The sequence below is a fragment of the Microtetraspora malaysiensis genome (assembly GCF_050947145.1).
GTDB lineage: Bacteria > Actinomycetota > Actinomycetes > Streptosporangiales > Streptosporangiaceae > Microtetraspora_A > Microtetraspora_A malaysiensis.
In genome coordinates this window covers 5,249,816-5,305,467 of sequence record NZ_CP191998.1, presented here as the reverse complement: position 1 = coordinate 5,305,467, position 55,652 = coordinate 5,249,816, and the positions used below count along the sequence as shown (strand labels likewise).

The following is a 55,652-nucleotide window of genomic DNA, read 5'->3' as shown; positions in this document are numbered from 1 at the left end:
AGTGCACCGTCGAGACCGGCGACTGGGGGCTCAGGACCACCGTGATGAAGACGCCACTCAAGACCCATCTGTGGTGGACGCGCGGCATCGTCCCGCTGGGCCACGGCCTGCCAGGGATGATCAAGCCCGGCGGCGACCGCGTCGACGGCTGGCTCTATCTGCCCCCGTGCGGGAACGAACTCGTGAACGTCAACGTCCCCGGCGCGGCGTCGGAGCGGCGCGGCGCCGCGGACTTCGCCGCGAAGACCCTGCTCGCCGTCGGCAACGCGAGGATCGCCAAGTGCGGCGGCACGCCGTTCCCCGATCCCGGAACCTTCGACTGGTCCGGGATGGAGGCCGTACACCTCGCCCCGGGCGAATCACCCTGCGGGGTGGAGCTACCCGTGACCGTGCGGAAGAAGAACAGTGATCTGGCGCAGCTCGGCGTCTTCGGCGAGGGCCCTGTCGCCCGGTGCACTGCCCTCGGCGAGGGCGACGACGAGCACGACCTGGGTCTGTTCTCGGCTGTCGTCCTGCACGACGAGGCGATTCTGAACGCCTTCTCGCCGGACGGCGTTCGCGCCACCGTGCGGGTGTCGCCTGGCCGGCCCTTGGAGCTGACGCGCGAGGACCTCCGCTACGACCGCGACGCCGCGACACGTCTGGTGTGCGGCGACGGCGGCGCCGCCAGGTTCGTGCACGTATTCGCCTCAGGTTCCGACGCCGAGTACGCGGCGATCAAACGCGCCGTTCTGAACAAGGTCGCGGGCGATATGGGGTGCCACTGACGACGTCGGTGACAAACCGAGTGAAAGACCGACAACTCAACCTGGACGTCGGCGGCAGCCCGCGCGTGAGCAGCGTGCGGGACGGATTGGCCACCGGCAGCGGCCAGCCTGTACACCCGAGCAGGTCGATGGCCGCCCCGAAGGGACCTTCGCCTCTGGGGGGCGGCGCCGTCAGGACGTGAGATGGAGTGCGAGGAGGCGCGCCGGCGCCTCGGGCGTCGGCCACACCGACGCGGCCCCGAGGACCATCTGGCCCCGGAGAACAGCAACGGAACTGGCCGCGGCCCGCGCCCCGGCTGGAACCGAGGAGAGCGGTCATGAAAGCAGCTGTCGGGGATCGACTGGTTCTCGAAAGCACCAGAGCAGACAAACCAAATCACGTCGGGATCATCGTTGCTCTGCGTCACCCCGACGGCTCGCCCCCATATGTCGTCCGCTGGCTCGATGAGGAGCGTGAAGTCCTGGTGTTTCCCGGCCCGCACGCTCGCATCGAGCATCGGCGAACTGGCTCGGCCGGATCAGTGCGATGTGGAGGGGCGCAGCCGATCCGGACAGGGCCTGGATCGGGCTCCGGGCATCAGCGGCACTCGGACAGCGACGGGTGATCGGCAACTGGGTGGGCGGTGTGGCTCAGCCGGGAAGGTCGTCTTCTACCCATCCCAGTTTGTCGACGACCTCCATGACCCCGTTGACCCGCCCGGCCATTCGCACCAGGATCCGCGCATCACTGTGACGTTCCATCCGGCCGCCCAGGGTTACGACGCCGTTGGCCACCAGGACGTGGACGCCGGAGGTGTCCGTCCACAGGGCGCTGTCGACGATCTCTTCGCGCACTTCCCGGGCGATGTCGTCGTCGCCGCGGACGAAGACCTTGAGAAGGTCGTGCCGGCTGACGATCCCCTCAAGCCGTCCGTCGTCGTCGACGACGGGCAGTCGCTTCACGCCCTTCTGGCTCATCACCCGGGCGGCGCCCACGACGCTGGTGTACGGCCTGACCGTGACAGCGGGAGCGGTCATCAGTTCGGCCGCGGTGTGTCCGCGGGCCTTCTCCGCCGTGTCCCGCCCGCCGAGGTGTTCCTGGAGTCGCACGCGGAGCGGCGGTTGGTAGCCCTCCTGGTAGAACTGTTCCCTGAACTCCTCCTTGCGCAGCAGGTCGGCCTCCGAGATCACGCCGATGACGTGCCCTTCGCCGTCCACGACGGGGACCGCGCTCACCCCGTGTGTCATCAGCACCTCGGCGACATCTCTGAACGGGGTGCTGCCGTTGACGGACGCCACCTCGCGGGTCATGACATCCCGCACCTTCTTGTGCACGACCGCCTCCCTCCAGTTCAGCTGAGCCGCTGCCGTATGGCGTCGGCCGTCTCGCGGAGCGCCGCCCGGACGGGCGGGGTGACGGGGGCGTCGAGGCCGAAGTCGCCGACCTCGATCCCGAAGACGAGCGGGTGGAACCGCTGCAGGAAATCGCTCGTCGGGCCATCGTCACCTTCGCCGCCGCCGGTCGTATGCATGAGCCGTCATTGGAGGTGATGCCCCTGAACAGGGTGATATCGCCGACGCGGGGGCTTAAATGTGTCAGAAACGCGTTCGCTCAGTCCGTTCGCTGATCGAGCACGTGCTCCGCGATGGCCCGCGCGGCCAGCGCCGGATGGGCGTCGGGGCGGGTCACGGCGTGCGCCAGCACCCCGTCGATGAGCACGAGGAGCTGGTCGGCGCCGAAATCGGGCCCCGGGTGACCATGGCGGCGCAGCTCGGCGGCGAACATGCGATGCAGCTCATCCTTGTATGCGCGGACCTCGGCATGGGCGGGATGAGCAGGGTCGGTGAGGGCGAGCTCGGCCGCCGTGTAGCGGCAGCCGTGGAACGACGGCGTCGTGGTGACCTTCTCCAGCTCGTCGAAGACGGCCAGGATCCGCTCCCGGGGGTTGTCGCCGGCGTCGTCCATCACCCGGCGGTAGCGGGCGTCGATGCCGGCCTCCCGCAGCGTCTGGGCGATCAACCCGTCCTTGCCGCCGAAATGCTGGTAGAGCGAACGCCGGGCGACGTCGGCCCGCTTGAGTATCGCGTCCACTCCGACATGGACGCCCTGCTCGTAGGTCAGATCGCTCGCGGCTTCGAGGAGCCGTTCGCGGGGTCCCGGTCTGCTCATCACGCATCCGATCCTGGCAGGCAGTTGACAGTGGACCACCCATTCTATCTAATTGCTCTCCGCATATACCGATCGTTCTATCTACTGGAGTCGCCATGCCCCGGGCGGGAACCCTGCCCCTCGTGCTGACCGGTGTGTTCATCACGATCCTGGATTTCTTCATCGTCAACGTCGCCATCCCCGCCATCCAGGCCGACCTGGACGCCGGCGCCGCCTCGACCGAGTGGGTCGTCGCCGGGTACGGCCTGGCCTACGGGTCCGGGCTCGTCCTCGGCGGGCGGCTCGGCGACCTCCTCGGCCGGCGTCGCATGTTCACCCTCGGAATGGCCCTCTTCACGCTCGCCTCGATCGCCTGCGGCCTGGCCCCTGACGCCGGCACGCTGGTCGCCGCCCGCCTGGCGCAGGGCCTGGCCGCGGCGGCGCTCACGCCACAGGTGCTCGCCATCCTGCGAACCGTCTACAGCGGCCCCGCCCAGGCCCGGGCCCTCAACGCGTACGCGATGACCATGGGACTGGCCGCCGTCTTCGGCCAGCTCGTCGGCGGCGCGCTGATCCAGGCCGACCTGTTCGGGCTCGGCTGGCGGGCCTGCTTCCTGATCAACGTGCCGATCGGGGTGGCCGCGCTCGCCCTGACCGGCCGGCTGATCCCCGAGAACCGTTCCGGCACGTCCGCACGGCTCGACCTGGGCGGCACCGCCCTCGTCACGCTGGCCCTGGTCGCGATTCTGCTGCCGCTGATCGAGGGGCGCGAGCAGGGCTGGCCGCTCTGGACCTGGCTGTCGCTGGCCGCCGCCGTCGCGCTCTTCGCCGCCTACGGCCGGCGACGGCACGAGTCGCCCCTGATCGACCTGACCCTGTTCCGCGAGCGGGCCTTCACCGCCGGCCTGCTCACCCAACTGGCCTTCACCATGGGCATGGCCGCCTACTTCCTGATCTTCGCCCTGTACGTCCAGGGAGGCGTCGGGCTGGACGCACTGCAGGCCGGCCTGCTCTTCGCGCCGATCGGCGCGGGCTACCTGGCGGCCTCCCTGCTCGCGCCCAGGTTCGTCGCGCGGCTCGGCCGCCAGGCGATCGCCCTGGGCGGGCTGGTCAGGGCCGCCGGCCTGGCGGTGCTGCTCGTCATGGTGGCCGCGGAAGCGGCGGTCGGATGCCTGGTGCCCGCGCTGGTCGTCGACGGGTTCGGCATGGGGCTGGCGCTCGCGCCGATCATGAGCACCGTGCTGGCCAGGGTCGCGCCGCACCACGCCGGGTCGGCGGCCGGCGTGCTCACGACGACCCAGCAGGTCGGGTCGGCGCTCGGCGTCGGCATCGTCGGGATCGTGTTCTACGGCAGCCTGCCGGACGGCGCGGGCCAGGCGTTCCAGCACGGGCTGATCTATCTGATCGCCGTCGCGCTGGCCATCGCCGGGCTCGTCCAGCTGCTGCCGCGCGCCGTCGGCGACAGCACCCGTGTCGACGCGGCCGCGAAGGAGCGCGTCGCATGACAGACCCGAACGAGCTGGGGCGCCGCATCCCTTAGGTGGGGTGTCCGCGAACCTTGGCGGAGGTTTCGGCGCCCACGCCGACCCCGACGGAAATCCCGATGCTTTCGGAGAATTTGTCGCCATGCGCGGCGGTGATCTCTACTACTCTGGGCGGCCGGGTCGTTCGGTCCCCGTTTCGTCTGCTCCGGAGCACGCCTCGATGAACTGGCTCTATGTCGTGGGGATCGTCGTCTTCTTCCTGGGGTTGATGTTCTCCATCGCGCTGCACGAGATCGGCCACCTCGTGCCCGCGAAGATCTTCGGCGTGCGGGTGACCCAGTACATGGTCGGCTTCGGTCCGACCGCCTGGTCACGGCGCAAGGGCGAGACCGATGAGGAGGCCTGCCGTGCAAGCGCTGGAACGGCTGCGTGAGCTCTGTCTCGCCCTGCCGGAGACCACGGAACGGCTCAGCCACGGTGAGCCGACGTGGTTCGTCAGGGACAAGAAGATGTTCGTGATGTTCGCCGACCATCACCATGACGACCGGCTGGCGTTCTGGTGCGCGGCCGCTCCCGGCGCGCAGGAGGAGCTTCTGCGAGAAGACCCCGAGCGGTTCTTCCGGCCGCCGTATGTGGGGCATCGCGGGTGGGTCGGCGTCTATCTGGACGTTCCCGACCTCGACTGGGACGAAATGGGGGAGATCGTGACCGACGCCTACCGGCAGATCGCCCCCAAGACACTCGTCGCCCGCCTGCCATGAACGGGCAGGGGGCAGGCGAAGGGGAAGACCTCCACGGGCGTCGGCAGCGTGACGTGGGCGCTACACACCTGCGGGATGCGGCGGCGCGGACAAAGCGGGTGAATCCAGCCCACCTGCGCCATCCGAGGCGTGTGAAACCATACGGCCGTGCCAAACGATGCTGTCCATGGGGGTTCCAGCCAGTTCGCCGCTCGTCTCGTGGCCACCGCCGTCGCTCCGCTCGACCCCGCGACGGCGGACGGCCCACAGGTGCTGCACTGGCCTGGGCGCAGGCTGCTGGTGCAGCGTGGGGACACCGAGCTGGCCGTCCGTGACCTGGACGGGCAGGGGAGGGAGGTCCGCTTCCCCGCGCCCTGGCCCCGCCGGTACGGCTCGGTGACAGTCTCTCCCACGGGTGATCTCGCCGTGTTCGCCGGCGTGCACGCGTTACGAGCCGTGGAGTCGACCGGCGCCGTGCGGTGGGAGGTCCGGCACGGTTGTTGGTCCGCCGCCGTGTGCACCGAGGCCCATGCCTCGTTCTCCGAGTATGCCGACGACTACCACCACAGCCACGCGGACAGCGGCTCGGCGGCATTCTCCTCGGACGGCAAGCTCTTCTGGGCCCACATCCGCAACCACGCCGGGTGCGACACCAAGGAGGAGTGGTTGATCCTCGACCCCGCCGACGGCACGGTGCTGACCCGGGCCGAGACGATGACCGTGGGATCGGGCTCCGGCCACTTCCCCCATCCGAACCCGGCGTACATGGGGCTAACGGTCGGCGAGGGCGAAGAGGACTCGCCCGTGCTGTGGGGACACTGGGATGGATCGAGGCTCACTGTCCAGCGGTTCGTCGAGGAGGTCCTCCTCGCCGTGAGCCCGTCCGGTGAGTACTTCCTGACCACGGATCTGGGGCAGTGGTCCCTCTACCTGCACCGGGCGGAGGATGGCATCGAACTGCGGCATCTGGACGCCGAGGGAGCCGTGCCGCCTCCCTCAAGCGAGGACGACCGCGTTCGGTGGGACTACGAGGCGGCGTTCCCGTACGACGACACCGCCGTGGTCGGCACCGAGTACCACGCGGACGTCCCCCGTCACTGGCTTGTCGACCCACGCGCGATAGTGGTGCGCGGCCGGATTGCCTACCCCTTCCCCGTCGCAGGATCTCCCCGATCAGCGGGGCAGGCCGCGTGGTACACGGTCTCCAAAGACCAGACCACCCTTCATCTGTGGAACCTGCCGCACCGGGCATGAGTCATCGGGCTCCATGCCCGCTCCGGCCGCCCGAAGCCGCTTCACCGCCCTTATGGGTAAGTTCCGTTCAGGAAGATCGTCGGGAGGCATCCTGGACCGAGCTTGGCGGCTCGGCCACGATGAGGTCATGACGGAGAACGGATCAGCGCGGCGGCCGACGGCGGGTGGAGGAGCCGGCTCGCGCCCGAACTGGGCGGCAGTGAGCGCTCTGGCGGGTGCGGCGGCCGCCGTGGTCGCGCTGGTCGCCTACCTGGCGCCGCCGGACCCGCCTCCGCAGACCCAGACCGACCCCGTAGTCGCCACGCCGGCCCGGCAGCCCTCGTCACCGGAACCGGATCCGGTCACCACCTGGTCCCCACCGCCGGACCCGAGCCCGTCGCCCGAGTCCAGCGCGCCCGAGTCCAGCGCGCCCGAGTCCAGCACGCCCGAGCCGCCGGTGCCCAGCCCAACTCGAGTGGTCTCGGATTCCTCCCCGCTGTCAGCGGTCCCGCCCGGCGGTTGCGACGAGACGGCGACGGCGCTGGCCGCATACCGCCGGAACGCCGGGACCACCCGCAGCAGCCAGGCGGCCGCGGCTCGCCAGACGTACAGCGACCTGATGGGCGCCAGCCTCGACGCGCAAGGAGTGGTGGGGGCGACGATCAGCCGGCTGGCCGCCGAATTCCAGGAGCTGAACTTCCGGCTGACCGGCATGGTCCTCAGCGATCCCAACCAGGTGATCGCGGATATCAACACGGACATGGCCGAGCTCAAGAGGCTGTGCGAATCCAGCTGATCTGACGGCACGGCACAGCCGGACTGGCGCGCGGCGGCCGCGGAGTCCCGCCACACCTTCGGAATCGCATCACGCGGGAGAGCGCCGGACTTGGGTCGTCGAGTGGAGCCGGTGCTCGTTCAGCACCTCCTGGTCGGCGGCGACCTGGATGGTGAGGCGGTGGCGGTGCGCGAAAGGGGCCAGGTCGAGCCGGTCGCCAGTGTGGTGGAGGCGTACGTCTTCCAGGGCAGGCATGCGTGCCAGCGGGCTCAGGTCGGTGACGCGGGGGCAATCAGTGACGCTGAGGATCCGCACGTTCGGCAGTCCGCCAAGGGGCGTGAGGTCCGAGATCGGGAGCCCATGGAGATGCAGGAAACGCAGCTCCCGCTGGCGAGCGAGAACGTCGAAGCCGGTGAGATCTGTCAGGTTCTCCAGTTGGAGCGTGTGCAGGGGCACCGGCGATAGCTCAGCCAGATCGAACGCGCCTGGGACCTCGATGACGTACAGGCGGGCCAGATCGGGGAAGCGATCCGCGATGGCGGCAAGCCCGCCTGTGATGCCGTCCACGTTCATCAGGATTAAGTCGCGGACAAGGGGAGGCAGCATCGTGGGGTCGATCGGCTGGCCCACGCCCATGAGCGCCAGCCGTCTCAAGCCGCTTTGTCTGCTCAGCGGGCGGAGATCCACGGGGTCGTCTGGCCAGTCCGAGAAGCTCAGCGACAATTCGCTCAGCCTGGCGATCTCATCGAGATAGTCCAGGCCGCCCGCTGACAGTACATTTCTCAGTCCGAGGTTCTTCAGCTTGCGCAGCCGCTTCAACGGGGTGGCCTCGAGGAGCTTGGGTGCGTGGAACTGGACATAGAGCTCTTCCAGGTTGTCCAGCGACCCCACCTCCGTCAGGTGCGGAAACGCGGCGTGGTAGATCTCCAGACTTCGCAACTCGGACGTGCCACGGAGGAAGGCGAGGTCGGGGACCGGGCAGGCCCCGTCGATCGCCAGATGCCGTGCCCGCCGCAGGTACGGCAGTCCGCGCAACAGGCGCGGGCTGTTGAGGTAGACCCGCTCGGACAGTGGCGCATCGGCCAGGACGTGGCGGGCATACCGCACCGCGTCGAAGTACTTCCAGCCGGCGATGAGCTGCTTCTGGACGGGAGGACGTCCGTCCGCGGCATAGTGGGCAAGCTTGTCCAGGGCTCCGGTCCCGTTGATCAGCCAGGTCGTGCGGACCACCATGGCGGCCTGGTTGCCCGAAAGGTGCGACAGATCATCGGGTAGCCGCTTCAGCACCTCCTCGCCCACAGCCGCCAGCAGCCGGGCCTCCTCCTCGTTCCTGGGTGGGATGACGGACTCCAGGCACGCCTCCACCCGGTCTCCCAAATCGAGCGGGATCTCCTGGATGGTCTCCAAACACGAGGCCACCAGGAGCCGCAGCCGGCGGGCGTACCGCCCACCCTGGTCGGCCCGATCCAGCAGGCCGGCCAGCAGCTCCCTGCGCAGCCCGCCGGTCGCATGGCCGGCGGTCATCACCACGACCGCACGCCACTGGTCCAGGTGCGCCCGCTCGACCGCGAGCTCGACGTCCTCGTCCTCCACAAGCTGTCCCGCGGCCAGGTATTCCTGCACCGTTCGGTGCGCGAAGTCCACGCGTCCCGGTATCGGCTCGCGCAGGACGCCGCTCCTCCGGAGGAGGTGTTCCAGCACGGCCTCGGCCGGGTACGGCATCCGCGTCATCGCCCGCAGCTTCTGTTCGATCCGCTTCCGGGCGGTGGCCTTGGACAGTTCCGAACGCCCCAGCGACACCAGCCGCCAGGCCAGGTCCCGCAGGATCCAGACCTTCTGCTCGGGATCGAGCGCCACCTCGTCCTCGATGCCGCGCTCGGCGTCCCGCCGCTCCAGCAGCAACGCCAGCACCGCCTCGTACAGCCCCATCCGGCTGCGGGGCAGGTGCCTGCGCCGGTCGAGGTTGAGCGCGCACAGCATCGCGGCCAGCAGCGGAGTGGACGCCAGCATGCGCAGGTGCGGGTTGCTCTCCAGGCGGGCCAGCAACGAGCCCTCGTACTCCTCCAGTTCGTCGGCCTCGCACGGCAGGCTCGGACAGCCGCGCATGGCCATGTGCCACTGCCGTACCAGCTCACGGAGGTCCTCGGCCGCCATCGGCTCCAGCAGCGCCGAGGAGAATCCCTCATCTGCCAGCCAGGTGGCCTCCGCCGCCGTAGGCCGGGAGGTGACCACCACGCGCAGCGCCGGGTACAGCAGGAGCAGGCGGGTCAGCCACTGCCGTACGGCGGAGCGGTGCTTCACCAGGAGTTCGTCCACGCCGTCCACCAACAGCAGGCCGCGGCCGGATGCCAGCACCCGTTCGACCCAGTTGCGCGGCATCTGGCCCGCGACCTCCAGGGCCATGTCGTCCAGGAAGGACTCCGGCGGCGGGAACCTGCCCTCGGAATGGCTGCGCAGCTTGATGACGAAGGGCACGCAGCCGTTCCAGTCGGCCAGGTCGCCCGCGAATCCGCCGCGCGCGGCCGTCACCGCCAGCCAGCGCAGCAGGGTGCTCTTCCCGGAGCCGGCGTCCCCCCGCACCAGAGTCAGGCGCGAGCGGCCGAGTGCCGACTCGATGCGGTGCGTACCGTCCCTGGACTCGGCGTGCTCCCTGAGCGAGGCGAACTCCAGCGGACCCGACTGCCCCCTCGGCCTGCGCTCGCCTGTGGAGACGCTGAGGCTGATGTAGGCGACGCTGAGCGAGGTACGCGGCCGGAAGTTCTCCACCCGCACGCCGAAGAGCTCCACCTCGTCCAGCGTCCGGCTGGCGAACGCGAGGTAGCGGTGTTCGAAGGCGACGTCGTCCTGGCTGCCTTCCGGCGCGTCCAGGGAACGCACCGGCATCCGGGCCAGCAGCCGCTCCATGGACTCGGCCAGCCCGCTCAGCCGGGTCAGGCTTTCGGTCGCGGCCCGCGGCAGGAACTGCGGTAGCGCCCGCACCATGCCGACCAGGCACTCCACGCACTCGGCCAGCAGGATCGTGAACAGCCGGTCCTCGGCCGCACCGAGCTTCGGCGCGGGCATCGCCGCCGTGATCCGCTCAGTCAGAGCGGCCGGGTCCGCGTCGGTGGCCAGCAGCGCCGTGTCGGTCAGGTCCGCCGCGCGGAGTGCGTCGACCACCTCGAACAGAACGGCCGAGCGCGCGTCGGCGTCGAGCCCGCGGAACTCCCGTTCCAGCAGATCGCCGAGCCGGTCCTCGACGGCCAGTGCCACCCCGGTGATCTGATGCTCGAGTTTGCGTCGGACAACCCGGTCCCGGAAGCTGACCCGGATCAGCTCGGTGAGGTCGGCCTTGCGATCCCGGTCAGCCGCCCTGATGGTGAGCCACTCGCGGACGGCCCGCTCGGCGATCGCCTTACCCGCACCCGCCACCGCCGCCTCGATGCCTGGCATGTCCACTCCCGTCATCGCGTATCGCAAAGATCCTGCCTTGGCGGGGCATGCCGGTGTAGTACTTTCAGACAGCTCCAGGACGGTGTCCGGATTCTCGAGGAGTTGCTGGATAGAAGCGCTTCGCCGGCCTTGTGGTCATGGGTGATGATGAGTCAATGCCGCGCATCGAGACACCGTTGGGGCCATGGGAGGCGGCGCCGCTGGATGCGGTTGTCGCGCTGTTTCAGAAGCTCGCTGCCCCGTGGTGGGTGAGCGGCGGGTACGCGATCGAACTGGCGGTCGGCCGCTCTTTCCGTGAGCACGCAGACGTGGACATCAATGTCCTGCGCCGCGATCAGACGGCGGTACGCGCGTTGCTGGCCGACTGGGATGTGCACGCGGCCGATCCGCCGGGACAGCTGCGGCCGTGGCCGGTCGGCGAACCGCTGCCGGCCCATGTCCACGACATCTGGGTGCGTGAGCACCCGGGCGGACCGTGGCGATTCCAGCTGATGCTCGACGAGGCCGACGGCGACGAGTGGGTCTATCGGCGTGACGCGCGCATCCGCCGCCCGCTCGCCTCGGTCAGCATCTCCACGCAGGGCTTCCTCCGCCTCGCCCCGGAGATCCAACTGCTGTTCAAGGCCAGGGCCACACGCCCCAAGGACGAACTGGACTTCGAGCAGGTGCTGCCCTATCTGACCCGGGAGCAGGCGGCCTGGCTGCGCGAGGCGTTGGCGACCGAGCATGGCCGGCACCCGTGGCAGGAACGACTCGGTACCTGACCCGCCACCCAGGTCAGGCCGTATACCGGGCCACCGCGACCGCCCAGGCGATGTACACACCATTGACCGCCAGCCGCGCCAGCGCGCCGGCGGGTCGGTCCAGCTTCCGGGGCCGGTCCGCCCGCGCATGCCACAGCGCGTCCACATGGGACACCAGATAGCCGGTGATGAGGGCGGCGGCGGCCCAGCTCCCGGCTGATCGGCTGGCCGGGACCAGCACCAGCGCACCCACAACGATCTCCGCCGCTCCCGTGGCGGCCACGAGCAGACCCGCCCGGCCCAGCCACGCGGGAACCAGCGTCCGGAAGTATCCGGGGACCACAAAGTGCGCGACGCCCGTCACGATGAGGAAGATTGCCAAGCAAACTGCACCGATAGTGTTCATGGCGCGATGATTCCGACATTCCGTGCCTGGGTGCTTGAACAAAACGATCGCCGCATCGTCTACGCCTCCGGCGCCGAGGCGACGATGTTCGCCGAGACACGTGCGTTCGGCGTTACCCGTCACCGGCTGCCCGCGTGGAAGGTCGTGCTGCCGATCGGCGGCCACGCCGAACTCCTCCACCCCGGACAGCCCAAGGTGACCGCGGCCGGGCTGATCGTCCCGCCCCAGCTCGCCCACGCCTGTGCGGCGACCTCGCCCTACGTCGCGTTGTTCGTCGACTCCTGGCTGCTGCCCCCCACCCCGGAGCCGATCCGGCTCGACACCGCCGAGGTCCGCCGCCTTGTCGCCGCGCTCGGCGCCGCCGACGAGGGCGGTCCCGGCACCGCCGCGGACCTGGCCTCCGGCTACCTTGAGCTACGCACTCTCACCCAGGCTCCACCCCCGCTGGACCCGAGAGTGGCGCACGCCGTCCGGCTGTCCAGCCGTCCCGAGCCGGACATCACCGCCATCGCCGCCGAGGTCGGCCTGTCAGCCCCACGGCTACGCGCCCTCGTCCGGCAGACCGTGGGCATCCCGCTCACTCGCCTTCGCCAATGGGCACGGCTTCGCGCCGCGATCGCCGAGCTCCCCGGTACCACCGCGGCCATGGCCGCCGCCACCGCGGGCTTCGCCGACCAAGCCCATCTCGCCCGTACGGCGCGCGGCCTCGTCGGGCGCACGCCCGCCTCCCTGCACGCCACAGCGCTCAACAGATCCTGATCATGGCGATCTACGGGCGGATTCTCGCAATGATCCAGGTCAGGAGTGCTCGTGGTGAACGAGCAGCATGAACGTCCGGGCGTAGGACATCCCGTCGGCCGGCCGGGGCCAGTCGAGATGGGCCAGCACCCGTGAGGCCGCCTCGTGGTGGACGCCGTCGACGCGTACCTCGGCCGTCTCATCCGATCCGTCGGCACCGTGGCCGCCGCCGAAGAACGCTGGATCATGCCAGGGCGGCAGCGATTCGCCGGCGGAGCAGGGCCTCGTGGGCGGGGTCGGTGCACAGTGTCATGGTCAGCCCGGAGTCGGCGGCCTCGGCCAGGACGGCCAGTAAGGTGGCGAACTGGTCGGGGGGCTCGACGGCGAGCAGTTCCTCGGCGTACTCCACGATCAGGGTGACCTTCCCCGCGCGCGTCGCGTCCCGCAGGGAGTCGGTGAGGGCGTCCCAGTTGCGGCCGAAGTACTCAGGGAAGCGCAGGGCCCGCGCCACCTCCTCGAAGAAGGCGGCACGGGTCCGGCACGCTCGCCCGTCGACGATCGCCGGCGCCGGATCGGTGGTCACCGTCAGCCAACGCGGCAGCGGACGTGCGCCTGTCATGGGAGGTCCTAGAGCCTGTAGAAGTCGGTGTAGTGGTTCGGCGAGAACCAGACCGCGCCGGTGCTGCGGTTGACGACGATCCGGTACGCGTCGCGCGCGGCGCCCTGCGCCCGGGAGTACACGTCGTACTCGTAGTAGGTGGCGCCGCTGGGGAGCTGACCCTCACGGTTGTAGAAGCGTCCGCCAGTGTAGTTGTACTTGCCGTCCGGCCAGGAGTACCACCCACTGCTGGTGGGGTACCCCTTGGCGGCCCAGATCGAGCCGGCCGAACGTGCGTCGGAGCATCGGGAGATGGTGCAGGAGCCGTAGACCGACGCGTTGGCGGGGGAGATGCCCACCGCGCCGGTCAGGGACGCGATGGCGGCGAGCACGATGGCGAGCCGGACCGGCCAGGAAGGTCGGCGGCGCTGGGGAGTGTGCACGAAGCCTCCTTACGGGAGATGCGACACGGGCCGACAACCGTCAGGATCACCGCTCACCTCGTATTAATAAAGACGAAAGCCACCAAAGGGATGGTGAACTCTCCGCCTCGACGACCTCCGCACGCTTGATGACGGGCGCCGGACCAAGCTGGTTACCCTCATTGCGATCGCGGTCTGGCGATGTCCGGGCGTTTCGGCCGATCGCATGCCGACCGCCCCGCGGCGGGACACTGGTACGGACCGGCCGAGGATCAGATGATGAACTGGTATTGACCGGTTGTGATTAGGGTGATCTCATATGGGCAATCCGGTGCGCATTTATGCGCATTCGGGCGGTTATGTGCACTCAGAGGAGACCGTGTGCCCCCCAGCCGTCCCTTAGCCGTGACCCTCGCCGCATCCCTTCTGCTCATCAGCCCCGTCAACGCCGCCACGGCCGCCGAAGCCGAGACCACCCCCGTCGCCGTGGCCCCCACGGCTCAGCAGGCGAAAGCCCGATCCGACGGGTTCCCCGTCGCCCCCGTCGTCGGATTGGTCCGTACCAGTGGCGGCGACCAGTACGCCGAGGCCCACGTGCGGCAGACGCTCGCCGACGCGGGCGTGAAGCGGGTCGTCGCCACCGACGGCGACGACCCGCACACCCCGGTCACGATCTACCTGGGCGGCGGCGACGCCGCACTCGACGGGCTCGGCGTGAAGAACGCCGATGGCCTGCCGGCCGAGGGGTACGTGCTCGCGGCCGGGCACAGCGGAGGGCACAAGGTCATCGTGCTCGACGGCGTGGACGCCGACGGCACCTACTACGCCGCTCTCTCCCTGCGCCAGCTCATCGAGCGTCGCCAGGGCGCCGACTGGATGCCGGGCGTGGAGGTGCGCGACTGGCCCACGATGCGCTACCGCGGCTCCATCGAGGGCTTCTACGGCACCCCCTGGTCGCACCAGGACCGTCTGGACCACCTGAGCTATCTCGGCGCGCACAAGATGAACACCTACGAATACGCGCCCAAGGACGACCCCTACCATCGCGACAAGTGGCGCGATCCGTATCCGCCGGACAAGCTTGCCCAGCTCGGAGAGCTGATCACCCGCGCCCGCGAGAACCACGTCGACTTCACCTTCGCCCTGTCGCCAGGTCTGTCGATCTGCTACACGAGCCAGCAGGACGTGCAGGCGCTGCTGGCCAAGTTCGAGGCCGTCTACGCGCTCGGCGGGCGCTCGTTCACCATCCCGATGGACGACATCGACGCCGGCCGCTGGAGCTGCGAGGGCGACCGGGCCAAGTACGGCAACCCCGGCGGGGCCGGAGCCGGGCGGGCCCAGAGCGAGCTGATCAACGCCGCCCAGGCGTGGGCCACGGCCAAGGGCGACGTGGCGCCACTGCAGATGGTGCCGACGGAGTACTACGACGCCTCCGAGTCGCCGTACAAGAAGGCGCTGCGCGAGGTCCTCGACCCGAAGGTCGTTGTGCACTGGACCGGCATGGGCGTCGTCCCCGCGACGATCACCAAGGCTCAGGCGGCCACGGCCAGACAGGTCTTCGGCCACGAGATTCTCGTCTGGGACAACTACCCGGTCAATGACTACAACCCGGGCCGCCTGTCCATGGCCGACTACGCCGGGCGCGAGCCCGGACTGTCCGAGCACCTGGCGGGGATCATCTCCAACCCGATGAATCAGGCCGCGGTAAGCAAGATCGCCCTGTACTCCTTCGCTGACTTCGGATGGAACGACCCGGTCTACGACGCCAAGGCGTCCTGGCTGCGCGCCCTGGACGAGGTGGCCTCCGGCTCGGACAAGCTCGTCTCCGCGCTACGCGATGTGGCCGACCTGAGCAGCTACGACGGCACCGTCCACCACAAGCAGGCCCCGGCACTGGCCGCCGCGGTCGAGGAGTTCTGGCCTGCCTGGCGCGACGGGAAACCCACCACGCTGCGCGCCTACGCCGAGCGCCTGCTGGCCGCCCCCGCCACCATCGCCGCCGGGGTGAAGGACCAGCCATTCCTGGAGGAGGCCAAATCCTGGCTGAATGCCACCGAGCTGTGGGCCAAGGCCATGCTCAAGGCCCTCGACGTCCTCGACGTGGTCCGGGCGGGCGACGGCACCGCCGCGGTCGGGGCGCGGCAGGATGCGCTCGACCTCATCGCGGCGGCCAAGGCCATCCGCGACCCGCGCGCCCCACACTCCACGACGTTCCCCCGCATCGGCGACGGCGTCCTCGACCGCTTCATCACCCAGGCCCTGGGCGAACTGGACCGCTGGATCGGCGTGGTCGCCGACCGGCCGGCCGCGTCCAGCACGCTGGGGACGTATGCCGACAACACCCCCGACCGCATGGTCGACGGCGACCTCGACACCTTCTACTGGAGCAACAACGCCCCAGGCGCCGGTGACGCGGTGAGCGTCGACCTCGGGGCGATCAAGTCCATCGGCGACGTGGCCGTTCTCATGGGCAAGCCGGGCAGCCCCAACGACTTCATCCACGACGGCGTCCTGGAGTACTCCACCGACGGCGTCGCCTGGACCGGTCTCGCCACCGGCACCACCGCCGAGGTAAAGGCGACCGCCCCGGCCGGGGCGCGCGCCCGCTACGTCCGCTACCGCGCGACCGGCGGTAGCGACTACTGGCTCGTGGTGCGGGAGTTCCAGGTGGCCACCCTCGGCGACGACGTCACCCGGCTCACCGTCAGTGGCAGCCCGGCGGGCGCGAACCCGCAGGCGGCGGCCGACGGCAACCTCAGCACCGCCTGGACCGCCTCCGACGCTCCGGCCGCCGGGGACGCCCTGCAGGTGACGCTCTCCAAAGAGCGCCTGATCGACCGGGTGATCGTCCTCGGCACCGGCGAGGCCGAGGTGCAGGTCAGGACCGGAGGCCAGTGGCAGCCGATCGGCAAGCTGGCCGGGCCGTACACCGAACTCGATCCCGCTGACGTGACCGCCGACGCGATCAGGCTGGCGTGGACGGCAGGGAGCGCCGCGCCGAAGATCGCCGAGATCGTGCCCAGGTACGGCGACGTGCCGGCGGCGGTGCTCTCGGCCGCTCCCGCCGCGCTGGACGCGATGATCGGGAAGGAGACGACGCTCACGCTCAGCGCCACGAGCCGGCGCGCCGCCGCCGTCACCGGCGCGCTGTCGGTCAAGGGCCCGGCCGGGTGGAAGCTCCCGGCCGACCGCGAGATGACGCTGCCGCGCGGCGGCGAGCTGATCGCGCCCGTCGCCTTCACCCCCACGGGTTCCGGCACGCTGGAGATCTCCTTCGCCGGGGTGACGACCACGGTCGCGGTCACGGCCCACCGGGCGGTGGCCGAGGCCAACCTCGCCAAGGGGCGGCCGGTCACGGCCTCCAGCGTCGAGGGTGGAACCGCCTTCGCGGCGGGGAACGCGGTCGACGGCGACCTGGCCACCCGCTGGTCGTCCGCCTATACCGACGCCGAGTGGCTGACGATTGACCTCGGCTCCGCGGTGGACGTGGGCAAGGTGGTCCTGCGCTGGGAGGACGCGTACGGCACGGCCTACCGGGTGGAGTCGTCGGCCGACGGCCGCACCTGGGTTCCGCTGGCCGAGGTGACCGACGGCGACGGCGGCGTGGACGAGATCTGGATCGACCAGGCCAACTCCACCCGCCACCTGCGCGTGCAGGGCGTCAAACGAGCGCTGGCGTGGGGCTACTCGCTGTGGGAGGTGGAGGTACACGCAGCCGCCTGATCTACCGGCGCCGGCCGCGGTCGATCAGATGATCGTGGCCGGCGCCGTGCCCGCCGTCGTGCGCGATCGCGTCCCAAACGGAGGGCTCTGCCCAGGCCCCGCGTTCGCGCGGTCAGACCAGACGGGACGGAGGAGTGGCGTGGGGGGTGGGGCGCGATCCGGTCTCCGTGGCAGGAGGCGTCGAACGCAGCAGCCGCAGGACCGCCGCGCAGACGAGGTAGGTGATCAGCGCGACTGCCGGCATTCCGGACACGGTCGGAGCGGTGCTCGGCCACAGGCTGTTGGAGAGCAAGGCGAAGGCGACCCCGGCGAACCCCGCCATGGCCAGCCACAGCCGGAAGACCTGACAGGACGCCAGGCGGGCCAGGTCGGCCGGCGTCCGGAGTGAGAGCGAGAGCCGGCGGCGCCGTCGGGCGCCGCGCATCTCGATCGGGCCGAAGATCGCGACGAGCAGCGTGAGGACGGCGCTGAACATGACCAGCAACGGGATCCTCCAGGCCAGCCACGCGGCCGATCCGGCCTCCGGAGTCGGGAGCACGCCCGCCACGTCCAGCGCGGCGGCGAGCAGGATCGCGGCGGAGATGTGCCAGAGGAAGATCGTCATGATCACCGAGTTGACGGCGACCACGGCCATCCACCGCCGGGTGTGCCGCAACCATCGCTCGGCCCGATCCCGCAGCAGCAGCGCCACCCCGAGTTGGGCGGTGGCGACCGCCAGCAGAGCCAGGCTGGGTGGGGACATGTTGTGCAGCCGCTCGCCGGGCACGTCGATCATGCTGATCGGGTAGGGGCCGACGAGGGTGAGCAGGAGCAGCGTGCCGGTCCCGGCGAGCAGCAGCGGCACGGCGACGCGAGGGCGAGCCGGCAACGACCCGTCCCGCCAGGCGAAGCCCATCTGGTGGATCGCCAGCCAGCCGAACAGGAAGTTGCCGTTACCCCAGAAGCCATGGCCGAGGAGCCGGGCCACATCGCCGACGGCGACGAGCCCCACCAGCACCGACGGGACGGCGAGTCCGTACCGGCGGTGGAGGGCGTACATCGGCGGGGTGAGCGCGACCACGATCAGGTAGACCACGAGGAACCACAACGGGATCGAGGCGAGCCAGACCACCATGCGAACCCGGGCGGGGTCGGCGTCGAACAGGCGGGCTGCCAACGCGCCGCCTCCCAGCACCAGCACCAGGGCCGTGGTCGGCGGGATCAGCCGGCCGCTCCGCTTGATCAGCCACTCGGCGGCCTTCCCTCCGCGGCGTCGCTCCGCGGCCAGGGAGACGGCGTTCGCGTACCCGCCGACGAAGAAGAACACGGGCATCACTTGGACCAGCCAGGTGAGCGGCTGCGCCCACGGCAGGTCCGGCAGCGCCGACCTGCCGGTCAGCTCGCCGTGCTCGTCGTAGCCGACGACCGTCGCCAGCCAGTGCCCGAGGACCACGGCGACGATCGACACGGCTCGCAGCAGGTCGATGAACCGCTCCCGCGACGGCGGCGTCTGTTCCGCGAGCCGCCGGACCTCTCGCAACGCGGTGCCCATGTCCTGCCTGTTCCCCCGCAGAGGTGGAGGTATCGGCAGACGGAAGTCCTGCGGCGTCGGGCGCGGAGTCGACGTGGAGGGGCGTCGCGGTCGTCGGGAAAGATCGGGCGGGAGCGATAGAGTCGGGCCTCATGCCAGAAATGCCGCGTGTGCTTGTTGTACAGAACGATCCGGACGGAGGCCCCGGGCGGTTCGGGGAATGGCTGGACGCCGCCGGGGTCGCCGTCGACGTGGTCACCGCCTTCGACGGGTCCGCCCTCCCGTCGCGGCTGGAGCACGACGGCCTGATCGTGCTCGGCGGCGGTTACCTGCCGGACGACGACGAGAAGGCGCCCTGGCTGCCGGCCACCCGCGCCCTCGTCGATCAGGCACTCGCCCGGTCGGTGCCGTTCTTCGGCATCTGCCTCGGCGGGCAGATGCTGGCCGCGGTCGGCGGCGGGAAGGTCCAGGGCGACGCCGGGGCGCCCGAGCGCGGCAGCACGTCCATCACCATGAGGGTCGAGACGGCGGACGACGTGGTCTTCGGCGGGCTGCCCGCCGCTGTCCCGGCGATCGAGAACCACATCGACGCCATCACGGCTCTGCCGCCGGGCGCGGTCTGGCTGGCCGAGACCGAACGTTGCCCCTACCAGGCCTTCCGGCTGGGCGACCGTGCCTGGGGTGTGCAGTTCCACCCTGAGGCGAGGCCCGAACGCATCCAGCAGTGGGACGTCGAGAACATTCGCCGGCAAGGTCTCGATCTCGACGAGCTGTACGCCGCCGCCGTGACCGACGACCCGCTCTCGCGGGCCACCTGGAGTGAGGTGGCCTCCCGGTTCGCCACCGTGGTCAAAGACGGACGTCCCTAGTTGTACTGACCACGAGCGCTGTTGACAGTTCCGCTTGATCAAGGCGAAGACCTCCGGTGTGGTGGAGGGGGCCAGGCTCCCCACCACACACGGAGGTCTTCGTGTCCCACGCGGCCGGGGCTCAGGGGGCGTACGGCTGGTCGCCGGTGCGGGCTTCGGCGGTGACCTTCAGAGCGCGTAGCCACGCTTCGAGGCCCTCGCCGAGGATCTTGGTGGCGCCGGGAACGTCCGCTTCGGCCTGGGCGCCGGTCCAGGTTTCCTCGGTGTGCACGCGCACGCCGCCCTTGACCTTGGTGAAGGTCCACAGGTGTACGCCCTGGTCGATGCGCACCCCCTCACCGATCGCGGGTCCGCTCCACAGGATGCAGGTGTCGCGCTGGACCTGCCGGACGGTTGAAGTGATGTTCATGCTGGTGGCGGGGGTCGTGGGAGTGGGAGGCGCCGGGGTGGTCCACCGGAACCGCGAGCCCTTGCGGAGGGGGCCGGGGTCGAGGCGGCTCACGGTGAGGACGGGGGACTGCCAGGCCGGCCAGCGTTCCACGTCGGTCTGCAGGGTGAAGATGGCGCTCAGCGGCGCCTTGATCGCGATGTCGGACCGGTAGCGGATGCGAGCGGTGGTGTCGACGCCCTCACCGTGGCACTGGGGCTGACCACCGTGGGTCGGTCGGGGCGCGGCCTGCGCGGCCGGGATGTTGCCCGCGAGGACGCCGGCGACGGCGAGCGCGATCGTGAGCGTGGTGAGGCGAGCGCGGGTCCGGGGGCGGATGGCTCGGGTGTGCGTGCGGCGGGTCTGGGATCGCTGACCGGTGGGAATCGACGGGCCGTTGCCGGACATGGTGCTCGCTTTCGTTCTGGGGGACAGGGAACGGACGCTCGGGCGCCCCGGATGGCTGTTCGGGATGGGTGGCGCTGCTGTGGGTGGCGCCGTGCGTTACGGGATCAGCACGACCTTTCCGGCGACGGTGCCGGATTCGGCCAGCCGCAGGGCGTCGGCGGCGCGGGTGAGGGGCAGCCGGGCGGCGATCCGGACGGTGATGTCCCCGCGCTGGAGGGCGGCGAAGACCTGGGTGAGGTCAGTACGCAGCCGGGCCCGGAACCGGTTCTTGGCCAGGGCTCGTCCGGCCCAGATGTTGAAGAAGTAGGCGCGTCGCCGGTTGGGCAGGGCGTGCCACAGCCAGACCCGGCCGAGCAGTTTGAGTACGGGCCACTGCTTGGACCCCTCGTCGTCGCGGGTGGAGGCGGTGCCGTAGGAGACGAGCGTGCCGCCGGGGGCCAGGAGGCGCCAGGAATCGACGATGCCGGGGCCGCCGACGTGGTCGAAGACGGCGTCCACCCCGCCGGGGGCGAGCTCGCGGACCCGCGCGGCGACGTGGCCGGTGCGGTAGTCGATGGGGGTGACACCCTGGTCCCGCAGGGCGTCGTGGTGGCGGGCGGAGGCCGTGCCGATGACCTTCACGCCCGCGGCGTGGGCGAGTTGGACCAGGATCGAGCCGACGCCGCCGCCCGCGCCGTGCACCAGGATGGTCTGCCCGGCGCGGACGCGGGCCTTGCGGTGCAGCATCTGCCAGGCGGTGATGCCGTTGACGACGAGGGTCTCCGCCTCTGCCGCGCCGATCCCGTCGGGGACCGGCACCACGTCCGCGGCGTCGACGAGCACGTGGTTGGCCCAGCCGCCGACCTTGACCAGCGCGGCGACCCGGGTGCCGGCCAGGGCGGGCTCGACGCCCTCGCCGGTGGCCAGCACCGTGCCGACGAGGTCGTAGCCGGGCACGAACGGGAACGCCGGCTGGTCGTAGTAGCGGCCGCGGCGCATCTGCTGCTCGGCGAAGGAGACGCCCGTCGCCTCCATGCGGATGAGGACCTGGCCCGGGCCTGCGGCGGGGACGTCTCCGTGCCGGATCCGCAGCCCTTCCGGCTCGACCTTGCCCGGCAGGACGACCTCGACGAGTCCTTCGGCGTTCATGTCGACCTCCACTGCGCTCAGGCGTTGGTTACCTGTCTTCGCGTTCATTAGAGCCTCTAACTCCTCGTCATGGGGGAGGTGCGCGTTCGGTGCGGGGGGCGTGGCGGCGCACTCCTTCGGCGCCGGCTGCGGGCTCGAAGAATGGCCACGACGATCAGCTAGAACGTCATGCTTACGTTAGAAGTTATAACTAGACGAGAAGGGGAGTGTCAATAGGGTTCGTGATACCCTCTAACTAAATCTTCACGATGTAGCTTCAGTGGCGGGGAAGGTGGCCGGGTCATGGCGGAGCGGGACACGATGACCCCTCGCGAGCGCTACCGGACTCAGGTGCGCGCGGAGATCAAGGAACGCGCGTGGGAACAGATCACCACGACAGGGGCGTCCGCGCTCTCCCTCAATGCGATCGCCAAGCAGATGGGCATGAGCGGACCCGCGCTCTACCGCTACTACGACGGCCGCGACGCACTGATCACCGAGCTCGTCAGGGACGCCTACCGAAGCCTCGCCGACACTCTTCGCTCAGCCTCCGCCGCAGGTGCCGACCTGGCCGTGCTGGCGCACACCCTGCGTGCCTGGGCGCTGGAGGACCCCCAGCGGTACCTCCTCATCTACGGCACCCCCGTGCCCGGCTACCACGCGCCCGACGACATCACGCGCATCTCGTCCGAGACCATGGCGATGCTGCTCGACGCCTCCGCGGCGCTCGCCTCGGACGGTCCCGCGACGCCGTTCGACGGACACCTGGCAGACCACCGCGACTGGGCGGACGGCCACCCCGCCCCGCCCGCGGTCCTGCACCGGGCCCTGAGCTTCTGGACCCGGCTGCACGGTGTCCTGTCCCTGGAGCTCGCCGGCCACTTCACCGGAATGGGATTCGACCCGGCCCTGCTCTTCGCGGCCGAACTGGACGACCTGCTGGCGCACTGAGCGCCTCGGCTACCGAGGCGCTCGGCACGTCACCCACGCGGATCCCACCACGGTCGATCGGGGTCGCCGCCTCAACCGACCGTGGTTCAACCGATCACCCTGTCAGCGCGGCCGTCATCCCGGCTCGGGACGCAGCGGAAAGTGACAGGCGACCTGATGCAGGTCGCCCGCCAGCGGCGGCTCCGTCTCGCAAATCTGCTCGGCGATGGGACACCGTGTCCGGAACCGGCACCCGGTGGGCGGGTTCAGCGCGCTGGGCAGTTCACCCCGGATGGTGATGTTCTCGCGCGGCGCGGCGCGTCCTGGGGCGGCGGAGGGGACGGCGTCGATGAGCGCCTGGGTGTAGGGGTGCCGGGCGGCCCTGACCACGTCGTGGGCCGGGCCGACTTCGACAAGCTTGCCGAGGTACATGACGCCGATCCGGTCCGCCATGTAGTCCACGACGGACAGGTCGTGGCTGATGAACACGTACGCCAGGCCGAGTTCGTGCTGCAGGTCGCGCATGAGGTTGAGCACCTGGGCCTGGATCGACACGTCGAGCGCGCTCACCGGTTCGTCGCCGACGATCAGCCGGGGCTGCAGGGCCAGTGCCCGGGCCAGCCCGAGCCGTTGCAACTGGCCGCCGGAGAATTCATGGGGATAACGCTCCAGGACCCGTCGCGACAATCCCACCTGGTCGAGCAGCGCCGTGATGCGGGCCCGGCGCGCGGACGGGTCGCCCACCTGCTGGATCTCCAACGGTTCGGCGAGGATGGCGTCGACGCGCATGCGCGGGTTCATGGCCGCGTAGCTGTCTTGGAACATCAGCTGGACCTGCCGATGCGTCCGCCGGCGTTCGCGGCGGCTCAGCGTGGCGATGTCGGTCCCGTCGAGGACGATCTGCCCGTCGGTCGGCTTCTCCAAGCCGACCACCAGGCGGCCCACGGTGGACTTGCCGCACCCGGACTCGCCCACCAGCCCGAAGGTCTCGCCCGGGCGCACCTCGAACGAGACCCCCGCGACGGCGCTCACCTGCCCGGACGCCCGCCGCAGCAGCCCGCCGGTCGTCGCCCCGTAGTCCTTGACCAGACCGCGGACCGACAGGATCGGCTCCGGGGCCGCCTCGGGCGCCTCCGCGGGCAGGGGCACCGGGACGGCCCGGACAGTTGTGGCAGTGGTCGTCGCGGTGACCGGGTGCAGGCACGCGTACCGGTGCTCGCCGGCCGACAGGGGCACCTCGGTCGTATGGCATTCCGGCGCGGCGAATCGGCAGCGCGGGGCGAAGCGGCACCCGTCCAGGGGCCGGGACAGGTCCGGCGGCAGGCCGGGAATGCTGTAGAGGCGCTTGGGCGCGCCGGTCTCGTGGGTCACCGACTCGGGAAGCGACTCCATGAGCGCCTCGGTGTAGCGGTGCCGGGGTGAGGTGAAGAGCTGCGTGGTCGGGGCGGTCTCCACCACACGGCCGGCGTACATGACGGCGACACGGTCGGCGCGGCCGGCGATCACCCCCAGATCGTGGGTGACGAGGATGACGGCCATCCCGAACTCTTCACGCAGGTCGTCGATGAGCTCGAGGATCTGACGCTGCGTGGTCACGTCGAGCGCCGTCGTCGGCTCGTCGGCGATGAGGAGGCGCGGGGAGCAGATGAGCGCCATGGCGATGACCACCCGCTGGCGCATCCCGCCGGAAAGCTGGTGGGGATAGTCGTCGACGATCTTGTCTGGGCGCGGCATCCCGACCCGGCGCAGCATCTCGATGGCTCGCGCGCGGGCCTCCGCCTTACCGACGCCCTCGTGTACGCGCAGCGGCTCGGCGACCTGCGTCCCGATGCGCATCGTCGGGTTGAGCGAGGTGAGCGGGTCCTGGAACACCATGCCCATGCGGACGCCGCGGATCCGGCGCACCTCGTCCGGCGGCAGGGACCGCAGGTCGCGCCCCTCGAAGAGGATCTCTCCGCCGACCACGCTGCCGCCGGAGGGCAGCAGGCCCATGACCGACAGCGCGGTCATCGTCTTGCCGCTGCCGGACTCGCCCACGATGCCGAGGGTCTCTCCCGGCCGGACCTCCAGGTTGACATCGTCGAGGGCGTGGACGGTGCCGCGACGCAGCGCGATGTCGGTGCTCAGGTGACGCAGCCGCAGCAGCGGCCGGCTCTCTCCGCTGTCACCGGGCGCTTCGTCGTGCGGGGCCGTGTCGATTGGTGCGCTCATTAATCCTGCTCCTGCTAGCGTCGCCGGAGGCGGACCTCGAAGGCGTCCCTCAGCCCGTCGCCGATGAAATTGAAGGCGAGGACGATGAGGATGATGGCGATTCCGGGTGGATAGAGCAGCCACCAGTGGCCGCTGAACGTGTCGGCGAGACCGTCGGAGAGCATCCCACCCCAGTTGGCCGCCGGTGGGGGAACGCCGAGGCCGAGGAACGACAGGTAGGCGACGTAGAGGATCGCGTCGGCGACCTGGAAGGTCGCGTTGACGATCACGGTCCCGATGGCGTTGGGGATGATGTGCCGTCGCACCGCACGTCCACCGGTCCCGCCCATCGAACGCATGGCCTGGATGTACTCGCGGGAGCGCAGCGACAGCGCCTCGCCGCGCACGAGCCGGGCCGGCCCGAGCCAGGCGAAGGCTCCGATGATGACGATGAGCATCGACACGCTCGGCGTGACGATGGCGGCCAAGAGCATGAACAGGAACAGCGACGGGATCGACATCATCGCGTCGACGAGCCGCATCATCGCCGCGTCCACCCACCCGCCGGCGAAACCGGCGATGGCCCCCCACACCGTTCCCACGATGGTGGCGAGGATTCCCGCCGCGAGCCCGACGATGATGGAGGTCTGCCCGCCGAGCATGAGACGCCCGAGCTGGTCGTAGCCGACCCCGTCGGTTCCCAGCGGGTGTCCGTCCGTGCCCGGGGAAAGATGCACGGCGGCGAGATCGGTGTGCACCTGGTCGGTGTGGTAGAAGAGCGGTCCGAGGAAGCAGACCGCGGCGAGGACCACGAACATGGCCAGGCCCACCAGCGCCAGCCGGTTCTCGCAGAAGACCTCCACCCCTTGGCGCCACAGGCCCCGGACGGGCGTCTCGTCCGGCTGCGGCGACGTTCCTTCGGAATTGCCGGTTGTCTCAGCCGGTGTGGTCACGACGCGCTCCTTCGGAGGCGGACCCTGGGGTCGACGGCGGCGTAGAGCACGTCGGCCAGCAGTGCGCCGAACACGGTCGCGACCGAGATGATCAGGGTGACCCCGAGCAGGATCGGGAAGTCACGCTTCAGGGCGGCCTGCCAGAACAACTGGCCCATGCCGGGGAAGTTGAACAACGACTCCACGACCAGCGCGCCGCTGAACAGCGCGGGCAGATACATCCCGAGCAGCGTGATGACGGGGAACAAACCGTTGCGCAGGGTGTGCAGGACGACGACGCGTCCCTCCGACAGCCCCTTGCTGCGCGCGGTGCGCACGTAGTTCTCATTGAGGTTGTCGACCATGGACGAGCGTACGTACCGCGAGTAGACGGCGACGGTCACGACGGCGAGCGTGACGGTGGGGAGGACGAGGCCGGCCGGGTCGGCGAGTACCTCACCAAGGGTGAATCCCTGCGGTGCCTCCGGCGGCAGGATCGGCCAGACCTGCGAGAAGAGGATGATCATCATCAGGCCAAGGAAGAAGATCGGCGTGGCGTAGGCCAGCAGCGACAAGGAGGTGATGGTGTAGTCGGGCCACCGGTTGCGACGCGTCGCCTGGATGACTCCGAGGGGGATGGCCACGACGATGGCCAGCAGCGTCGACAGCAGCGACAGCACCATGGTCTTGGGCAGCCGCTGGCCGATGGCTTCGGTGACGGACTGGTTGAGCTGGAACGAGTAGCCGAGGTCGCCGTGCAGCAGACGCTGCACATACATCACGTACTGCTGGATCCAGGGGCGGTCGTAGCCCATCTCGTGGTCGAAGGCCGCCAGCTGCTCAAGCGTCGCCTCCTTGCCCAGCGTGGCCCGGGCCGCGCCCCCCGGCAGCAGGTGCAGGATGACGAACGTGATGATCGTGACGAGTACCACGATGACGAGGGCTTGGCCCAGGCGGACGATGAGGTACCGGGCCACGTGGCCCCTCCTTTTCGAGGGGCTCCGGTGGCCTCGTCAGGGTGCCACCGGAGCCCGACGGTCGGTGTGTCAGTTCTTCCAGGACCAGTCCTGGAAGAACATGTTGTTCAGCGGGTCCTGCGCGACCCCCTGCAGATCCGACCGGTACGCCGAGATCTGGTAGACGGGGTTCGGCATCCACAGCACCGGCAGGTCCTTGGCCAGGAAGTCGTTGTAGGCCTTGAGCGTGCTCTCGTCGCCGGAGAACTGCGTCGCCTCGATGAGCTTGTCCGCCTCGGGGTTGCTGTAGCTGCCGAGGTTGACCGGCGCGTCGGTGGCGAAGAGCCGCTCACCGCTGGCGAAGGCCGGGTAGTACCAGCTGCCCTGGGAACCGAAGAAGGACATGTCCCACGAGCAGCTCGCCTCCGACGGCTTGCAGGCCGGAGTCACCGCGACCGAGTCGGGCACCTCCTTGATGGCCAGCTGGATGCCGACCTTGGCCATCTGCGACTTGATCTCGGCGAACATCTTCGTCGTCGCGGCGAAGCCGGTCTGGCTGGTGACCGTCAGGCGCAGCGGAGTGCCGGCGGCGATGCCCTCCCCGCACTGGTCCGCGCCGGTGCCCGGCTTCTCGCAGGTCGTCTCCCCGTCCGGGGCCACCTTCCATCCGTGGCTTTCCAGCAGCTCCTTGGCCTTGGCGGGGTCGAACGAGTAGGCGCACCCGTCGCCGGCCTCGCCGGTGCCCGGCTTGGGGGGTACGGGCCCACACGTCGGCGCGGCCGTGCCGGACCAGACGACCTTGCTGATCGTCGGCTGGTCGACGAGCATCTGCATCGCCTGGCGCAGGTACAGCTGCTTGAACAGCGGCCCGGACTTGGGGTTGTTGTAGTTCAGCTGCAGATAGGTGATGGACCACCCGTACCAGGGCGAGATCGTGTAGCCCTTGGACTCGAGGTACTTCTGCTGCGACAGGTTGCCCGCGGGGACGTACCCGTAGTCGATCTCACCGGCGCGCAGCACGTTGAACTGGGCATCGTCACTGGTGAAGGGCCGCAACACCACCGTGGGCACCTTCGGCTTGTCGCCGCCGGAGTAGTTCTGCTGCGCGGCGAAGACGACCTCGCCGTTCGGCACGTACTTCTCCAGCTTCCACGCGCCGCTGTTGACCTTCCAGAGCTCGTTGGTCGCGTAGGTCTTGGGATCCTTCGACGCCGCGGTGAGAAAGTCGAAGACCTTGCCGGCGCCGGCCGCGGTGCTGGAGAGGTCGCTCACGCTCGCCGTCGCGGAGTCCTTGTCCCATGCGTGCTGCGGAAGCGGCACGATGCGGTTGAGCTGGTTTCCCACGAACCACGCGGTGTTGTAGACCTTCGTCGTCGTCAGCGAGAAGGTCTTCTCGTCCTTGACGGTGAAGTCGGCGATGTTGTCGGGGAAGCCGCCGGCCCGGTAGGACGCCCACTTGTCCTTGTTCGCGCTGACGAGGTCGTACCAGAACTGCACATCGCGGGTGGTGATCGGCTTGCCGTCCGACCACGTGTTGTCCTTCAGGGTGATCGTCAGAGTCTTGCCGCCGTCGCTCACCTCGGGCGGGTCGGCCATCGACCGCGCGGGGTCGATGTTGTACTTCGCCGAGCCGTCCAGCTGGTACTCGTACAGGTGGCGGTACTGCGCCCCGCTGAAGATGGCGTTCTCACCCTGGGTGAAGCCGGGCGCCGAGATGGGCAGGATCCAGTTGGGCGTGCGAAGGGCGACGGTCACCGAGTCCTTGCCCTGACTCCCACCTTGAGCGCTCTTCGGTGAGCTGGTGCCGCCGCAGGCGGCCAGGCCCAGGCCGATGGCGATCGCGCCGGCGGTGACCGCGGTGCCGCGGAGTGCGCGCCAGTGGAATCTACTCCTCATGGGTCTCCTCGATTGATGTGCACGTGACCGGGCACGCGGGGGATGCCTCGCTCGGCTGTCGCAAGCGTTGGGGGCCAGGAAGTGGTGTCCCGTCGACCGGATCTTCAAGCGATGGTTCGCAGAATGTATTACGCAGGATGTAGGTAGTCAACGAAAATAAGTGGACTTGTTTCGCGTATTTATTTCGGGCACGATGGAAGTTGCTGAAGATCTTTCGATGCCGTACGCGTGGTCCATGATTGGGGACCGCGGCGGCCCTGTGGTGGGCAGCGCCGGAAGACCAGCCACGAGAAGGAGAGGTATGTCGGACCCGTCGATCTCCGCCAGCTTGCGCGAGCAGACCCTCAACCTGCTGGCCAGCGGCGAGGCCACCTCCCGCGCCGACCTTGTCGAGGCGTTGCGGGTCGCCCCCTCGACGGTCTCCGGGCTGGTGCGGCGTCTGCTGGACGAGGGCGTCATCCTGGAGGAGGGCGTGGGCCGCTCCACAGGGGGACGACGGCCGCGGATCCTGCGGCTGCGGGAGACCGACGGTGTCTTCGCCGTCTCCGAGCTGGGCGGCCGGCATGCCCGCGTCGGCCTCTCCTCGCTGGACGGACGACTGCTCGCGGCCGAAGAGGTCGCCATCGACATCGCCGCCGGACCGAAGAAGGTCTTCGACGCGATCGCCCGGGCGTTCACGCGGATCCGGGCGGCGGAAGCCCCCGGTCAGGCGTTGCTCGGGGTCGGCGTGGCTCTCCCGGGTCCGGTCAGGTTCCCGAGCGGTCGTCTGGTCGGACCCGCACGGATGCCCGGCTGGAGCGGCGTCGACGCGCAGGCCGACCTCAAGGAACGCTTCGACGTGCCGGTGGTCGTCGAGAACGACGCCAAGGCCGCGGCGATCGGCGAGCACATCACCCGCGGCCGGGACACCGGCGACATGATCTACGTGAAGGCCGGCACCGGCATCGGCGGATGCCTGGTCAGCGGCGGCCAGGTCTACCGCGGCAGCCGCGGCCTCAGCGGCGACCTCACCCACGGAAGGGTGGCGGACAGCGGCGAGCGCCACTGCTCATGCGGCAGACGCGGCTGTTTGGAAACCGTCGCCAGCGGCGCCGCCCTGGTCCAGCAGCTCAAGGAGCAGGGCCTGCCGGTGACCACGACTCGCGACGTCATCGCCGCCGCCGTGGACGCCGACCCCACTGTGGTGACGATGGTGCGCCGCGCCGGCGAGCTGCTCGGGGTGGCGCTGTCCGGCCTGGTCAACTTCCTCAACCCCGACGCGGTCGTCATCGGTGGAGCGCTCTCCAGCCTCGACGTCTACATGGCGGCCGCCCGAGGAGTGCTCTACGAGTGCTGCCTGCCGTCCATGACCCAGTCTCTGTCCATCGAGGCCAGCGTCGCGGGCCCGGATGCCGCCCTTGTCGGCCTCGGGCATCTGGCGCGCACGGTGGCCGATGTCCCGCTTTCCTGAGGAGACCCCGTCAGTGCCCCGCTCCCTCCGCATCGCCATCGGCGGCATACACATCGAGTCCAGTACCTTCTCGCCCCACCTGAGCACCGCCGACGACTTCGACGTCACTCGTGACGATGCGTTGCTGGCGCGCTACGACTGGCTCTCGCCCGTCCGGCCCCCCTGGGCCGGAGACATTGAGTGGGTGCCCCTCGTGCACGCACGGGCTCTCCCGGGCGGCGTGGTCGACCCCGCCGCCTACGACGCCTGGTCGACGGAGATCCTGGACAAGCTGGCCGAGGCAGGCCGGGTGGACGGCGTCCTGCTCGACATCCACGGCGCGATGAGCGTCGTCGGGCGGGAGGACGCCGAGGGCGACCTCGTCACCGCCATCCGGTCGCTGATCGGGCCGGAGCCGTACATCTCCGCCGCCATGGACCTGCACGGCAACGTCTCATCCGTCCTGTTCGAGGGCTGCGACCTGCTCACCTGCTACCGCACCGCCCCCCACGTCGATGTGTGGGAGACCCGTGAGCGCGCGGCCCGCAACCTCGTGGACGCGCTGCGCCGCGGACAGCGCCCGCACAAGGCCCTCGTCCACGTGCCGATCCTCCTGCCCGGCGAGATGACCAGCACCCGGATCGAACCGGCCCGGGGGCTGTACGCGCGCATCCCCGAGATCGAAGCCCGGGAAGGCGTGATCGACGCAGCGGTCTGGATCGGTTTCGCCTGGGCCGACCAGCCCCGCTGCCGCGGAGCGGTGGTCGTGACCGGCACCGACGCCGCCGCCGCGGAGAAGGCGGCCGGCGAGCTCGGTGAGCACTTCTGGTCGGCGCGCGACGAGTTCGCGTTCGTCGCCCCGACCGGTTCGATGGACGAGTGCCTCGACGTCGCGGTCGCCGCGGTGGCAGACCCCTCCCGCCGCCCGTTCTTCATCAGCGATTCCGGAGACAACCCGGGCGCCGGCGGCGCCGACGACGTCACCTTCGCCCTCGAGCGGATGCTGGCCCGCCCGCAGATCCGCGACGGCTCCCTCCGTGCGGTGTACGCCTCGCTGGTCGATCCGGAGGCCGTGGCGCAGGTCGCCGACCAGCCGCTCGGTTCGCCGGTCCGGGTACGCGTCGGCGGCCGGATCGACCCGCGCGACCCGGGCCCGCTCCAGCTCGACGGCGTCCTGGAGGCGGTCGCCGAGGACCCCGCCGGCGGGCGGTGCGCGAGCGTGCGCGTGGGCGGGCTCAGCGTGTTCGTCACGTCCCGTCGCATGCAGTACTCCGAGCTGGCCTCCTACGCCCGGCTCGGCATCACGGCCGGCGACATGGATCTTGTCGTCGTGAAGATCGGCTATCTCGAACCCGAGTTGTTCGACGCGGCGGGAGACTGGCTGCTCGCGCTGACGCCGGGTGGCGTCGATCAGGACCTCGGGCGTCTGCCGTACCGGCATGTGGTGCGACCGGTGTTCCCCCTGGACCGCGACTTCGCCGCGGACCTCACCGTGGTGACCCGGTGATCACGTGACACATACGGATGTGCCGTCCGCGGGTCCCTGTGTGCTCGCCGTGGATGTCGGAGGCACGACGATGAAAGGGGTGGTGGTCGGCGAGGAGGGCCGGATCCGGCACTCCGTGGTCGTGTCGTCGCCCGCGGAGGCCGACACGAGCCCGGTCGAGGCGTTGCGGGGTCTGTGCCGGCAGCTGAACAGCGACGCGCTGGCCCTCGGCGCCGTCCCCGCCGGCATCGGGGTGGTCACGCCGGGGATCGTCGACGAGGCCGCCGGGGTGGTGCGGTACGCGTCGAACATCAGGTTCCGCGATGTGCCGCTGCGGACGCTCATCCGCGACGACCTCGGGCTGCCGGTCGCGGTCGGCCATGACGTCCGCGCCGCGGGCGTCGCCGAGGCGGTCTCGGGGGTGGCCCGCGGCCTGGACAACTTCCTGATGTTGCCGCTGGGAACGGGCATCGCCGCCACCGTGGTGCTGAACGGCGAGCCGGTGGCGGGCGCGGACTGGTCGGCGGGGGAGGTCGGCCACATGCCGGTCCACCCCGGCGGCGAGTTGTGCGCGTGCGGGCAGCGCGGGTGTCTGGAGGTGTACGCCTCCGCCGGCGGTCTGGCCCGGCGCTACATCCGGCTCGGAGGAACGCCGGGGCTGGACAGCCGGGCCATCGCCGAGGCCACGTGCACCGACCCGCTCGCCCGCTCGGTGTGGGACACCGCCACCCATGCGCTGGGGACCGCCTTGGCCACCCTCACCCTTACCCTCGACCCCGCCTGCATCGTTCTCGGGGGTGGACTCGCTGAGGCCGGCGCGCAGTTGTTCGACCAGGTGCGCGCCACACTGCAGTCAGCTCTCGCCTGGCGGGCGGCGCCGGCGCTGCTTCCTTCCGCCTTCGGGGCCCGGGCGGCGCAGGTGGGCGCCGCGATCCTGGCCCGGCGCGCGGCGGGCCTGGCCGTACCAGAGGGCTGGGGCGCGCAGAACCGGGGGAGTGAGGTGCCCCGAAGCGGGTGACTCCGGCCCGGCAGCCCTTTCTGCACCCGGCGGAAAGCCGGAGCTCACGATCAGGTTGCCGTGGAGGCCAGGTCGCCCGCTTGGTCCTGGCCGGTCTGTTCTGGTGCGGATTCCGGGGCTTCGGATCCGGGGCGGGCGTGTGCGGTGCGGAGCAGGGTGGCGATGAGGACGGCCGCGGCCGCCATCAGAACGACACTGACCACCGAGGCGATCCGCATCTCTCGGGCGAAGGCGTCGAATGCCACGTTTCGCAGGGCTTCGGCGGTGCCCTTCGGGAGAGTCGCGGCGGTGTCGACTGCGCCGCCGAGCGTGTCCTGCGCTGCCTCCAACTCCTTGGGTGTGAGGGCGTCGGGAGCCTTCGCGGTCAGTTCCGAACGGTAGACGGCGGTGCCGATGCTGCCCAGGACCGCGATGCCCAGGGCCCCGCCGAACTCGGCCGAGGTCTCGGCCATGGCGGAGGCCATCCCGGCCCGCTCCGGTGGTGCGGCGGACAGAATCACATCGGTGACCACGGCGGAGACCCCGCCGATGCCGATCGCGACAACGGTCAGGGCGCTGACGAGGTGGACGATTCCCGAACCGGCGTGGACCAGGGTCAGCATGGCGTAGCCGGCGGCTGCCACGAGCAGCCCGGCGGCGATCACCTTGGGTTTACCGATGCGGGGCGCGAGCGCGGTGGCCAGTGCGATGCCCAGGGGCATCACGAGAAAGGTGGGCAAGGACCACAGGGCTGACTCGAGCGGTCCCATGCCCAGGACGAGTTGCATGAACTGCCAGTTGAACAGGCTGAAGCCGACCAGTCCGAACGTCCCCAGCGCGTCGATGAGCAAGGGCACGTTGAACCGGCGTGTGCGGAACAGCGCAAGGTCGATCATCGGGTTCGCGGTCACGCGTTGGCGGCGGACGAATGCGGCCCCCACGGCGAGTCCGGCGGCGCAGTAGGCCAGGGGGATCCACCCGAAGCCGTGCTCTGCCATCTGTTTGACGCCGTAGATGACGCTGAGCACGGCCACGAGGGAGAGGGCGGCGCCGAGCAGGTCGAAACGGCCTGGCGTGGGATCGCGGTATTCGGGGAGCAGTAGCGGGCCGAGGATCAGGAGCAGGACCATCACCGGCACGTTGATCAGAAAGACCGATCCCCACCAGAAGTGCTCCAGCAGCAGACCGCCGATGATCGGGCCGAATACGGCACCGCCCGCGAAGCCCGCCGTCCAGACGCCGACCGCGGTGGCCCGTTGTCTGGCGTTGTGGAACATGTTCCGGATCAGGGAGAGCGTGGACGGCGCCAGCGTGGATCCGGCGATGCCCAGGAGCGCGCGGGCGGCGATGAGCGTCCCGGGACTGGTCGAGTAGGCCGCCAGGACAGAGGCGGTGCCGAAGGCTGCGGCGCCTGCGAGAAGCACCCGTCGCCGTCCGATCCGGTCACCGAGTGTGCCCATGGTGATGAGTAGGCCGGCAAGGAGGAAGCCGTAAGCATCCATGATCCACAGCAGTTCGGAACTGCTCGGCTTGAGGTCGGCCGTCAGGGAGGGGAGTGCGACGAACATGACGGACATATCCATGGACGCCAGTACGCAGGGCAGTACCAGGACGGCGAGCCCGACCCACTCCCTGGCTCCGGCTGTTCTTTCTTCTTCAGTCATTTCCGTTGTTCCTGAGTCGTGTCGGCCGGGGTCGGAGTCGATCGCCCGGCGCGTACTTTGTACACGCACGCGGCGTACAGGATACGCACGCACGCAGCGTCGTCACAACAGCATTCTGACCTGGCGTATCGACCTGTACTGTGCATCGCTGCCATCGGCAGGCTAGAATTTCGTCACAAGCCTTGCGGTGTGACGAAAGGGGTGCGGTGATGTCGGTGCAACCGGCATGCGCGTCATGTGGAAAGTCACTGGAGTCCGCCGAACGGGGACGGCCGAGGCTCTACTGCTCCCGCGCGTGCCAGGCGAAGGCGTATCGGTCACGCAGGGCGGAAACGCCGGCCGACGTCCCGGAGCGTGATGACAGCGCGCCGCATCTCACCGTTGAGCGCATCGTGCGAGCCGGGATCGCCATCGCGGACGCGGAAGGGCTCGACGCGCTGTCGATGCGCCGGGTCGCCATGGACCTCGGTGCGAGCACCATGTCCTTGTATCGGCATGTGTCATCGAAGGATGATCTGGTGGCCCTGATGGTGGAGGCCGCGCTGGCTGACGTGCCCTTGCCCGACACGGCGCCGCGGGACTGGCGTCACGGCCTTGAACGCGCCGCATACCGCGACTGGGACCTGTATCACCGCCATCCGTGGATCCTGCCGAGGGTCATGGTGACAACCCGCGCGCACTTCAGCCCGGCTCTCGCGGCGGACAGTGAAAGCGCCTTCTCCGCATTCGACGGGCTCGACCTCGAACCTGCCGATGCCTTCCGGTACATGTTCATGTTCGCCTCCTACGTGCAAGGCGTGGCGCTGACCTACGTCAGCGATGTAGAGGCGGAACGGCAAGCGGAAGTCGCCCGGATCCCGGGAGCGAAAGCCTCAGACGACGCACAGAATCCGCTTTTCGCACCGGGAGCGTATCCCCGCCTCGCGCCCGCGATGCGCGCCGGTGCCGACCCCTGGGACCTCGACGCCCTGTTCGCCGCAGGTCTTGCCGGTGTCCTGGACGGCATCGCAGCCGACCTCGCGAGACGAGGCATCGATGCCTGAGCTTCGATCCGCGGGCGATCCCGTGGAGTCATTCGTCTGGTCTCGGTCGGCCTTCGCCTCGGGGACGGCGGTCCACGGGTCGGCTGGAATCACCTCGACGCACCGGCCGTCCTCGTCCACCACGCGGCCGTAGATCTTCACCTGCCGCAGCACCAGCCGCCGTTCGGTGACGGAAACGCCGGGGAACGCCCTGGCGATCCGGATCAGCACGTCCTCCAGATGCTCGAAGGAGCGCAGGTTGACGATCAGAACGAGGTTGGTCGGGCCGGCAACAGCCGCACACATTCGGGTTTCCGGCCAGCCGGCCATCCGCCGTCCCACGGTCCGCAGGTCGGTGTCCGGGACGGTCAGCCACAGCAACGCCATCGTGTGCCGTCCGGCGAGTCCTCGCGCGACGTCACAGCGGAAGGCGATGCCGCGGCCCCGTGCCCAGGTGGCGTCGTCCACGCCGAGCGTGGCGCGGAAGGCGGCCCGGCTCCTGGCCGACATCAGGGTGAAGGCGATGGTCAGGTCGCAAGCCGGGTCGCCGAGGCCGAGCCCGCCGAAGTCGATGACCGCGCTGAGGCGGCCGTCAACGGTCAACAGGTTGCCGGTGTGGAAGTCGCCGTGGAACCAGACCGAAGGGCGATCCCATCCGGGTGCGTTCAGCGCCATGTCCCACAGCTCGGTCATGGCCGCGGTGCCGAACGCGCCGCCGACCGCCACCTGTCCCGCCGCTGCGGCTCGGGACTCCCGTCCTCGGCGCGGCTCGGACAACGTGCTGCTGCGTTACGAGGTGATCAACCACCACTCGTGAGGGGGTCGCCGCGGCCGGGGCCTCGCCGGAATGTCAATGAACTCTTGACATAGGGGCGGTTGTCAATGAATCCTTGACACTATGAATCGTCGCGCCTCTCGCCCCCTCTCACCGGGGCTTCTGGCCATCGCCGTCCTCCTACCGCTGATGGGAGCCCTGCTCGCGCTGCAGGCCGCGCTCGACAGCACGCTGCTGTGGGTCCTGTTCCTCGTTGTCGGCTTCACGATCTTCATCGTGGGGGTGGTGACCGCGGCCTCCGCCGCGCGCCGCGCGGCCGAGTCCGGCGCCGCCGACGCGGCCGACGCCGCCCGCCTGGAGGAACTGGAGCCGCTGCCGCCCACCGCCGGCGATGAGGGTGACCGGCAGTGACGGCGCCCCGGCCCCATCTCACCGACGAGCAGGTGAACGCCATCCGGGAGGCTGTCGCCGAAGCCGTGCTGGCCGCGTGCGAGCAGGGACGCAAGGGGCTCGACAACGACCCGGACGCCCACCTGCTCATGGTCGCCGCCTCCAGCGTCGCCGCACGGGAGAGCAGCAGACTGCTGCGCCAGTCGATCACCGGCGCCCGTAGCGCCGGGCACAGCTGGGATGCCCTCGGACGGCTGCTGGGCATCAGCCGTCAGGCCGCCCAACAGCGTTTCGGAGCCTCGGCCACCGACCGCAAGGGCTCGCTGCCGGGCGACACCCCCACCCGCAGAGTGCTCACGCCCCTGCACGCCTTCAACGAGATGGACGCGTTGGAGAGGGAGGGACGGCGCGGATGGCATGCCGTCGACTACGGCTACCTCTTCCACCTCGTCGAGGCCTCGCCCGACGCGTGGGAGCACCGGCGGGTGTGGTGGCCGTCGGGCCGCCGCCAGCGTCAGATGGAGGAGCTCGGCTGGGAACGCATCGTCCCGTCCGATTTCGATTCTCCCTGGGCCTATTACAAGCGCCGCCTGAACGAACCCGCCGAGCAGGTCTGATGGGAAGGCGTATGCGTTCTCAGCTGCTGTGGGAGGTGCAAGCGCGAGCTGCTGCCTGGCAGGGAAAGGCTGCGCTGGTGCGCATTTTGCCGGTTTCTGTGGGATGGCGATGCCAATGGACAGATCATTAGGCTGCTGTCATGGATGAGAAGTCAGAATTACGGGCCGGTGACCGTGATCGGGACCGCATTGCCGAGATGCTCCGTATCGCCCTGGGTGAGGGACGCATCAGCATCGAGGAGGTGAATGAGCGACTCGATCGCGTGTACAAGGCGCGGACCTTCCAGGAACTGGACGCGATCGTCGCCGACTTGCCTCAGACGCACCTGGTAACGCCGTCCGGCGGTCAGGATCTGCTACGGCTGAATTCCCGTGGCTTTCGCGCGATCAGGAAGACCGGGCGGTGGACGGTTCCCTCACGGCTCAACCTCGACTGCACCTGGCGTACCGCCGTGGTCGACTTCAGGCAGGCGTACTGCCCGCACCCGGAAATCGCCATGCACGTGTCGTGTCATTCGCCTTTCGGGGACATCATCATCCGGGTTCCCGTCGGCTGGCAGGTGCTGTCGGACGAAATGACGTCCGGCGGATGGATACGGCTGCTTCGCGTGCACAACAGGCCGCCCGAACCTCTGTCGCCGGACGGGGTCGTGCTGCGGTTGTCCGGCCACATCAGCGGAGACATCTGGGTGCGCTACCACCACAACAGTTCCTGAACCGACCGCCAGGGGGCTATCGGAGCTTCTCCGGCAACGGCCGCTGAGATCGATACTGAGCCTGGATCCACCGCGTGATCTCTTGTGATCGGTTCCTGGTTCAATTCGGTCGCGAGGTCCGTTGCGCCAGGTGAAGCGCTGTTCCCGGGTATGAGAGAGTCGCTGCGCGCGGATCGCAGCCTGGCCACATGTCCGCAGGACTCGGGAGCGGGGGTTCATGCGCTGGTGGCGCGGGTAACCGTGGGGGTCGAGGCGGCGTTCGCGGCGAGGTCACCCGAGGGAAGATGCGCGAGCGGGCCGCAGGACAGGTCGGCGAAGACCTGCTCGACGATCGCGTGGTCACGATGCTGTTCTTCGGCCTGGGCCAGGTGGAACGGGCTGTCGGTGAAGACCGCGTGATACCGGTATTGGCTGAACAGCTCGTCCTGACCGCCCGCAGCCTGCGGGTTGAGTCGCTTGACCCGGCGCACGATCAGCCGTGCCGTGACCGCCTGGTCCTTCTTCGATGTGAAGGCCGTGTAGCGGGTCTTGGCGATCTCGGCGTCGGACACCCAGCAGCCGGCCTGCTCATCGAAGATCGCGTTCGGATACTCGATCGCCTGCCAGGCGTCATCGTCGATGGCGGCGATCGCTGCTTTGATCTTGGGGTCCGTCTTCGCGGTGACCGAGAAGCGCGCGCCCGCGCGGTGGCAGGCGGCGATGACGCCCGCCGCATAGAACGCCGGGATTTATTGGGTATCTCAAGTATCGAGAGCGTAGTTTTTACCTGCCACAGACGGCAGATGCTATTGAACAGCACACTTCGGCTTCGAGCTGGGCATCCCGCCATACGAGGATGCCGATGAGAGTAGGAATCTATATAAGCTCTCCAAGGAGATAGAGCTCCTTCGGGTTGAGTAGCGTAAACGACAGCGCAACTCGATCAGCCTCATGAGGGAAAGGACGGAACTGTTTGATTGCACGATTGAGGAAGCGTCAGACGTCGTAGATCTGATCTGTCCTGACGGCTGAGCTGCGGCGACTGCCCAGCTCATGTGCTGAGCTGGGCTTTCAACGTTCGCGGCTACTCATCGTTCCGCTCTGCTTTTCGCGCTCATGTGCCCTGGGTGTGCCCTGCTCTCGCTTCCATATCAGGCAACGGCAACGAGGGCAGTCACTCCTTCACCGAGCGGACGCCTCGGTCGGCGAGGCCCGCCGCAGAGGAGCGTACGGATCGCTCATCGAGCCAGACGGCTTTCCGCCAAGGAGCGCGACCGGAGAATTCGATGACCCCGGCCACCAATGAGCCAAGGCCTATAAGGGTGAAGATCAAGGGAAAGGCGAGCCCCCGGGGAACACGGGGATCCCATGCGTCCACTCTCCCGGCGGACTTCCACCAGTCCAGATAGAGAATGTCTCGCTTCTCCCCCACATACGGTGGGGGGTTCTGCGCGAAGTTCTGGACATAACCCGTCTCGTGCACACCCTCAGCGGATGTGAATGCGACATGGATCCCACGCCCTTCGACCTTGACGATCGTCCCAAACGCAGGCTTGCCATAGGTGGGTCCGTACCACTCGAAGTAGAAGATGGCCAGGCTCCCGACCAGGAACACCAGCCCCAAAAGCACGACAGCGATGCCCCGTGGGCGATGGTGACCGAATACCGGGGCGCGCGCGGCCCGCACATTCGCGTTCGCCCGTGCGAGCGCTTCCTGATACTCCTCCAATCCGGTCTTCTTGCTGTTCATCCGCATATCCCCCGTCCAGGAGACGATCTACCCCTTTGAGCAGGCGTACACCGACCCGGGCCAATTTGCAAGCCTCGCGCCTGCAGCCCGCTCATGACTTCCTGCTTGCAAACGGGAGCCAGTGACCATGTGGAGAACTCCGCAGCCTGCTCGGGCGTGTGCTGGTGGCTGTCGGCGTGAGGAACTGTGTGGTCCTGTTGCTGTACTTTGCTGCTGTACTCACGCGCCCGAAGCCCGGCGGAGGCGATGCCAGGTCAGGAGAGCACGACTTTGGCGTCCGGCGGCAGGCCGAAAGTCCTGCGCGCCTCCTGGCGGATTCCCTTCTCCATGTCCGACCCAGCGCCCGCCAGCTCTATTGCCCGGGGCGCGCCTTCCGGCGAGAACATAGCGCGGATCGTGGGTATGTTCGCATCACCGTCCCCTGGCTCGTCGACGTGCTGCACCGTGAAGCGTCCGTTAACCGACTGCATCGTCAAGAGCAGCGGTACGCCATAGCCGCTGCCGGCGACGAGCTTGTCTCCGGAGCGGGCGAGTTCCTCGCACCAGGCCATGAGCCCCACCAATAGCCGAGGATCTTTCCGGCGAACCTCTATGAGGTCCTCGTGGCAGAACATCCGGGGATGCAAGGCCGGCTTGTCAGTGGCCAGAAAGCTTCCTTTGTTGCGGGCGGGGTCTGTCTCCAGAAAGTGGTCAGCTGCCTCCATGAGTGCCGAACGCGTCGAAGAGTCGACCGAGATGACCTGTTCTTGGGCGGTGCCCGCCAAATCCGGTCCCGATAACCGCGGGATCATCACGATGCCTCCGGCGACTACCGCAAGAACCAGGACCACGATCGCCCACGCAAGTGGTCGTCTGCTCAGGCGCGTCACGGATCTCCCTTGGGGATCATGGAAGCTGAACTGCCGTAATCCTACGGTTGGACTACTCGTAGCCGGTGGCATCTGCGATGATCTCCGCGAACAGGGGTCACATGACCCCGCGGGGGCGGAACGGGTCACGTCCACGGAGGTGGTGTACAAAGGTATAAAGCTCGCTCCACCCGTCCGATGGATATCCATGGAACTGCATGGCGTGGCGCGTGAGGTGTTCAACGTTTGCTTCGGGGTGTTCGGCCCGGGTCTGGGCGCATATGGCGGATGGAGCCTTTTCAAGGAGCTGACCTTTCGGCGTGACGGCGTCAGCACCATGGCCACCGTTGTCGGATACCGCTCCGGGCCGCGAGGCGGATCCTGGCCTCGGCCGCTCGGTCGACGCACCGTCTACCCGGTCATCCGCTTCCTCACAGGCGATGGCGCCGGGGTGGAAAGCGTTGTGCGAGCCCCCATCGCGGTCTGCTCCCTACCGGAGAAGGGCGCGCACATACGAGTGACCTATGACCCGCGCAACGTCGAAAGGGTCGTGACCGCCTCCAATCCCGGGACGGACCGATTGATCGCCGCGCAGGTCAGCCACGCGGCATTCGCGGCGAAGTCACCCGAGGGAAGATGCGCGAACGGACCGCAGACCAGGTCGGCGAAGACCTGCTCCACGATCGCGTGGTCACGATGCTGTTCCTCGGCCTGGGCCAGGTGGAACGGGCTGTCGGTGAAGACCGCGTGATACCGGTATGAGCTGAACAGCTCGTCCTGGCCGCCCGCACTGCGTTTCTGCATCGAGTCCACGTCCAGGAAGGCGACCGTGTCTGCTGCGGGCAGCAGCGGCGCATGCGTGGCCAGCCGGACCACCAACTCGCGGGATACCTTCTCGATCTGGCGGACGTTTCCCCACTTCAGGCTGCGCAGGAACGAGCCGAGCGTGGATGGGGCGCGGATGCCATCGAACAGCGTGTCCATCCCGCCGTGCCGCAACGCGTCCAGATCGGCGATGGAGTCGGCTCCGGCGGCCATACCGGCCACGATCGAGCTGATTTTCGTGCCGCGTTGACGCCGAGCCGGTCGGCGATTGCCAGGCGGTCACCGGCCTTAGATTGTTGTTCTCCATACGACGATCGCTGATCTCGATTTGCGGCTGTGTGCGGAACTCGGTCCACGTGAAACGTCATTTTTGGGTGGCACGGGCTCGGTACGACCAGGCGGCGAGACACAGGCCGATGCCCCAGACCAAGAACTGCGGAATTCCGTAGGTAACTGTCCACGGACTGAAGATGCCGTCGTCGTTGAAGTGGGTAGCCAACTGCCATGCGGCCCATGCCGTGTACCCGAGCAAGAAGACCGACACGGAGAACGCCGTGGTGAAAAGTGTCCGGCGCGGCACCTTCCGCCCGGAAAGTAGCGGCACCCAGCGCGGGAAGACCAGGCCCCATGGTCGCACCAGGCTCAGCGCAAGGACTCCGGCCAGCATGGCCATGGCGCAGAGAACGAAGAGGTAGGGACCGCCGCCTTGCGCGTACCAGTCCCGGAATCTGCCCTCGTCAGCCCAGAGGGGTACTCCCAGCGCCCAGACCGCGTGCAGGGGGATGAACCCGATGGTCGCCGAAAGGGCAGATGCGTAGGCCGCCCTGATCGCCCAGCGCGGGGCAGGTACGTCAGTTCGCTCATTCACCATGTCCTCAGCGTTTCCGAGGCTCCTCGGCCAGGGATCCCCCGCACGGGTGAACGCACCCCCTCCCACGGGTGATCGACGCGACGTGCGCCTACCGTCGATCACCCAGCGATCCCGGGTGGGCGGGCGCGGCGGGGATGTACGGCGATCGTCTATGCGATGGCGCCGGTCCAGAGGTTCTTGGCCGCGCTGTAGACACCGTAGAGCTCGCCGTCGAAGTACGGGGAGACACTGGTGTCGTAGCGATTGTCGCCGTCGGTGTCGGAGACGCTGATCGTTATGCCGTTGAGGTAGCCGGAGCGGTTGCCGTTGCTGTATTGGTACAGCCAGGAGGAGCCGAGGGAGCCTTCACCGGTGAACGAGGAGTCGACGCCGATGAGATCCTCGCCCTTCATGGCCGGAGCCATGGCGTTGAAGGTCTTGCCGTAGCTCCATTCGAGGGTCTGGCCTGTATAGGGCCGGGTTCCGTCGGGGTTGGGGCCAGCCGGGTAGCCGAACACGTCAACCGAGCGGTTCGTCGGCTGGTTGTAGGTGAGGCCCTGCCCGCCGACGCTGTCGCCCAGCCTCCCGCTGTCGGTCAGCACGCCGGAGGAAGACGAGACGACGCCGTTGTACACGTTCACGAAGGCGTAGTCGCGGTCGAAGTCCTCGTACACGTCGAAGTCGTAATGAGCGGAGGCCTGCTTTCCGACGTACAGGCCCCACGGGGTCGTGCCCTCGGAGTAGCCGGGAACGAAGACCCATTTGTCGAGTGTGACGGCAATGCTCTGGGTGTCGTACACGCAGTGACCGGCCGTTGCGACGACGTTGAGGTAGGCCGACTGCATGGCGGTGCCCGAACACCAGTGGGGCTGACCGTCGGCGCCGACGAAGAACACCTTGCCCGAGGTCGTGGGCAGTTTCCCCTTCGACGAGAGCGGGCCCGGCACCGGCGGGACGTAGCCGGGCGTGCCGCCCGGCGACGACGGCGGGGGCACGTATACGCGGACCGCGGTGTCCCAGGCGTAGGGCGTGGCGTTCTTCAGGTTGGCGGCCCCGTCTGCGAGCCAAAATGCCGCGACCTGCTGAGCGGTCGCCACAGTGGAGGCCAGGGGGTCCGTCACCACGTCCGCGGCCTGAGCCGGCGCGGAGACGACAGTGGAGCCCAGCAAACCTAAGCCGGCGCCTAACGCGACCAGTGCACGCCTCATGCTTGATCTCTCCGTCCAGTCATGGGGTGTCCTTCACGGTCCCCGTCAGCATGCGGAAATCGGCCCGGCTGATCAGCACGGCCGAGCAGAAAGATGATCTTACTGTTTGTGGAATACCTTGTGAAGACGCGGCTCTCGCGTACGCGAACCTGCGTGCCCCGCCGCTCTACAGCGAGAGAATCCACCGCGCACAGCGCCGAAGGCGGGGTGTCGAGAGGTCGTTTGAAAACAAATCTCCAATCTGGTTTTATGGATACACGGCCGGGGGGTGCCCGGCCGACCCCCTCTTCGAGGAGTGACGATGAAGCTCACCCAGGCCGCCGCGGCGACGTTCGGACTCAACGACGACTCGTGGAAGCGGCACGCCAACGCCTGGAGCGTGTGGAGCCGGATGGCCGGGCTGGCGCCGATCCTGCTGCCGATCTACTTCCGTGACGTGTTCGGCTGGTGGGCGCTGGCGCCGATCGCGGCGGGCGTGATCTGGATGTGGATCAACCCGCACGCGTTCAAGCCGGTCCACGAGCCGCGCAGTTGGGCGGAGAAGGGCATCTACGGCGAGAAGATGTACGCCGCCGACCGGTCGCTGGCGGCCGAGGCGCACCGGCCCGCGATCCGGTGGGTGATCGCCATGGCCGCCGTCGGCGCCGCGATCATGGTGTACGGCCTGGTCCGCGTCGAGGCCTGGCCCGCGGTCTTCGGCTGGGCGCTCGTCTTCATCTCCCAGCTGTGGCAGATCGACCGATTCGTCGCCATCTATGAAGAGGGCCTGCGGCGGACCGCCGCAGAGGGCGACGTCGAGTAACTCCCTGGCCGCAGTGCCGTGCCCCGAAAGAAGATGAGACAACCATGCACACCCCTGGGACGGCGCACCCGCGCCGCCGGCGGATCCTGGCGGCTCCCACACGTGAGGCCGCGTCCGCACGTACCCGTGAAAACATATGAACAAAGCGTTCGCGTGAAGGAAGGTTGTCTCCGATGCCACCCGCGTTCACCGCCGAGGAAAAGGCCCGCATCACCGCCCTGCTCCTGGAGACCGGGGAGAAGCTGTTCACCGCCCAAGGGCTGCGCAAAACCTCGTTGGAGGAGCTGATGGCCCCCACCGGAGTGGCCAAGAGCAGCTTCTACGTCTTCTTCGACTCCAAGGAAGCGCTGTATCTGGAGCTGATGATCCGCCAGTCCGGCGAGGTCAAGCGCCGGGTCATCGACGGCGCACTGCTGGGCACCGACGACCCGCGTGAGGGGCTGCGCCGCTTCCTGCACGCCACCCTCGCCGAACTGTCGGCCAACCCACTGTGGCGCCGCCTGATGACCCACCCGGAGGAAATGCAGGCTGTGGCCCGCAAGCTCGATCCGGCGCGGGTCACCGCCATGAGCGACAACCCTGTCACGGCATTGATGGAATTCGTCGCTGACCGCTCTGGTCGCGGTGAGCTCGTCCACGCCGACCCGGCCGTGATCATCGGCGTGCTGCAGTGCGTGCTGCTGGTGCCGATGTTCGCCGACCGGCTCGGTGACCCCGATCTCCACCACAAGATCCTCGACCTGCTCGTCGACATCGTCGCCTCGGGTCTCACCCCGCAAAGGTGACCTGGGCGCGATCAGCGGTGGTAGGCGCGGACGACGGCGTGCCTGAGACCCTTGCCGATCAGCCAGCGGTTGATCGGCACGGTCAGCACGAAGGCGAAAGCGAGGGCGAGGGCGAGGGAGAGCGCCAGAGCCGCCCAGAACAGGACGGTGGCGAGGCCGGCGTCCATGGCGCCGGGAACGATGACCGTCACCGTGTTGTCGATGGGGTATTCCTGCTACGGCGGAACCGCGTCAGATCGGCACGGCAGTCCTGCGGAACTCCCGGGGGCTGACGCCCCGGACCCGCTTGAAGGCGGTGCTCAGCGCGAAGGCGCTGCCGTAGCCGACCTGTCCGGCCACCGCGCCGACGGTGGCGTCGGAGTCGCGCAGCAGGTCGGCGGCCAGGGCCAGCCGCCAGCCCGTCAGGTAGGACATGGGCGGCTCCCCGACCAGCTCGGTGAACCGCCGGTAGAGCGCGGCCCGCGACGCGCCCACCTCCGTGGCCAGCGCGGACACCGTCCAGGGGTGGGCCGGATCGCCGTGCAGCAGCCGCAGCGCCGGGCCGACCACCGGATCGCCGGACGCGTTGTACCACCCGGGGGTGTTCGCGCCGGGGCGTGAGAACCACGCGCGCAGCACGGTGACCAGGAGCAGGTCGAGCAGCCGGTCCAGGACCACTTCCTGGCCGGGCTCGTCCCGGGAGATCTCCTGCTCCAGCAGCGCGATGAGAGGGCTCTCCCACGCGTCGCCGGGCAGCGCCAGCAGTGGCGGCAGCGCGTCCAGCAACCGCCTGCTGATCTCGGAACTCGGCCGGTAGGTGCCGACGAGCAGCGCCGCCGGGCCGTCCAGGCTGTCTCCCCAGGTGCGTACGCCCAGGTGCATGGCCTCGGACACGTCCTCGCCGTCGGGAGTCGTGCAGCGCTGCCCCGGATGGATCACCACTCGTGGCGGCGCGGCCGGATCGCCCGCGAAGGTGTACGCGTCCGGTCCGCGCGTGATCGTGACGTCGCCCGGGCGGAGCCGTACGGCGTCGCCGCGGTCGGGAACCACCCACGCCTCGCCGCGCACGACGGTGACCAGGGAGAGCGGGGCCCGGTCCTCGATCCGCACGGACCACGGCGGAGTCATGATCGTCTGGAGCAGGAAGGCTCCCCGGGCCCTCGGGCCCTCCACCAGTCTCGCGAGCGCGTCCATGCTCTAAGCGTAGACGTCTGAACATGAAATCGAGTAGATGAGCCATGTTCTGTCTCGTAGCATCCGGGTTGAATTGGATCACGCAAGGAGAACGACCGCAGGGTCGAGATCCGAGCACGACTGAAGGAGCAAGGATGTTGTTCGCGTTGACGGCCGCCTCGGCGGTGGTGGCACTTCTCCTGACCGGCGCGATCGCCGGTCTGTTCTACGGCTACTCGGTTTCGGTGATGCCGGCCTTCGACGGGATCGCCGCCGAGCACGGGATCGCCGCGATGCGCAGTGTCAACGAGAAGATCCTCAACGGGCGGTTCTTCGCCTCGTTCTTCGGCACGCCGGTCGCGTCCGCGGTGACGGGCGGGCTGCTTCTCGCGCTCGGCGAGACTCCGGCGGCCGTCCTCTTCTTCGCCGCCGCCGCGACGTATGTGCTGGGCGCGTTCCTGCCCACCGTCGTCGTCAACGTGCCGATGAACGAGGCGCTCGCGGCGGCGACCGTACCGGCCGACCCGGACGAGGCCGCGCGCCTCTGGGCGGAGTTCTCCGGGCGGTGGACCCGGTGGAACACCGTACGTGCGGTGTTCTGCCTGGTCAGCCTGCTCCTCGTTGGTCTCGCCGGGTTCGTCTGGGCGCGCTCCTGAGCGTTCGGACGGCAGTGACTTGGCACCCACATACATCACATTTAAGGGAGAAACAGTGCAGACGATCCTCGTGTTGGGCGGCACCGGCAAGACCGGCCGTCGCGTCGTGACCCGGCTCCACGAGCGTGACGTGCCCGTTCGGATCGGGTCGCGCTCCGGTGACCCCGCCTTCGACTGGGAGGACCCGGCGACGTGGGCGCCCGCGCTCCAGGGCGTCGGGGCGGTGTACGTGTCGTACTACCCGGACCTGGCCGTGCCGGGGGCGCCCGAGGCGGTCGGCGCGTTCGCCCGGCTGGCGGTCGACTCCGGCGCGCGGCGGCTGGTCCTGCTGTCCGGCCGGGGCGAGGAGGAGGCCCAGGCGGCGGAGCGAGCGTTGATCGACTCCGGAGCCGACTGGACGATCCTGCGGGCGGCCTGGTTCGACCAGAACTTCAGCGAGAACTACCTGCTGGAGCCCGTCCTGGCCGGTCATGTTGTCCTTCCCGCCGGTGACGTGGCCGAGCCGTTCGTCGACGCCGACGACATCGCCGACGTGGCGGTCGCGGCGCTGACCGAGGACGGGCATTCCGGCCAGATCTACGAGCTGACCGGTCCCCGGCTGCTCACCTTCGCGGACGCGGTCGCCGCCATCGGCGCCGCGTCCGGCCGGGAGATCGGCTACACCCGGGTCTCCCCGGAGGACTACGCGAGCGCGCTGGCCGCCGAGGGCGTGCCGGCCGACGTCATCGACCTGCTCATCTATCTGTTCACCACGGTGCTGGACGGGCGCAACGCCTCCCTGGGCGACGGCGTGCGGCGCGCTCTGGGACGGTCGCCCCGCGACTTCGCCGACTACGCCCGCGAGGCAGCCGCCACCGGCATCTGGAAGGCGGGGGACGCGTAGGCCCGAGCGCTTCGAACGACAGGCCCGCAGGGCCTCGGCACAGGCTGCCGAGGCCCTTTCGGGTTGGCCCGCTCTCAGCTCAGTGAGGCGAGAACCGCGTTGCCGTGGGAGGCGGCTACAGGTTGCTTACGTGCTTGGCGTGGTCTTGCCTGTCGTAGATGCAGCAGCGGTCGAAGTCGAAGGGTTCGGCTGATGCTTCCTGCCAGATCGTCATTCTGTTGGGGCGCCCGGCGGATGGGGCGATCACTCTGAGGATGACGAGCGCGACGACTTCTTCGGCTCCGTGTTCGAACAGTGTGGATGCGGCGCTCTGTACGTGGGCGCCGGACACGAACAGGTCGTCCACGAGGAGTACCCGTTCGCCGCGCAACACCTGATGTTCTTTCTGTGCGCCCAACAGGTGGAAGGCGCCGGGGTGGGAGTTCCGCGCATTGAGCGTTGGCGCGTGCTCGTCGTTGACCAGCAGAAGTTGCGGCTTGTGCAGGTCCTTCAATGCCCTGACATTGTTGATGACCTGCGTCAGGATGTGGAACGCCTCGATGGGCTGGTTCCTTCGGGTGCTGGGGATGGAGGTCACCAGCGTGAACGGCCCGCCGGCCAAGCCGGTGAGGCATGCTTCGTGGGCCTGGTAGAAGCGGGCCAGGGTCGCCGCCATCACGGTTGGGGAGTTCGTCCAACTTGGGGCTGCCGGCACGAATTCCCTGCGGGTCTGAGGTTCCCCCTTCGGCGTGGACACCCCTGACAATTGGACCTCGTTCCATGAAGGGGAGACTGTCGGGTGGCACGTCCGTCGAAGTACGGCGATGAGTTCAAGAAGGACGCGGTAAAGCTGGTCCGCGAGTCGCGCCGGACCTGCGCGGATGTCGCGCGGGAACTGGGGATGAACCGCGAGACCCTGCGCGTGTGGGTGCGCGAGGCCGAACAGCAAGAGTCCGATGCCGGAGTCGGGCTGGCCCGCAGTGAACGCGAGGAACTGGCGCGGCTGCGTAAGCGGGTGGCCGAGCTGGAGATCGAAAAGGAGATCCTCCGCAAGGCAGCCGCGTATTTTGCGAAGGAGATGGATCGTTGATCGGCCGCTTGCAGTTCATCTCCGTCCACCGCCTCGTCTACGGGGTCAAGCGGCTGTGCCGGGTGCTGAACGTGGCGCGTAGCGCCTTCTATGCCTGGCTGGGGCGGGAGCCGGCCCGAGCGGCGCGTGTCGTTGAGGACGAGCGGATCGTGGAGAAGATCCGGCGCTTTCATGGCGCCTCGGGTGGGACGAACGGCTCCCCGCGGATCACGGCGGACCTGCGTGATGACGGTGAGCGCGTCAACGCCAAGCGGGTGGCCCGGTTGATGCGCGTGAACGGCATCGTCGGGCTGCATCTGCGTAAGGGCAGGCGGACCACGATCCCTGACGAGCTCGCTCCGCCGGTCCCTGACCTGCTCAAACGCGACTTCACGGCCGGTGAGGTCAACCGGAGGTGGTGCGGGGACATCACCTATCTGCCGGTCGGTGACGCGTGGCTGTATCTCGCGACGGTGATCGATATTGGGTCGCGGCGGCTGGTCGGCTGGTCGATCGCCGACCATCTGCGGACCGAGCTGGTCAGCGACGCGTTGACGGCGGCGGTCGGAGCGCGAGGCGGCCAGGTCGACGGGGTGATCTTTCATGGTGACCGCGGCTGTCAGTACACCTCGGCCGAGTTCGCGAAGTTGTGTGAGAAGTACGAGATCCGCCGATCGGTGGGCAGGACCGGGACGTGCCTGGACAACGCCCTGGCGGAGGCATTCAACGCCACGCTCAAGCGTGAACTGCTGCACGGCCGGGGCAGGCGCCGCTGGTCGAGCGAGGTAGAGGCCCGTACCGAGATCTTCCGCTGGATCGCCTGGTACAACCACCGGAGAAGGCACTCGGCGACCGGGAACCTACCCCCGGCCGTCTATGAAGATCGGCTTGTTAGAGTGGCCGAACTGGCTGCATGAAACCGGGTGTCCACGCCCCGGGGGGAAGCCCAGTCACGATCGTGTACAGGCCGTTGTCGTCGCCGTTTTGGACAGCTAACGAGATGGGCACCACATGCGTGGCCGGGCGATAGAGCCCGCGCATGGTGCGGTCGCAACTTGAGCAGATGTCGTATGGCTCTCCCGTGTCGCGCCTGTTGTTGGGCCCCGTGTGGCAGATCCGGCAGACTCCGGAGCGTATCGCCGGAACGTTCCTGTACAGATGGATGACGTTGTCGGTGACTGCCCTGGCGTCACCCATGATCAGAACATGGTCGTTTGGGAGCACATATCTACGAGATTGACTGCGTGCTTGGACAGGTTGTCAGTGTCCTGGACGACAGTGATGCCTCCCCGGAACCCTGCCTGTGTGACCCACGAGTGTTCCCGCTGAAGCTGGTGGGGCACGAAGACATGCTTGCCCGTCTTCAGCACGCTTTCGGTGCAGCGGTGGCTGGGTCCGCCGTCGCCGCCGTCCACGATGTACACGGTGGCGGCCAATCCGCAGGTCACGACGCGTTCCTGCGCGATCGTGCAGTCGGTGGGGGTGGTGTCGGGCCAGAACGGGGAGACCAACGCGCCGCACCGGCCTATCCGCTGCGCGACATTCGTGTACGGCCCGAGCGTGTCGGGTGCGGCTATCCCACCGACCAGCACGCCGAGCGTGCGCCCGCCGGCTTCGAGTGCGGCCTCGTGGACGGCTGCGTCCAGGTCGGTGCGCAGCGGCGCGATGACGGTAAGCCCGGCCTCGGCCACAGCGCGGGCGGCTGCGGCGGCCTGCTCGCTGTCGTACTCGCCGACGATGGCGACGGCCCGGTAGTCCTCGGGAGTCATCCGGCCGCGAACCCACACGAACGGCGGGTAGTTGTTCGCCCACAGCATGTTGCCGGGGTAGGTGTCGTCGAGGACGGTGATGAGGTGGACGTCGTCGGCGCGCATGGTGGTGATGAGGTCGCGTGCCTGATCGAGGTCTTCGACGCTGACGCGGGAGCGGAGATCGGCGACGTGCGCCTGGTCGGTCTCGTCCAGTCCGATGACATCCCCATCCGTGAGCTTGAGGGCGCTGCCTGCGGCGGCGATGACGCGGGCAGTGTGGTGCCAGGGCTGTGTGCGGGTGGCCTTGGTGAGGGCGAGGACGGCGGCTTGCTCGTCGATCCTGGTCATGGTCATCACCATCTCGAACGTGGTTTCGGTGTGAACGTACGCGCCGACACCGACAAAAGCGGCGACGGGGCGTGGTTGCCTTGGGCCATCGTGCCGAGGCCGGCACCGTGGCGGCGAGAGTATGCCGGGTTGGACTCATCGTTCGGCGACTCCCTGCATGGACTCCCTGCCGCTTGGTGCAGCCGGGCCCGTACATCAACTCGGTGGTGGCGTCACGGACGTCCACCATATGCGTCCGACTGAAATTCGACTTTCTTCATATCCGAAATTCATTTATTGCCAAGTGGCGCATGGTCTATGTGTGCCAGATGTATTATTGTTTGCAATAGCAAATTGTCGCGATCAAGAAATGTGGTCTGCGACATTGATCTGCCCTTCTTCGGAGGGGCGGAAAGTCGAGCCCGCCACCACCGGTATCCCGGCGGCGCGGGAGCCGGAACGGCCACCGGAGCAAGGAGACGGTGATGAACGACCGGAAAACTGCGCTGAGAATGCCCTATCGAATCCTGGTGATCGCAGCGGCGGCCGTTCCGGTTGTCCTCTCCACCGCGGTCGGGTCTGTGCTGGTGAACGATGCGCCGGTTTTTCCGGATAATGCCGGGGAGTGGGGAAAACTCTGCCTCGGGGCTGCCCTGCTGGTGTTCGCGGCTTGTGGCCTGACCTTCCTTGGATGGCTGGCCGGAGTGCTTCTGAGGCGGCCCGAGAATGAGGATGGGATTCGCTTTCTCGAATTGTTGAACCGGATGGGAGCGATCTTCAAGAAGCCGAGCAGGGTGATCGCCACCCTGGTCGCGCTCACGGTCCTCGCCGTGATCGCGTGGGTGGTTCCGGACGACGGACCGGAGCCGGGCGTACTGCGCATCATGAGTGCCCGGGACGAAAGCGGGGCGGCCAACGCCCGGGGAATACTCGTGCAGCAGTGGAATCAGGCCCACCCGGACAATAAGGTGGAGTTCATCGGTTTGGGCACCGAGCCTGATTCACAGCACGCGAGAATGGTCGATGACGCGAGAGAGGGCGGCGCCCATGAGGCGGACGTGTACGTCCTCGACGTCGTCTACATGCCGGAGTTCATCGGAAACGGCTACATACGGCCGATCGACGAGTCCAGGCGATCCCCCAAGGAGAAGGGGGACGACTTCCTCGACAACGTCCTGAACACGTGCAAGGACATGAGCGGGACCCGCGAGGGACTGTGGGCGCTTCCCTGGAACACGGACGCGGGATTGCTCTACCGGCGTTCGGAGGGGCGCGGGCCGACGAGTTGGAACGATTATTTCCCTGGTTCCGCCAACGTGGCCCGGCTGGTCAATTCGGAGAGCCTGACGGTCACCGCGCTGGAGGCGATCTGGGCCCACGACGGTGAAGTGGTGAACCGCGACGGACAGCTCGTGCTGGCGCCGGACAAGAGCGCCGTCGACTTCGACCAGGACGCCCGCGACGCATTGAAGGACCTGGCGGACGCCTATCGAGGAAAGGACCCGGAGGATTCGGTCGACTCTGAGACGGCGGCTCTTCAGGCGTTCGCAAGCGGAAGAGCCGGTGTCATGCGCAACTGGCCGGTGGCGTACGAAAAGCTGGTCAAGCCCGTGAACAGGATTCCCTCTCTCGAGGTCACGCAACTTCCACACGAGAGCGTGCTCGGGGGGCAGAATCTGGCCGTCTCGGCGTGGACCCGAAAGCCGCGGGCGGCCCAGGAGCTGATCGAGTTTCTCACGAGCCCGTCCAGCGAATTGATTCTCTTCGAAGTCGGGGGATTCGCCCCAACTCGGGATTATGCGTATACGTATGCCACACGCCCCTACCGGGACGAACTCAGGGCCGCCGTGGTGAAAGCGCGTCTCCGCCCGGTCACGCCGCACTACACCGATTTCAGTGCGACGTTCCGCGAGGGCATCCTGTATGCCATCAATAACAAGGGGCGATATCCGGCCGATTTCCCCCGGAAGCTGGCGAGCGTCGCCGCGGGCGGCTCGCCTGACAATTGATCGCCTCGGTTGCTCTTAAAAGCGGCAGAAACCGCGGCGCCCGCGAGTGTTCCGTTGTCGCAACAACGTTCGTCACCACCTGAATGCGAACCGTCACTGTCTCGTTTCAAGCACGCTTGGGAAATCCGAGGCGCCTCCTATGCGAAGTACGTGGGCGGCGAACGATTCCAGCAATTCTGGTCCGTGCTGTCGACGGCGGCGGAACCGCTCCACCGTGCCGCGCACCTGCTACCCGAGGATCCCGTCCCTTGGGAGCAACTCCAGTGGCACGGGATAGGAATGCAGGTCGGGCGCCCGGAACTGGACCAGATCTGGAAAGAGCTGTCAGCGCGTGACCCGCGGCTGTTCGCCGGTCACTACACCCGCGCCCAAGTCCTGTGTGAGAGCCTGTTCACAGATGCTTAAGTGCGGGTCCGTAGAGGGCAGGGCCGATCTTGTTGATGTGGCCTTGGCGTGACCATTGGGACAGCTGGACGCGGAAGCTGTTGACGTTGTCGATCCCGAGGATGGCGGCCAGCTCGGTGCCCTTCCATGCCCGCCAGGGCTGGGCAGCCAGGAGTTCGAGGACCTTGCCGCGCCGGTCGGGGCTGGTCGGCGCCGGCAGCGGTGGAGGGTCGCTCCAGCGGCCGTGGGCTGGCAGTCCTGCCAGGTCACGGGTGAGGCGGCGGGTCATGTGGTGGACGGTGGCCCACAGCACCATGGCTTCGTGATGCTCCGGTTTTCGTTCATAGCAGCGGACCAGACGGCGGTAGCGCATCAGCAAGGCGAAGGACCTCTCCACCACCCACCGGCGGGGCAGCACGACGAACCCCTTCATGTCGTCATTGCGCTTGACGATCTCGATGGTGCAGGCCAGGACTTGCTTGGCCCAGGTGACCAGCCGTCCGGCGTAGCCGCCGTCAGCCCACACCAGGCCGATGGTGGAGAACTTCTCCCGCAGCCGGGCCAGCAGCGGAGCGGCACCGTCACGGTCCTGCACTGAGGCCGCGGTGCTGATCACACAGATCAGCAGGCCGAGGGTGTCGACCGCGATATGCCGCTTCTGTCCCTTGATCTTCTTGCCGCCGTCGTACCCGCAGGCGGCCGAGCCGACGGTCTCGGCCGCCTTCACGCTCTGCGCATCGATCACCGCCGCGGTCGGCGCCTCCTTGCGGCCGGCCGCGACCCGGATCCGGCCGCGCAGCCGATCCACCAAGCTGTGCGGCATCCCCCGGGCGGACCAGCGTTCGAAAAACGCGTACACCGCCGGCCATGGCGGGAAGTCCACCGGCATAGCCCGCCACTCGATCCCGTACCTGGTCACATAGCCGATCGCGTCCAGCATCGCCCGTAGATCATGACGTGTCGGTGCACCGCCTGGGCCCTTGCGTAACCTGGCCATCACCGCCTCGGCCTCCGGCCGCAGCACCTGCCACTGCTCATCGGTCAGATCCGACGGGTACGACCGGATCCGATCCCGGCACAGGCAACCGGGCACAACACAACTGGCGCTGACGCCAGGAAACCGGTAGACAGTCATCCAAGGGCTTCTGGTGGGCGAGTGATCTAGACACTCCCTCGACTATCAGAAGCCCTCTTCTGTCTCCAGAGCCGACACGCCAACCCACCCAAACCGATCGCTAACAGGCTCTGAGAAGTGGTACGGCTCTCACGAGGAGCTGCTCGCGTTCGCCAGAGACACCGTGGCCTCCGCAGATCCGGGTGATCCGCTCACGGCGATACTCGCGCTCGCACACTTCGAGGTCGCCTGGCGAATGATGGACGACAACGATTCGGCGTTTCTCAGCAAAGCCGCGATCGAAGGCTATTTCAGCCGGAGAGAGACAGCTGAGGAGCTCGTGCGCGCGGCGGATCAATGGCAGACCCAAGCGCAGCCGCATCCCCGGGCGCTCGAAGCACATCATCTGTTCGGCGCCGCCTTCTACTACAGCGGACATCATGCTCGCGCTCAGCGACTGCTCTCCGGCGCACGGAATCGGATCCCCGAAAATCTGCCGTGGTCGGTCGCCTCGCTCACTCCAGGACGTTGTTACGCCCGGGTCCGCCGGCAACTTGGTGTCGACTGACGGGGCAGGGCTGAAGCGGTTCTCATGTCGTGAGGCCAAGCAGCTGAAGGCCGCCGATGGGGTGGATTCAGGAGGATCGTCACCAGGACGATGGCCCGGGAACCGGAGTGGCCGTACGGATCGGGCCCGGATGGGAGCGCGTCGTGATGACGCGCGATCCCAGGCTCCGGCGGGCCGTGAAGTAGCTGAAATCCGAGGCTCAGGAGGTGCCGCGCAGCTCCATGAGGCCTTCGGCGATCCTCGCCACTCCCTCCTCGATCACGTGCTCGTCCGGGGTGAGACTGATCCGGAAACACCGTGTGGCGTAGGTCGCCTCGGGGGCCATCGAGAGCGGATTCACGAAGAAGTGGCGACCGGGCACGATGAACACCTTCTTCGTCTTCATCAGCTGGTACAAGGCCATGTCATCGAACCAGTCGTGATCGATCCATAGCCAGCAGAACATCCCGCCTTCTCCCGCGTGCAGCCGCCAATTGATCGAATCAGGCAGGAGATCGGTCAGCAGGCGCTCCACATAGTTGCGGCGGTCCCGGTAGAACGGGCGGATCACCGAGGAGGCGAGCGAGTCCAGCAGCCCGGAGGACAGTGCCCTGGCCGCCACCAGTTGCATGAGCTGCGGGGCGTGCAGGACAGAGTTGGCCATGAACGACACCATCGACTGGATGTAATGGCGTGGTCCGATCGCGAACCCGACGCGTTCGGCAGGCAGGCCCGCCTTGGACAAGGTGAAGCAGTTGATCACGTGATCGTCCCACCGCGGCGCCACTTCTGAGGCTGCGACGAGTGGGAAAGGGGCGCCGTAGGCGTGGTCGACGATCAGCGGTACGTCACGCCGACGTGCCACGTCGATCAGCCGGGTCAGCTCCTCGCCGTCGATACTCCGGCCGGTTGGATTGCTCGGGCTGGACAGGAGGAGCATGCCGATATCGGGGCACCGCTCCAGCGCCTCGAAGTCGAAGGCGTAACGAAAGGATCGGTCGCCGGTCAGCTCTACTTCGGGGGCGATGCCGGCCACGCCGTCCGGCTCCAGGGACAATCCCATGTAGCCGGCGTAGTCCGGCGTCATGGGCAGGACGACACGCCGGAACGAGTCCTCCCCGGCCGGGCCCGCGAACAGGGCGGTGGCGATGAAGAAGAGCATCTGGCTGCCCGGGCCCACTACGACATTGTCCGCCGTGATGTCCCAGCCGTAGCGGGCGTTGA

At 68.5% G+C, this 55,652-nt stretch carries 53 protein-coding genes and 2 pseudogenes (2 of these 55 running past the window's edge); 26 read left to right on the top strand and 29 right to left on the bottom strand.

Going from position 1 to position 55,652, the window contains the following annotated elements:
- A protein-coding gene (locus ACQP1V_RS25170) for a hypothetical protein (RefSeq protein ID WP_433412298.1) crosses the window boundary here: on the top strand, window positions 1–767 show its 3' portion. The gene continues 232 nt to the left of window position 1, outside the view; only the last 767 of its 999 coding nucleotides appear in the window; its start codon lies off the left edge, out of view; it ends in the stop codon at window positions 765–767.
- Between the two features lie 317 nt (window positions 768–1,084).
- Entirely contained in the window at window positions 1,085–1,372 is a 288-nt protein-coding gene (locus tag ACQP1V_RS25165; protein WP_387416432.1) for a DUF1918 domain-containing protein, read from the top strand.
- Between the two features lie 25 nt (window positions 1,373–1,397).
- On the opposite strand, the gene ACQP1V_RS25160 is transcribed toward ACQP1V_RS25165, so the two are convergent.
- The 3 genes from ACQP1V_RS25160 to ACQP1V_RS25150 form a co-directional block, all read right to left on the bottom strand.
- A complete protein-coding gene (locus ACQP1V_RS25160) occupies window positions 1,398–2,081 on the bottom strand; it encodes a CBS domain-containing protein (RefSeq protein ID WP_433412296.1) in 684 nt (227 codons plus the stop codon).
- Window positions 2,082–2,098: 17 nt separating this feature from the next.
- Complete coding sequence (locus tag ACQP1V_RS25155) at window positions 2,099–2,278, bottom strand: hypothetical protein (protein WP_433412294.1); 180 nt, start codon at window positions 2,276–2,278, stop codon at window positions 2,099–2,101.
- Between the two features lie 80 nt (window positions 2,279–2,358).
- Window positions 2,359–2,916 carry a TetR/AcrR family transcriptional regulator gene (locus tag ACQP1V_RS25150; RefSeq protein WP_433412292.1) on the bottom strand — a complete coding sequence of 186 codons (558 nt, stop codon included), beginning with the start codon at window positions 2,914–2,916 and terminating at the stop codon, window positions 2,359–2,361.
- Window positions 2,917–3,011: 95 nt separating this feature from the next.
- Here ACQP1V_RS25150 and ACQP1V_RS25145 point away from each other — a divergent pair, with 95 nt between their 5' ends.
- The 5 genes and pseudogenes from ACQP1V_RS25145 (at window position 3,012) to ACQP1V_RS25125 (ending at window position 7,148) form a co-directional block, all read left to right on the top strand.
- Entirely contained in the window at window positions 3,012–4,400 is a 1,389-nt protein-coding gene (locus ACQP1V_RS25145; protein WP_433412290.1) for an MFS transporter, read from the top strand.
- Between the two features lie 199 nt (window positions 4,401–4,599).
- Window positions 4,600–4,773, top strand: a pseudogene (locus ACQP1V_RS25140) (site-2 protease family protein); the annotation flags it as partial.
- A gap of 13 nt (window positions 4,774–4,786) precedes the next feature.
- Complete coding sequence (locus ACQP1V_RS25135) at window positions 4,787–5,140, top strand: MmcQ/YjbR family DNA-binding protein (protein ID WP_433412288.1); 354 nt, start codon at window positions 4,787–4,789, stop codon at window positions 5,138–5,140.
- Between the two features lie 147 nt (window positions 5,141–5,287).
- Window positions 5,288–6,373: a hypothetical protein gene (locus ACQP1V_RS25130; protein ID WP_433412286.1), complete on the top strand. Its 1,086-nt coding sequence runs from the start codon at window positions 5,288–5,290 to the stop codon at window positions 6,371–6,373.
- Window positions 6,374–6,500: 127 nt separating this feature from the next.
- Window positions 6,501–7,148, top strand: coding sequence for a hypothetical protein (locus tag ACQP1V_RS25125; RefSeq protein WP_433412284.1), 648 nt, complete (start codon window positions 6,501–6,503; stop codon window positions 7,146–7,148).
- 69 nt (window positions 7,149–7,217) lie between these two features.
- On the opposite strand, the gene ACQP1V_RS25120 is transcribed toward ACQP1V_RS25125, so the two are convergent.
- On the bottom strand, window positions 7,218–10,559 hold the full coding sequence (locus tag ACQP1V_RS25120) for an NACHT domain-containing protein (protein ID WP_433412282.1): 3,342 nt from the start codon (window positions 10,557–10,559) through the stop codon (window positions 7,218–7,220).
- Window positions 10,560–10,714: 155 nt separating this feature from the next.
- On the opposite strand from ACQP1V_RS25120, the gene ACQP1V_RS25115 reads away from it, so the two are divergent.
- Window positions 10,715–11,323 (top strand): nucleotidyltransferase domain-containing protein, encoded by a 609-nt coding sequence (locus tag ACQP1V_RS25115; protein WP_433412280.1) that lies wholly within the window; start codon window positions 10,715–10,717, stop codon window positions 11,321–11,323.
- A 13-nt stretch (window positions 11,324–11,336) separates the two neighbouring features.
- Here the strand turns inward: ACQP1V_RS25115 and ACQP1V_RS25110 are convergent, their stop codons facing one another.
- On the bottom strand, window positions 11,337–11,684 hold the full coding sequence (locus tag ACQP1V_RS25110; protein WP_285705483.1) for a DoxX family protein: 348 nt from the start codon (window positions 11,682–11,684) through the stop codon (window positions 11,337–11,339).
- Window positions 11,685–11,738: 54 nt separating this feature from the next.
- Between ACQP1V_RS25110 and ACQP1V_RS25105 the strand changes: the two genes are divergently transcribed.
- Window positions 11,739–12,467, top strand: a complete 729-nt coding sequence (locus ACQP1V_RS25105; protein WP_433412277.1) for a helix-turn-helix domain-containing protein — start codon at window positions 11,739–11,741, stop codon at window positions 12,465–12,467.
- A 39-nt stretch (window positions 12,468–12,506) separates the two neighbouring features.
- Here the strand turns inward: ACQP1V_RS25105 and ACQP1V_RS25100 are convergent, their stop codons facing one another.
- The 3 genes from ACQP1V_RS25100 to ACQP1V_RS25090 are packed head-to-tail and all read right to left on the bottom strand — an operon-like array spanning window position 12,507 to window position 13,487.
- Window positions 12,507–12,707, bottom strand: coding sequence for a DUF6348 family protein (locus ACQP1V_RS25100; RefSeq protein WP_433425933.1), 201 nt, complete (start codon window positions 12,705–12,707; stop codon window positions 12,507–12,509).
- Entirely contained in the window at window positions 12,691–13,065 is a 375-nt protein-coding gene (locus ACQP1V_RS25095; protein WP_433412275.1) for a barstar family protein, read from the bottom strand. The genes ACQP1V_RS25100 and ACQP1V_RS25095 overlap by 17 nt, the downstream gene beginning before the upstream one ends.
- An 8-nt stretch (window positions 13,066–13,073) precedes the next feature.
- Window positions 13,074–13,487, bottom strand: coding sequence for a ribonuclease domain-containing protein (locus ACQP1V_RS25090; protein ID WP_387416418.1), 414 nt, complete (start codon window positions 13,485–13,487; stop codon window positions 13,074–13,076).
- A 384-nt stretch (window positions 13,488–13,871) separates the two neighbouring features.
- Between ACQP1V_RS25090 and ACQP1V_RS25085 the strand changes: the two genes are divergently transcribed.
- The gene (locus ACQP1V_RS25085) at window positions 13,872–17,189 is read left to right on the top strand and encodes a beta-N-acetylglucosaminidase domain-containing protein (RefSeq protein ID WP_433412273.1); all 3,318 of its coding nucleotides are present in this window, start codon (window positions 13,872–13,874) and stop codon (window positions 17,187–17,189) included.
- A 112-nt stretch (window positions 17,190–17,301) separates the two neighbouring features.
- Here the strand turns inward: ACQP1V_RS25085 and ACQP1V_RS25080 are convergent, their stop codons facing one another.
- Window positions 17,302–18,720, bottom strand: a complete 1,419-nt coding sequence (locus tag ACQP1V_RS25080; RefSeq protein WP_433412271.1) for an acyltransferase family protein — start codon at window positions 18,718–18,720, stop codon at window positions 17,302–17,304.
- 140 nt (window positions 18,721–18,860) lie between these two features.
- Between ACQP1V_RS25080 and ACQP1V_RS25075 the strand changes: the two genes are divergently transcribed.
- Complete coding sequence (locus tag ACQP1V_RS25075) at window positions 18,861–19,568, top strand: type 1 glutamine amidotransferase (RefSeq protein WP_433412269.1); 708 nt, start codon at window positions 18,861–18,863, stop codon at window positions 19,566–19,568.
- 121 nt (window positions 19,569–19,689) lie between these two features.
- Here ACQP1V_RS25075 and ACQP1V_RS25070 read toward each other — a convergent pair whose 3' ends face one another.
- Window positions 19,690–20,403, bottom strand: coding sequence for an SRPBCC family protein (locus ACQP1V_RS25070; RefSeq protein WP_433412267.1), 714 nt, complete (start codon window positions 20,401–20,403; stop codon window positions 19,690–19,692).
- A 96-nt stretch (window positions 20,404–20,499) separates the two neighbouring features.
- The gene (locus ACQP1V_RS25065; protein WP_433412265.1) at window positions 20,500–21,531 is read right to left on the bottom strand and encodes a medium chain dehydrogenase/reductase family protein; all 1,032 of its coding nucleotides are present in this window, start codon (window positions 21,529–21,531) and stop codon (window positions 20,500–20,502) included.
- A 282-nt stretch (window positions 21,532–21,813) separates the two neighbouring features.
- On the opposite strand from ACQP1V_RS25065, the gene ACQP1V_RS25060 reads away from it, so the two are divergent.
- On the top strand, window positions 21,814–22,461 hold the full coding sequence (locus ACQP1V_RS25060) for a TetR/AcrR family transcriptional regulator (RefSeq protein ID WP_433412263.1): 648 nt from the start codon (window positions 21,814–21,816) through the stop codon (window positions 22,459–22,461).
- Between the two features lie 114 nt (window positions 22,462–22,575).
- Here ACQP1V_RS25060 and ACQP1V_RS25055 read toward each other — a convergent pair whose 3' ends face one another.
- The 4 genes from ACQP1V_RS25055 to ACQP1V_RS25040 all read right to left on the bottom strand — a co-directional run bounded on the left by ACQP1V_RS25055 (window position 22,576) and on the right by ACQP1V_RS25040 (window position 28,414).
- Entirely contained in the window at window positions 22,576–24,651 is a 2,076-nt protein-coding gene (locus ACQP1V_RS25055) for an ABC transporter ATP-binding protein (protein ID WP_433412261.1), read from the bottom strand.
- A 14-nt stretch (window positions 24,652–24,665) separates the two neighbouring features.
- Entirely contained in the window at window positions 24,666–25,583 is a 918-nt protein-coding gene (locus tag ACQP1V_RS25050; protein WP_433412259.1) for an ABC transporter permease, read from the bottom strand.
- Window positions 25,580–26,539 carry an ABC transporter permease gene (locus tag ACQP1V_RS25045; RefSeq protein WP_067138804.1) on the bottom strand — a complete coding sequence of 320 codons (960 nt, stop codon included), beginning with the start codon at window positions 26,537–26,539 and terminating at the stop codon, window positions 25,580–25,582. The genes ACQP1V_RS25050 and ACQP1V_RS25045 overlap by 4 nt, the downstream gene beginning before the upstream one ends.
- Before the next feature lie 69 nt (window positions 26,540–26,608).
- A complete protein-coding gene (locus ACQP1V_RS25040; RefSeq protein WP_433412257.1) occupies window positions 26,609–28,414 on the bottom strand; it encodes a peptide ABC transporter substrate-binding protein in 1,806 nt (601 codons plus the stop codon).
- Between the two features lie 301 nt (window positions 28,415–28,715).
- On the opposite strand from ACQP1V_RS25040, the gene ACQP1V_RS25035 reads away from it, so the two are divergent.
- The 3 genes from ACQP1V_RS25035 to ACQP1V_RS25025 are packed head-to-tail and all read left to right on the top strand — an operon-like array spanning window position 28,716 to window position 32,347.
- The gene (locus tag ACQP1V_RS25035; protein ID WP_433412255.1) at window positions 28,716–29,864 is read left to right on the top strand and encodes an ROK family transcriptional regulator; all 1,149 of its coding nucleotides are present in this window, start codon (window positions 28,716–28,718) and stop codon (window positions 29,862–29,864) included.
- A gap of 13 nt (window positions 29,865–29,877) precedes the next feature.
- Entirely contained in the window at window positions 29,878–31,350 is a 1,473-nt protein-coding gene (locus ACQP1V_RS25030) for a M81 family metallopeptidase (protein WP_433412253.1), read from the top strand.
- Between the two features lie 4 nt (window positions 31,351–31,354).
- Entirely contained in the window at window positions 31,355–32,347 is a 993-nt protein-coding gene (locus tag ACQP1V_RS25025) for an ROK family protein (protein WP_433412251.1), read from the top strand.
- Between the two features lie 50 nt (window positions 32,348–32,397).
- On the opposite strand, the gene ACQP1V_RS25020 is transcribed toward ACQP1V_RS25025, so the two are convergent.
- The gene (locus ACQP1V_RS25020; RefSeq protein WP_433412249.1) at window positions 32,398–33,990 is read right to left on the bottom strand and encodes an MFS transporter; all 1,593 of its coding nucleotides are present in this window, start codon (window positions 33,988–33,990) and stop codon (window positions 32,398–32,400) included.
- Between the two features lie 209 nt (window positions 33,991–34,199).
- Between ACQP1V_RS25020 and ACQP1V_RS25015 the strand changes: the two genes are divergently transcribed.
- The gene (locus ACQP1V_RS25015; protein WP_387416405.1) at window positions 34,200–35,033 is read left to right on the top strand and encodes a TetR/AcrR family transcriptional regulator; all 834 of its coding nucleotides are present in this window, start codon (window positions 34,200–34,202) and stop codon (window positions 35,031–35,033) included.
- Between the two features lie 153 nt (window positions 35,034–35,186).
- Here ACQP1V_RS25015 and ACQP1V_RS25010 read toward each other — a convergent pair.
- Window positions 35,187–35,705: pseudogene (locus ACQP1V_RS25010) on the bottom strand (phosphotransferase); the annotation flags it as partial.
- A gap of 205 nt (window positions 35,706–35,910) precedes the next feature.
- Between ACQP1V_RS25010 and ACQP1V_RS25005 the strand changes: the two are divergent.
- The 3 genes from ACQP1V_RS25005 to ACQP1V_RS24995 all read left to right on the top strand — a co-directional run bounded on the left by ACQP1V_RS25005 (window position 35,911) and on the right by ACQP1V_RS24995 (window position 37,510).
- Window positions 35,911–36,198, top strand: a complete 288-nt coding sequence (locus ACQP1V_RS25005) for a hypothetical protein (protein ID WP_433412247.1) — start codon at window positions 35,911–35,913, stop codon at window positions 36,196–36,198.
- Window positions 36,195–36,794, top strand: a complete 600-nt coding sequence (locus ACQP1V_RS25000) for a hypothetical protein (protein ID WP_433412245.1) — start codon at window positions 36,195–36,197, stop codon at window positions 36,792–36,794. Before ACQP1V_RS25005 ends, ACQP1V_RS25000 begins: the two co-directional genes overlap by 4 nt.
- A 140-nt stretch (window positions 36,795–36,934) precedes the next feature.
- The gene (locus ACQP1V_RS24995; RefSeq protein WP_433412243.1) at window positions 36,935–37,510 is read left to right on the top strand and encodes a DUF1707 SHOCT-like domain-containing protein; all 576 of its coding nucleotides are present in this window, start codon (window positions 36,935–36,937) and stop codon (window positions 37,508–37,510) included.
- Window positions 37,511–37,725: 215 nt separating this feature from the next.
- Here the strand turns inward: ACQP1V_RS24995 and ACQP1V_RS24990 are convergent, their stop codons facing one another.
- The 6 genes from ACQP1V_RS24990 to ACQP1V_RS24965 form a co-directional block, all read right to left on the bottom strand.
- Window positions 37,726–38,061, bottom strand: coding sequence for a hypothetical protein (locus tag ACQP1V_RS24990; protein WP_433412241.1), 336 nt, complete (start codon window positions 38,059–38,061; stop codon window positions 37,726–37,728).
- A 602-nt stretch (window positions 38,062–38,663) separates the two neighbouring features.
- Window positions 38,664–39,239, bottom strand: a complete 576-nt coding sequence (locus ACQP1V_RS24985) for a hypothetical protein (protein ID WP_433412239.1) — start codon at window positions 39,237–39,239, stop codon at window positions 38,664–38,666.
- Between the two features lie 254 nt (window positions 39,240–39,493).
- A complete protein-coding gene (locus tag ACQP1V_RS24980) occupies window positions 39,494–40,108 on the bottom strand; it encodes a hypothetical protein (protein WP_433412237.1) in 615 nt (204 codons plus the stop codon).
- Window positions 40,109–40,609: 501 nt separating this feature from the next.
- Window positions 40,610–41,125 carry a hypothetical protein gene (locus tag ACQP1V_RS24975; RefSeq protein ID WP_433412235.1) on the bottom strand — a complete coding sequence of 172 codons (516 nt, stop codon included), beginning with the start codon at window positions 41,123–41,125 and terminating at the stop codon, window positions 40,610–40,612.
- 151 nt (window positions 41,126–41,276) lie between these two features.
- The gene (locus ACQP1V_RS24970) at window positions 41,277–41,783 is read right to left on the bottom strand and encodes a hypothetical protein (protein ID WP_433412233.1); all 507 of its coding nucleotides are present in this window, start codon (window positions 41,781–41,783) and stop codon (window positions 41,277–41,279) included.
- A gap of 149 nt (window positions 41,784–41,932) precedes the next feature.
- Window positions 41,933–42,970, bottom strand: a complete 1,038-nt coding sequence (locus ACQP1V_RS24965; protein WP_433412231.1) for a trypsin-like serine peptidase — start codon at window positions 42,968–42,970, stop codon at window positions 41,933–41,935.
- 301 nt (window positions 42,971–43,271) lie between these two features.
- Here ACQP1V_RS24965 and ACQP1V_RS24960 point away from each other — a divergent pair, with 301 nt between their 5' ends.
- Window positions 43,272–43,772, top strand: coding sequence for a DUF6653 family protein (locus ACQP1V_RS24960; protein ID WP_433412229.1), 501 nt, complete (start codon window positions 43,272–43,274; stop codon window positions 43,770–43,772).
- A 173-nt stretch (window positions 43,773–43,945) separates the two neighbouring features.
- Entirely contained in the window at window positions 43,946–44,557 is a 612-nt protein-coding gene (locus ACQP1V_RS24955) for a TetR/AcrR family transcriptional regulator (RefSeq protein ID WP_433412227.1), read from the top strand.
- Window positions 44,558–44,568: 11 nt separating this feature from the next.
- Here the strand turns inward: ACQP1V_RS24955 and ACQP1V_RS24950 are convergent, their stop codons facing one another.
- Complete coding sequence (locus ACQP1V_RS24950) at window positions 44,569–44,748, bottom strand: DUF4396 domain-containing protein (protein ID WP_433412225.1); 180 nt, start codon at window positions 44,746–44,748, stop codon at window positions 44,569–44,571.
- 40 nt (window positions 44,749–44,788) lie between these two features.
- On the bottom strand, window positions 44,789–45,730 hold the full coding sequence (locus ACQP1V_RS24945; protein ID WP_433412223.1) for an AraC family transcriptional regulator: 942 nt from the start codon (window positions 45,728–45,730) through the stop codon (window positions 44,789–44,791).
- 134 nt (window positions 45,731–45,864) lie between these two features.
- On the opposite strand from ACQP1V_RS24945, the gene ACQP1V_RS24940 reads away from it, so the two are divergent.
- On the top strand, window positions 45,865–46,365 hold the full coding sequence (locus ACQP1V_RS24940) for a DUF1772 domain-containing protein (protein WP_433412221.1): 501 nt from the start codon (window positions 45,865–45,867) through the stop codon (window positions 46,363–46,365).
- Between the two features lie 55 nt (window positions 46,366–46,420).
- Window positions 46,421–47,248, top strand: a complete 828-nt coding sequence (locus tag ACQP1V_RS24935; RefSeq protein WP_433412219.1) for an NAD(P)H-binding protein — start codon at window positions 46,421–46,423, stop codon at window positions 47,246–47,248.
- 115 nt (window positions 47,249–47,363) lie between these two features.
- Here the strand turns inward: ACQP1V_RS24935 and ACQP1V_RS24930 are convergent, their stop codons facing one another.
- A complete protein-coding gene (locus tag ACQP1V_RS24930; RefSeq protein WP_433412217.1) occupies window positions 47,364–47,903 on the bottom strand; it encodes a hypothetical protein in 540 nt (179 codons plus the stop codon).
- A 123-nt stretch (window positions 47,904–48,026) separates the two neighbouring features.
- On the opposite strand from ACQP1V_RS24930, the gene ACQP1V_RS24925 reads away from it, so the two are divergent.
- Window positions 48,027–49,213 (top strand): IS3 family transposase gene (locus tag ACQP1V_RS24925; protein ID WP_433412153.1). Its coding sequence is split into 2 segments (ribosomal slippage): window positions 48,027–48,296 and window positions 48,299–49,213, totalling 1,185 coding nucleotides; the frame shifts between segments, so codons are not numbered across the junction.
- 282 nt (window positions 49,214–49,495) lie between these two features.
- Here ACQP1V_RS24925 and ACQP1V_RS24920 read toward each other — a convergent pair.
- Entirely contained in the window at window positions 49,496–50,395 is a 900-nt protein-coding gene (locus ACQP1V_RS24920) for a DNA-processing protein DprA (RefSeq protein ID WP_433412216.1), read from the bottom strand.
- 464 nt (window positions 50,396–50,859) lie between these two features.
- Between ACQP1V_RS24920 and ACQP1V_RS24915 the strand changes: the two genes are divergently transcribed.
- Window positions 50,860–52,383, top strand: a complete 1,524-nt coding sequence (locus ACQP1V_RS24915; RefSeq protein ID WP_433412214.1) for an extracellular solute-binding protein — start codon at window positions 50,860–50,862, stop codon at window positions 52,381–52,383.
- Window positions 52,384–52,774: 391 nt separating this feature from the next.
- Here ACQP1V_RS24915 and ACQP1V_RS24910 read toward each other — a convergent pair whose 3' ends face one another.
- Window positions 52,775–53,902, bottom strand: coding sequence for an IS5 family transposase (locus ACQP1V_RS24910; protein ID WP_433412213.1), 1,128 nt, complete (start codon window positions 53,900–53,902; stop codon window positions 52,775–52,777).
- A 163-nt stretch (window positions 53,903–54,065) separates the two neighbouring features.
- On the opposite strand from ACQP1V_RS24910, the gene ACQP1V_RS24905 reads away from it, so the two are divergent.
- The gene (locus tag ACQP1V_RS24905) at window positions 54,066–54,449 is read left to right on the top strand and encodes a hypothetical protein (protein ID WP_433412211.1); all 384 of its coding nucleotides are present in this window, start codon (window positions 54,066–54,068) and stop codon (window positions 54,447–54,449) included.
- A gap of 199 nt (window positions 54,450–54,648) precedes the next feature.
- Here ACQP1V_RS24905 and ACQP1V_RS24900 read toward each other — a convergent pair whose 3' ends face one another.
- Window positions 54,649–55,652 carry the 3' portion of a valine--pyruvate transaminase gene (locus tag ACQP1V_RS24900; protein ID WP_433412209.1) on the bottom strand. The gene runs 262 nt beyond the window's last position, so 1,004 of the gene's 1,266 nt are visible here — the last part of the coding sequence; its start codon lies off the right edge, out of view — the gene reads right to left on this strand; the stop codon is at window positions 54,649–54,651.

What these genes read in the sequence shown, in the direction of transcription:
- ACQP1V_RS25165 (WP_387416432.1), top strand. Translation starts at nt 1,085, where the DNA reads ATGAAAGCAGCTGTCGGGGATCGACTGGTTCTCGAAAGCACCAGAGCA.
- ACQP1V_RS25155 (WP_433412294.1), bottom strand. Translation starts at nt 2,278, where the DNA reads ATGCATACGACCGGCGGCGGCGAAGGTGACGATGGCCCGACGAGCGAT.
- ACQP1V_RS25150 (WP_433412292.1), bottom strand. Translation starts at nt 2,916, where the DNA reads ATGAGCAGACCGGGACCCCGCGAACGGCTCCTCGAAGCCGCGAGCGAT.
- ACQP1V_RS25145 (WP_433412290.1), top strand. Translation starts at nt 3,012, where the DNA reads ATGCCCCGGGCGGGAACCCTGCCCCTCGTGCTGACCGGTGTGTTCATC.
- ACQP1V_RS25125 (WP_433412284.1), top strand. Translation starts at nt 6,501, where the DNA reads ATGACGGAGAACGGATCAGCGCGGCGGCCGACGGCGGGTGGAGGAGCC.
- ACQP1V_RS25120 (WP_433412282.1), bottom strand. Translation starts at nt 10,559, where the DNA reads ATGCCAGGCATCGAGGCGGCGGTGGCGGGTGCGGGTAAGGCGATCGCC.
- ACQP1V_RS25115 (WP_433412280.1), top strand. Translation starts at nt 10,715, where the DNA reads ATGCCGCGCATCGAGACACCGTTGGGGCCATGGGAGGCGGCGCCGCTG.
- ACQP1V_RS25095 (WP_433412275.1), bottom strand. Translation starts at nt 13,065, where the DNA reads ATGACAGGCGCACGTCCGCTGCCGCGTTGGCTGACGGTGACCACCGAT.
- ACQP1V_RS25080 (WP_433412271.1), bottom strand. Translation starts at nt 18,720, where the DNA reads ATGGGCACCGCGTTGCGAGAGGTCCGGCGGCTCGCGGAACAGACGCCG.
- ACQP1V_RS25075 (WP_433412269.1), top strand. Translation starts at nt 18,861, where the DNA reads ATGCCGCGTGTGCTTGTTGTACAGAACGATCCGGACGGAGGCCCCGGG.
- ACQP1V_RS25070 (WP_433412267.1), bottom strand. Translation starts at nt 20,403, where the DNA reads ATGTCCGGCAACGGCCCGTCGATTCCCACCGGTCAGCGATCCCAGACC.
- ACQP1V_RS25065 (WP_433412265.1), bottom strand. Translation starts at nt 21,531, where the DNA reads ATGAACGCCGAAGGACTCGTCGAGGTCGTCCTGCCGGGCAAGGTCGAG.
- ACQP1V_RS25060 (WP_433412263.1), top strand. Translation starts at nt 21,814, where the DNA reads ATGGCGGAGCGGGACACGATGACCCCTCGCGAGCGCTACCGGACTCAG.
- ACQP1V_RS25055 (WP_433412261.1), bottom strand. Translation starts at nt 24,651, where the DNA reads ATGAGCGCACCAATCGACACGGCCCCGCACGACGAAGCGCCCGGTGAC.
- ACQP1V_RS25040 (WP_433412257.1), bottom strand. Translation starts at nt 28,414, where the DNA reads ATGAGGAGTAGATTCCACTGGCGCGCACTCCGCGGCACCGCGGTCACC.
- ACQP1V_RS25035 (WP_433412255.1), top strand. Translation starts at nt 28,716, where the DNA reads ATGTCGGACCCGTCGATCTCCGCCAGCTTGCGCGAGCAGACCCTCAAC.
- ACQP1V_RS25020 (WP_433412249.1), bottom strand. Translation starts at nt 33,990, where the DNA reads ATGACTGAAGAAGAAAGAACAGCCGGAGCCAGGGAGTGGGTCGGGCTC.
- ACQP1V_RS25015 (WP_387416405.1), top strand. Translation starts at nt 34,200, where the DNA reads ATGTCGGTGCAACCGGCATGCGCGTCATGTGGAAAGTCACTGGAGTCC.
- ACQP1V_RS25005 (WP_433412247.1), top strand. Translation starts at nt 35,911, where the DNA reads ATGAATCGTCGCGCCTCTCGCCCCCTCTCACCGGGGCTTCTGGCCATC.
- ACQP1V_RS24995 (WP_433412243.1), top strand. Translation starts at nt 36,935, where the DNA reads ATGGATGAGAAGTCAGAATTACGGGCCGGTGACCGTGATCGGGACCGC.
- ACQP1V_RS24985 (WP_433412239.1), bottom strand. Translation starts at nt 39,239, where the DNA reads ATGAACAGCAAGAAGACCGGATTGGAGGAGTATCAGGAAGCGCTCGCA.
- ACQP1V_RS24975 (WP_433412235.1), bottom strand. Translation starts at nt 41,125, where the DNA reads ATGGCCGCCGGAGCCGACTCCATCGCCGATCTGGACGCGTTGCGGCAC.
- ACQP1V_RS24970 (WP_433412233.1), bottom strand. Translation starts at nt 41,783, where the DNA reads ATGGTGAATGAGCGAACTGACGTACCTGCCCCGCGCTGGGCGATCAGG.
- ACQP1V_RS24965 (WP_433412231.1), bottom strand. Translation starts at nt 42,970, where the DNA reads ATGAGGCGTGCACTGGTCGCGTTAGGCGCCGGCTTAGGTTTGCTGGGC.
- ACQP1V_RS24960 (WP_433412229.1), top strand. Translation starts at nt 43,272, where the DNA reads ATGAAGCTCACCCAGGCCGCCGCGGCGACGTTCGGACTCAACGACGAC.
- ACQP1V_RS24955 (WP_433412227.1), top strand. Translation starts at nt 43,946, where the DNA reads ATGCCACCCGCGTTCACCGCCGAGGAAAAGGCCCGCATCACCGCCCTG.
- ACQP1V_RS24945 (WP_433412223.1), bottom strand. Translation starts at nt 45,730, where the DNA reads ATGGACGCGCTCGCGAGACTGGTGGAGGGCCCGAGGGCCCGGGGAGCC.
- ACQP1V_RS24940 (WP_433412221.1), top strand. Translation starts at nt 45,865, where the DNA reads ATGTTGTTCGCGTTGACGGCCGCCTCGGCGGTGGTGGCACTTCTCCTG.
- ACQP1V_RS24930 (WP_433412217.1), bottom strand. Translation starts at nt 47,903, where the DNA reads ATGGCGGCGACCCTGGCCCGCTTCTACCAGGCCCACGAAGCATGCCTC.
- ACQP1V_RS24920 (WP_433412216.1), bottom strand. Translation starts at nt 50,395, where the DNA reads ATGACCAGGATCGACGAGCAAGCCGCCGTCCTCGCCCTCACCAAGGCC.
- ACQP1V_RS24915 (WP_433412214.1), top strand. Translation starts at nt 50,860, where the DNA reads ATGAACGACCGGAAAACTGCGCTGAGAATGCCCTATCGAATCCTGGTG.
- ACQP1V_RS24910 (WP_433412213.1), bottom strand. Translation starts at nt 53,902, where the DNA reads ATGACTGTCTACCGGTTTCCTGGCGTCAGCGCCAGTTGTGTTGTGCCC.